This is a genomic window from Cloacibacterium normanense, from assembly GCF_002943105.1.
Classification (GTDB): Bacteria; Bacteroidota; Bacteroidia; order Flavobacteriales; family Weeksellaceae; genus Cloacibacterium.
In genome coordinates, this window is sequence record NZ_PTPZ01000001.1 from 536,153 (window position 1) to 593,823 (window position 57,671).

56 protein-coding genes and 1 other RNA gene (1 of these 57 cut by a window edge) are annotated in these 57,671 nt (G+C 33.0%); 25 read left to right on the forward strand and 32 right to left on the reverse strand.

The window, feature by feature from the left end; all coding sequences use genetic code 11:
- Positions 1–227 precede the first annotated feature (227 nt).
- Positions 228–872, reverse strand: a complete 645-nt coding sequence (locus tag C3729_RS02395; protein ID WP_104792667.1) for a hypothetical protein — start codon at positions 870–872, stop codon at positions 228–230.
- Positions 873–1,078: 206 nt separating this feature from the next.
- Between C3729_RS02395 and C3729_RS02400 the strand changes: the two genes are divergently transcribed.
- The 4 genes from C3729_RS02400 to C3729_RS02415 are packed head-to-tail and all read left to right on the forward strand — an operon-like array spanning position 1,079 to position 3,680.
- The gene (locus tag C3729_RS02400; RefSeq protein ID WP_104792668.1) at positions 1,079–1,603 is read left to right on the forward strand and encodes a C40 family peptidase; all 525 of its coding nucleotides are present in this window, start codon (positions 1,079–1,081) and stop codon (positions 1,601–1,603) included.
- Between the two features lie 3 nt (positions 1,604–1,606).
- A complete protein-coding gene (locus C3729_RS02405) occupies positions 1,607–2,071 on the forward strand; it encodes a hypothetical protein (RefSeq protein ID WP_104792669.1) in 465 nt (154 codons plus the stop codon).
- Positions 2,072–2,090: 19 nt separating this feature from the next.
- Positions 2,091–2,903 carry a 2,3,4,5-tetrahydropyridine-2,6-dicarboxylate N-succinyltransferase gene (locus C3729_RS02410; RefSeq protein WP_104792670.1) on the forward strand — a complete coding sequence of 271 codons (813 nt, stop codon included), beginning with the start codon at positions 2,091–2,093 and terminating at the stop codon, positions 2,901–2,903.
- The gene (locus C3729_RS02415; RefSeq protein WP_104792671.1) at positions 2,904–3,680 is read left to right on the forward strand and encodes a glycosyltransferase domain-containing protein; all 777 of its coding nucleotides are present in this window, start codon (positions 2,904–2,906) and stop codon (positions 3,678–3,680) included.
- Positions 3,681–3,881: 201 nt separating this feature from the next.
- Here C3729_RS02415 and C3729_RS02420 read toward each other — a convergent pair whose 3' ends face one another.
- A complete protein-coding gene (locus C3729_RS02420; RefSeq protein ID WP_104792672.1) occupies positions 3,882–4,700 on the reverse strand; it encodes a glycosyltransferase in 819 nt (272 codons plus the stop codon).
- An 87-nt stretch (positions 4,701–4,787) separates the two neighbouring features.
- The gene (locus C3729_RS02425; protein ID WP_104792673.1) at positions 4,788–5,603 is read right to left on the reverse strand and encodes a glycosyltransferase family 2 protein; all 816 of its coding nucleotides are present in this window, start codon (positions 5,601–5,603) and stop codon (positions 4,788–4,790) included.
- Positions 5,604–5,918: 315 nt separating this feature from the next.
- Here C3729_RS02425 and hisG point away from each other — a divergent pair, with 315 nt between their 5' ends.
- From hisG to C3729_RS02470, 9 genes are all read left to right on the forward strand, one after another.
- Positions 5,919–6,776: an ATP phosphoribosyltransferase gene (gene hisG / locus C3729_RS02430; protein WP_104792674.1), complete on the forward strand. Its 858-nt coding sequence runs from the start codon at positions 5,919–5,921 to the stop codon at positions 6,774–6,776.
- Between the two features lie 78 nt (positions 6,777–6,854).
- On the forward strand, positions 6,855–8,147 hold the full coding sequence (gene hisD / locus C3729_RS02435; protein ID WP_104792675.1) for a histidinol dehydrogenase: 1,293 nt from the start codon (positions 6,855–6,857) through the stop codon (positions 8,145–8,147).
- Positions 8,137–9,165, forward strand: a complete 1,029-nt coding sequence (hisC, locus tag C3729_RS02440) for a histidinol-phosphate transaminase (RefSeq protein WP_104792676.1) — start codon at positions 8,137–8,139, stop codon at positions 9,163–9,165. The genes hisD and hisC overlap by 11 nt, the downstream gene beginning before the upstream one ends.
- Position 9,166: 1 nt before the next feature.
- Entirely contained in the window at positions 9,167–10,264 is a 1,098-nt protein-coding gene (gene hisB / locus C3729_RS02445; protein ID WP_104792677.1) for a bifunctional histidinol-phosphatase/imidazoleglycerol-phosphate dehydratase HisB, read from the forward strand.
- A 79-nt stretch (positions 10,265–10,343) separates the two neighbouring features.
- The gene (hisH, locus tag C3729_RS02450; protein WP_104792678.1) at positions 10,344–10,928 is read left to right on the forward strand and encodes an imidazole glycerol phosphate synthase subunit HisH; all 585 of its coding nucleotides are present in this window, start codon (positions 10,344–10,346) and stop codon (positions 10,926–10,928) included.
- 64 nt (positions 10,929–10,992) lie between these two features.
- Positions 10,993–11,703, forward strand: a complete 711-nt coding sequence (hisA, locus tag C3729_RS02455; protein WP_104792679.1) for a 1-(5-phosphoribosyl)-5-[(5-phosphoribosylamino)methylideneamino]imidazole-4-carboxamide isomerase — start codon at positions 10,993–10,995, stop codon at positions 11,701–11,703.
- 3 nt (positions 11,704–11,706) lie between these two features.
- The gene (gene hisF, locus C3729_RS02460; RefSeq protein WP_104792680.1) at positions 11,707–12,462 is read left to right on the forward strand and encodes an imidazole glycerol phosphate synthase subunit HisF; all 756 of its coding nucleotides are present in this window, start codon (positions 11,707–11,709) and stop codon (positions 12,460–12,462) included.
- A 159-nt stretch (positions 12,463–12,621) separates the two neighbouring features.
- A complete protein-coding gene (gene hisIE, locus C3729_RS02465) occupies positions 12,622–13,209 on the forward strand; it encodes a bifunctional phosphoribosyl-AMP cyclohydrolase/phosphoribosyl-ATP diphosphatase HisIE (protein WP_104792681.1) in 588 nt (195 codons plus the stop codon).
- Positions 13,210–13,261: 52 nt separating this feature from the next.
- Positions 13,262–13,705, forward strand: coding sequence for a hypothetical protein (locus C3729_RS02470; RefSeq protein ID WP_104792682.1), 444 nt, complete (start codon positions 13,262–13,264; stop codon positions 13,703–13,705).
- Positions 13,706–13,733: 28 nt separating this feature from the next.
- Here the strand turns inward: C3729_RS02470 and trpA are convergent, their stop codons facing one another.
- The 19 genes from trpA to C3729_RS02565 all read right to left on the reverse strand — a co-directional run bounded on the left by trpA (position 13,734) and on the right by C3729_RS02565 (position 32,665).
- Positions 13,734–14,465 (reverse strand): tryptophan synthase subunit alpha, encoded by a 732-nt coding sequence (gene trpA, locus C3729_RS02475; RefSeq protein ID WP_104792683.1) that lies wholly within the window; start codon positions 14,463–14,465, stop codon positions 13,734–13,736.
- Positions 14,466–14,477: 12 nt separating this feature from the next.
- Complete coding sequence (locus tag C3729_RS02480; RefSeq protein ID WP_104792684.1) at positions 14,478–15,266, reverse strand: PhzF family phenazine biosynthesis protein; 789 nt, start codon at positions 15,264–15,266, stop codon at positions 14,478–14,480.
- 149 nt (positions 15,267–15,415) lie between these two features.
- On the reverse strand, positions 15,416–16,600 hold the full coding sequence (gene trpB / locus C3729_RS02485; RefSeq protein ID WP_104792685.1) for a tryptophan synthase subunit beta: 1,185 nt from the start codon (positions 16,598–16,600) through the stop codon (positions 15,416–15,418).
- The gene (locus C3729_RS02490; RefSeq protein WP_104792686.1) at positions 16,597–17,235 is read right to left on the reverse strand and encodes a phosphoribosylanthranilate isomerase; all 639 of its coding nucleotides are present in this window, start codon (positions 17,233–17,235) and stop codon (positions 16,597–16,599) included. Before C3729_RS02490 ends, trpB begins: the two co-directional genes overlap by 4 nt.
- A 1-nt stretch (position 17,236) precedes the next feature.
- Positions 17,237–18,010 (reverse strand): indole-3-glycerol phosphate synthase TrpC, encoded by a 774-nt coding sequence (gene trpC / locus C3729_RS02495; RefSeq protein WP_104792687.1) that lies wholly within the window; start codon positions 18,008–18,010, stop codon positions 17,237–17,239.
- A gap of 64 nt (positions 18,011–18,074) precedes the next feature.
- Entirely contained in the window at positions 18,075–19,064 is a 990-nt protein-coding gene (gene trpD, locus C3729_RS02500; protein ID WP_104792688.1) for an anthranilate phosphoribosyltransferase, read from the reverse strand.
- Between the two features lie 16 nt (positions 19,065–19,080).
- Positions 19,081–19,704: an anthranilate synthase component II gene (locus C3729_RS02505; RefSeq protein WP_104792689.1), complete on the reverse strand. Its 624-nt coding sequence runs from the start codon at positions 19,702–19,704 to the stop codon at positions 19,081–19,083.
- Complete coding sequence (locus C3729_RS02510; protein ID WP_104792690.1) at positions 19,701–21,134, reverse strand: anthranilate synthase component I family protein; 1,434 nt, start codon at positions 21,132–21,134, stop codon at positions 19,701–19,703. The genes C3729_RS02505 and C3729_RS02510 overlap by 4 nt, the downstream gene beginning before the upstream one ends.
- Before the next feature lie 251 nt (positions 21,135–21,385).
- Positions 21,386–21,730 (reverse strand): 50S ribosomal protein L20, encoded by a 345-nt coding sequence (rplT, locus tag C3729_RS02515; RefSeq protein ID WP_069799160.1) that lies wholly within the window; start codon positions 21,728–21,730, stop codon positions 21,386–21,388.
- Positions 21,731–21,859: 129 nt separating this feature from the next.
- Entirely contained in the window at positions 21,860–22,057 is a 198-nt protein-coding gene (rpmI, locus tag C3729_RS02520; protein ID WP_069799163.1) for a 50S ribosomal protein L35, read from the reverse strand.
- A gap of 130 nt (positions 22,058–22,187) precedes the next feature.
- Positions 22,188–22,718, reverse strand: coding sequence for a translation initiation factor IF-3 (infC, locus tag C3729_RS02525; protein WP_069799165.1), 531 nt, complete (start codon positions 22,716–22,718; stop codon positions 22,188–22,190).
- 137 nt (positions 22,719–22,855) lie between these two features.
- A complete protein-coding gene (gene thrS / locus C3729_RS02530; RefSeq protein WP_104792691.1) occupies positions 22,856–24,775 on the reverse strand; it encodes a threonine--tRNA ligase in 1,920 nt (639 codons plus the stop codon).
- 101 nt (positions 24,776–24,876) lie between these two features.
- The gene (locus C3729_RS02535; RefSeq protein WP_104792692.1) at positions 24,877–25,074 is read right to left on the reverse strand and encodes a hypothetical protein; all 198 of its coding nucleotides are present in this window, start codon (positions 25,072–25,074) and stop codon (positions 24,877–24,879) included.
- 76 nt (positions 25,075–25,150) lie between these two features.
- Entirely contained in the window at positions 25,151–25,762 is a 612-nt protein-coding gene (locus C3729_RS02540) for a DUF4230 domain-containing protein (protein WP_104792693.1), read from the reverse strand.
- The gene (locus C3729_RS02545) at positions 25,762–26,277 is read right to left on the reverse strand and encodes a TlpA family protein disulfide reductase (RefSeq protein WP_104792694.1); all 516 of its coding nucleotides are present in this window, start codon (positions 26,275–26,277) and stop codon (positions 25,762–25,764) included. Before C3729_RS02545 ends, C3729_RS02540 begins: the two co-directional genes overlap by 1 nt.
- 19 nt (positions 26,278–26,296) lie before the next feature.
- Complete coding sequence (locus C3729_RS02550) at positions 26,297–26,764, reverse strand: nucleoside triphosphate pyrophosphohydrolase family protein (RefSeq protein ID WP_104792695.1); 468 nt, start codon at positions 26,762–26,764, stop codon at positions 26,297–26,299.
- 7 nt (positions 26,765–26,771) lie between these two features.
- On the reverse strand, positions 26,772–28,004 hold the full coding sequence (locus tag C3729_RS02555) for a cation:proton antiporter (RefSeq protein WP_221404898.1): 1,233 nt from the start codon (positions 28,002–28,004) through the stop codon (positions 26,772–26,774).
- Positions 28,005–28,105: 101 nt separating this feature from the next.
- Positions 28,106–31,369: a zinc-dependent metalloprotease gene (locus C3729_RS02560; protein WP_104792696.1), complete on the reverse strand. Its 3,264-nt coding sequence runs from the start codon at positions 31,367–31,369 to the stop codon at positions 28,106–28,108.
- A gap of 156 nt (positions 31,370–31,525) precedes the next feature.
- Positions 31,526–32,665, reverse strand: a complete 1,140-nt coding sequence (locus tag C3729_RS02565) for an acyl-CoA dehydrogenase family protein (RefSeq protein WP_104792798.1) — start codon at positions 32,663–32,665, stop codon at positions 31,526–31,528.
- A gap of 184 nt (positions 32,666–32,849) precedes the next feature.
- On the opposite strand from C3729_RS02565, the gene C3729_RS02570 reads away from it, so the two are divergent.
- Positions 32,850–34,736 carry an endonuclease gene (locus C3729_RS02570; protein WP_104792697.1) on the forward strand — a complete coding sequence of 629 codons (1,887 nt, stop codon included), beginning with the start codon at positions 32,850–32,852 and terminating at the stop codon, positions 34,734–34,736.
- A gap of 12 nt (positions 34,737–34,748) precedes the next feature.
- Here C3729_RS02570 and C3729_RS02575 read toward each other — a convergent pair whose 3' ends face one another.
- Both C3729_RS02575 and C3729_RS02580 read right to left on the reverse strand, forming a co-directional pair.
- A complete protein-coding gene (locus C3729_RS02575) occupies positions 34,749–36,080 on the reverse strand; it encodes a helix-hairpin-helix domain-containing protein (protein ID WP_104792698.1) in 1,332 nt (443 codons plus the stop codon).
- A gap of 52 nt (positions 36,081–36,132) precedes the next feature.
- The gene (locus tag C3729_RS02580) at positions 36,133–36,480 is read right to left on the reverse strand and encodes a MerR family transcriptional regulator (protein ID WP_069799204.1); all 348 of its coding nucleotides are present in this window, start codon (positions 36,478–36,480) and stop codon (positions 36,133–36,135) included.
- 80 nt (positions 36,481–36,560) lie between these two features.
- On the opposite strand from C3729_RS02580, the gene C3729_RS02585 reads away from it, so the two are divergent.
- Entirely contained in the window at positions 36,561–37,460 is a 900-nt protein-coding gene (locus C3729_RS02585) for an SMP-30/gluconolactonase/LRE family protein (protein ID WP_104792799.1), read from the forward strand.
- Positions 37,461–37,505: 45 nt separating this feature from the next.
- On the opposite strand, the gene C3729_RS02590 is transcribed toward C3729_RS02585, so the two are convergent.
- Positions 37,506–38,813 (reverse strand): DEAD/DEAH box helicase, encoded by a 1,308-nt coding sequence (locus C3729_RS02590; RefSeq protein ID WP_104792699.1) that lies wholly within the window; start codon positions 38,811–38,813, stop codon positions 37,506–37,508.
- A 269-nt stretch (positions 38,814–39,082) separates the two neighbouring features.
- On the opposite strand from C3729_RS02590, the gene rpsA reads away from it, so the two are divergent.
- Positions 39,083–40,861, forward strand: coding sequence for a 30S ribosomal protein S1 (rpsA, locus tag C3729_RS02595; RefSeq protein ID WP_104792700.1), 1,779 nt, complete (start codon positions 39,083–39,085; stop codon positions 40,859–40,861).
- A 233-nt stretch (positions 40,862–41,094) separates the two neighbouring features.
- Complete coding sequence (gene rplS / locus C3729_RS02600) at positions 41,095–41,448, forward strand: 50S ribosomal protein L19 (RefSeq protein ID WP_069799210.1); 354 nt, start codon at positions 41,095–41,097, stop codon at positions 41,446–41,448.
- 137 nt (positions 41,449–41,585) lie between these two features.
- On the opposite strand, the gene C3729_RS02605 is transcribed toward rplS, so the two are convergent.
- Positions 41,586–42,131, reverse strand: coding sequence for a helix-turn-helix domain-containing protein (locus C3729_RS02605; protein WP_104792701.1), 546 nt, complete (start codon positions 42,129–42,131; stop codon positions 41,586–41,588).
- Positions 42,132–42,328: 197 nt separating this feature from the next.
- On the reverse strand, positions 42,329–43,426 hold the full coding sequence (locus C3729_RS02610; protein ID WP_104792702.1) for a TerC/Alx family metal homeostasis membrane protein: 1,098 nt from the start codon (positions 43,424–43,426) through the stop codon (positions 42,329–42,331).
- A gap of 359 nt (positions 43,427–43,785) precedes the next feature.
- Here C3729_RS02610 and C3729_RS02615 point away from each other — a divergent pair, with 359 nt between their 5' ends.
- The 3 genes from C3729_RS02615 to C3729_RS02625 all read left to right on the forward strand — a co-directional run bounded on the left by C3729_RS02615 (position 43,786) and on the right by C3729_RS02625 (position 49,351).
- Positions 43,786–44,892 (forward strand): M14 family zinc carboxypeptidase, encoded by a 1,107-nt coding sequence (locus C3729_RS02615; RefSeq protein WP_104792703.1) that lies wholly within the window; start codon positions 43,786–43,788, stop codon positions 44,890–44,892.
- A 278-nt stretch (positions 44,893–45,170) separates the two neighbouring features.
- Positions 45,171–47,711, forward strand: a complete 2,541-nt coding sequence (locus C3729_RS02620) for an adenosylcobalamin-dependent ribonucleoside-diphosphate reductase (RefSeq protein WP_104792704.1) — start codon at positions 45,171–45,173, stop codon at positions 47,709–47,711.
- Positions 47,712–47,938: 227 nt separating this feature from the next.
- Positions 47,939–49,351: an APC family permease gene (locus C3729_RS02625; RefSeq protein ID WP_104792705.1), complete on the forward strand. Its 1,413-nt coding sequence runs from the start codon at positions 47,939–47,941 to the stop codon at positions 49,349–49,351.
- A gap of 268 nt (positions 49,352–49,619) precedes the next feature.
- Here C3729_RS02625 and C3729_RS02630 read toward each other — a convergent pair whose 3' ends face one another.
- Positions 49,620–50,045: a hypothetical protein gene (locus tag C3729_RS02630; RefSeq protein WP_104792706.1), complete on the reverse strand. Its 426-nt coding sequence runs from the start codon at positions 50,043–50,045 to the stop codon at positions 49,620–49,622.
- Positions 50,046–50,115: 70 nt separating this feature from the next.
- Here C3729_RS02630 and C3729_RS02635 point away from each other — a divergent pair, with 70 nt between their 5' ends.
- Positions 50,116–51,060 (forward strand): cation diffusion facilitator family transporter, encoded by a 945-nt coding sequence (locus tag C3729_RS02635; RefSeq protein ID WP_260204378.1) that lies wholly within the window; start codon positions 50,116–50,118, stop codon positions 51,058–51,060.
- 113 nt (positions 51,061–51,173) lie between these two features.
- Here the strand turns inward: C3729_RS02635 and C3729_RS02640 are convergent, their stop codons facing one another.
- Genes C3729_RS02640 through C3729_RS02650 form a run of 3 tightly spaced genes read right to left on the reverse strand, consistent with a single transcriptional unit; the run spans position 51,174 to position 54,044 of the window.
- Complete coding sequence (locus C3729_RS02640) at positions 51,174–52,580, reverse strand: NAD(P)(+) transhydrogenase (Re/Si-specific) subunit beta (RefSeq protein ID WP_104792708.1); 1,407 nt, start codon at positions 52,578–52,580, stop codon at positions 51,174–51,176.
- A gap of 6 nt (positions 52,581–52,586) precedes the next feature.
- The gene (locus C3729_RS02645) at positions 52,587–52,895 is read right to left on the reverse strand and encodes an NAD(P) transhydrogenase subunit alpha (RefSeq protein ID WP_104792709.1); all 309 of its coding nucleotides are present in this window, start codon (positions 52,893–52,895) and stop codon (positions 52,587–52,589) included.
- A gap of 12 nt (positions 52,896–52,907) precedes the next feature.
- Positions 52,908–54,044, reverse strand: coding sequence for a Re/Si-specific NAD(P)(+) transhydrogenase subunit alpha (locus tag C3729_RS02650; protein WP_104792710.1), 1,137 nt, complete (start codon positions 54,042–54,044; stop codon positions 52,908–52,910).
- A gap of 212 nt (positions 54,045–54,256) precedes the next feature.
- Here C3729_RS02650 and C3729_RS02655 point away from each other — a divergent pair, with 212 nt between their 5' ends.
- From C3729_RS02655 to C3729_RS02665, 3 genes are all read left to right on the forward strand, one after another.
- Positions 54,257–55,096, forward strand: coding sequence for a 1,4-dihydroxy-2-naphthoyl-CoA synthase (locus C3729_RS02655; RefSeq protein WP_104792711.1), 840 nt, complete (start codon positions 54,257–54,259; stop codon positions 55,094–55,096).
- Positions 55,097–55,349: 253 nt separating this feature from the next.
- Positions 55,350–56,279, forward strand: a complete 930-nt coding sequence (gene menA, locus C3729_RS02660; protein WP_104792712.1) for a 1,4-dihydroxy-2-naphthoate octaprenyltransferase — start codon at positions 55,350–55,352, stop codon at positions 56,277–56,279.
- A 6-nt stretch (positions 56,280–56,285) separates the two neighbouring features.
- Entirely contained in the window at positions 56,286–56,966 is a 681-nt protein-coding gene (locus C3729_RS02665) for a metal-dependent hydrolase (RefSeq protein ID WP_104792713.1), read from the forward strand.
- Positions 56,967–56,998: 32 nt separating this feature from the next.
- Here the strand turns inward: C3729_RS02665 and ffs are convergent.
- Positions 56,999–57,096, reverse strand: an RNA gene (ffs, locus tag C3729_RS02670) — signal recognition particle sRNA small type.
- Positions 57,097–57,169: 73 nt separating this feature from the next.
- Between ffs and C3729_RS02675 the strand changes: the two genes are divergently transcribed.
- On the forward strand, positions 57,170–57,671 hold the 5' portion of the coding sequence (locus tag C3729_RS02675; protein WP_104792714.1) for a DUF4199 domain-containing protein. 77 nt of this gene lie beyond the right edge of the window; the window shows 502 of its 579 coding nt (coding positions 1–502); it begins with the start codon at positions 57,170–57,172; its stop codon lies beyond the right edge, outside the window.

Here is a 57,671-nt window from a genome sequence, read left to right on the forward strand (position 1 = left end):
TTCAACTTCACATCTTCACGACTTCACGATTTTACGATTTCACTCCCAGAACATCTCCGATGTTCCTCAGTGCGCTCAAAAACACAATCATTTCACCCCATCTCTGTGAACTTTGTGCTAGAAAAATAAACACACTTTCCACCCCACTTCATAGCGAATGAATTTCGCCAACTTTGCTTCCTTAAAAACATAATGAAAATAAAAAAAATCTTTGCGTTTAAAACCATTTAGGCTAAAAAGCCCATCCCAAGAATCTCCTCGCCATCATAAATAGCAACAAACTGCAAAGCTTCCTCCTCGTGGAAATAGGAATCAAAAGTGAAAATACCATTATCAACACTAACTTTTTGCTCTTGAATCTCAAAACGGTAACTTTCGTAATTCGGTAAAATAGAAACCAAATGCAGAGAGGGTAGAGTAAGTAGCGTATTGAGCTCTAAAGAAATCCCCTCATCATAACTTGTTTTTTTAATAAAATCCTTTGCCGAAGAAATTTTTCCAAAGACAAATGAAGAAAGCAACCTTTTCCCTTCCGTAGTTTTCAAACCTTGGTAAACAGTCCTTTTTCCACGTTCAGAAACGCTGTCAAAATTTTTAATCGCGGTCATCAATTGTGCGAATTTCTGATACAGATATCGGTCTCCACATTTTTTATAGTAAGGATAAATGGCATTTCTGAGCATTTTCCCCGTTTTAGAACAATGCCCAAACTCACTGCTGTTTTCTCTTACTCGAGCATAATTTTCCTTAGTTTTAAAATCATCTCGATTAAAACCACTTATCTTGCGCACCACAGAAACACCATTCAGTTCATAAAAAACCAAACCATCTATAGACCCCTGAAATTGTAAAATGCTCTTGTATCTAGCCATGGGTTAATTGAATGAATATCAAAAGTAAGGAATACTCATGACATGCACAACTTTAATGTATAGTTGTAGTATAGTTATAGTATAGTTAATATATAAATAATTAATGTTATATTTGTATAAAAGTAGTAAACAAAGGGTGTTATAAGCGAAGAATTCCAATAATGAATAAAACGCTGTGACTTCTAAAAAAGAGGGAAAACTGAATCATGAATAAAAGAATACTTTTTCTAGTCGTATTGATACTCACGGTAATTTCTTGTGGCTCCCGCAAAACGGTGTCTCACAAACCTTATACTCCCACAGAAAACCTTAGAAATCTAACCTCTAAATTTGAAGGTCAAAATTCTTATCAAGTCAAAAAAATCCTAAGTGATGCCGAAGATTTCTTAGGAGCTCCTTATAAACTGGGCGGAACCAGCAAGTCTGGACTAGATTGCAGCGGTTTGGTTATCAATGTCTACAATGAAAACAAGGTGAAAATGGCAAGACGTTCCATAGACCAAGCACAACAAGGAAAAAAAATAGAAATTTGGGAAGCAAAACCCGGAGATTTGTTGTTTTTTGCGACCAATGTTAATGGTGTGGTTTCTCATGTTGGCATTGTAAAAGAAATCAAAAACAGAGGAGAAATAACCTTCATTCATGCTTCTACTTCTAAAGGAGTAATCGTATCTTCGCTGAACGAAAAATATTGGAACAAAGCTTTTCTCTTTGCTAAAAGAGTACTCTAAATAATGAATTATATTATCCAAAAACTTAATAATTTACCGTATCATACACATTTGGGTTCACTCTTAAAACCAATAGAGAATGAACTGAAAGAGTATCAATTTTTAATAACAGATTACCTTTTCCTCTCTCCTGAAAAAGACTTGCCGATTCAGAATTTTTCCAGCAATTATGAAATATTTGATGCTGAAAAATTTTTAGAGTTAGCCCAAAAAGATGTCAAGTTCAATTATGGATATTTTGCAGCTATTCCCAAGGATAGAGAGATTGTCTTAGACTTAGAAAATTTGCCTTTTGTAGAAGGAAATCCAGATATTTGGTATAATGATTTTTTAAGAGATGACGCCGAAATAGAGATTTATGCTTACGATGGCAGTTATAGCCTAATAAAATTTAAAAATTCAAAATTATCTAATACCTTTGCAGAGTATTTTCCAGAGGCTGAATTGCTGGAGAATTTTCAATTTTAACTAAAAAATTAAAATAATTATGTCTTTACAACAAACCATTGAGAACATTTGGGATAACAGAGATTTATTACAAAAAGAAGAGAGCAAAACTGCCATTAGAGAAGTGATTGCTCTTTTAGATAAAGGCGAATTGCGTGTTGCTGAACCTACAGAAAACGGTTGGCAAGTAAATGAATGGGTGAAAAAAGCAGTAGTAATGTATTTCCCTATTCAGAAAATGGAAACCATAGAAGTAGGTCCTTTTGAATTCCATGATAAAATTCCTTTAAAGAAAAATTATGCAGAAAAAGGTGTGAGAGTGGTTCCTCATGCTGTAGCAAGAGAAGGAGCTTACATTTCTCCGGGAGTTATTTTAATGCCTTCTTATGTTAACATCGGGGCGTATGTAGATTTCGGAACTATGGTAGATACTTGGGCAACGGTGGGTTCTTGTGCTCAAATTGGTAAAAACGTTCACTTAAGCGGTGGAGTAGGAATTGGTGGAGTTCTCGAGCCATTACAAGCAGCTCCAGTAATCATTGAAGATGATTGTTTCGTGGGTTCTAGATGTATCGTAGTAGAAGGAGTTCATGTAGAAAAAGAAGCGGTTTTAGGCGCAAACGTAGTGCTTACAGCTTCTACTAAAATTATAGACGTTACCGGTGATACTCCAGTAGAATTGAAAGGAAGAGTTCCTGCGCGTTCTGTGGTGATTCCGGGAAGTTATACGAAGCAATTTACTGCAGGCGAATTCCAAGTTCCTTGTGCTTTAATTATTGGTAAAAGAAAAGAATCTACAGATAAGAAAACCTCTCTAAACGATGCTTTAAGAGATAATAATGTAGCAGTATAAATGGAGAAAATTGTAGTATACACTGCTATTTTTGGAGGGTATAATGAACTTATTGAACAACCTCAGTTCGAAAATGTAGATTACATTTGTTATACAGACCGTAATCTATCATCTTCTAGTTGGAAGGTGGTGGTGGTTCCAGAACCGCCAGTTGGCGACGACAATACCCGAAATAACAGATACTACAAAATTTTACCACATCTTCATTTGCAAGATTATCAATACAGCATTTATATTGATGGTAATTTTATCATCAAAAAAAATCCACAGTTATTGATTAAAAATTTCTTGAATGAAGAAGTTTCCATGGCATGTTTTGATCATAATCAAACCATTATGGACCCCAGAAATTGCGTTTATCAAGAATATGAAGCCATCGTAGCATTAGCCGAAACTGAAAATAAGGTAAAAGACGATTTAGAAGTCATCAAAAAACATGTTGATTTTCTAAAATCTGAAAACTATCCTGAAAACAATGGTCTTATTTCTGGTGGAGTGTTAGTAAGAAAACATACCCACGAAAAGCTCATCAAAGTCATGGAAGAATGGTGGTATTTTGTGAAGAATTTTTCTAAAAGAGACCAATTGAGTTTCAACTATGTCGCGTGGAAACATCATTTTAAATACAATATAATTCCAGGAGACATCAGAAAGAAGAATGATTACGTTTACCTTCTTGGGAAACATAAAAGCAATATTTCCAAAGACTTATGGAAATATAAAATCAAACGATTTCTAGGTCTTAACTCATATAAAAAATCTACTCGTAAAGAGTAGATTTTTTATTTATAAATTGTTGTCTTTTATTCATAAAACACAAAGAATTTCAATTATTTACTTTATTTTTTTTTAATCTAAAACTCTTAGCTTCATCAATTCGCTAGCGAATTTTAACTTTGCTTTCTTGATTATTTTTGTTTTATGCAATTAATCTTTGCGTTTAAAAATAAATTAGATTTTTCTGATGACGATGGTTTATTAATTTTCTTCTAATTTTTTCAATCCATTAAGCGTAACGTATCTTTTTAGCCTTTGGTTTTCTTTCATAATAGCTTCATTCACACTTTGGTCGCTCCAATTTTCTTTGTGATAAAGGTGATATTGTACTGCAAAATTTCTAAGCGAATACAAGTGGTAACCCATTCCTTCAAAACGCCAAGTTAAGTCAATATCTTCACCAATTGCGGGCAAAACATAATCTTCATTAAATCCATTTATTTTTTCCAATGCTGACTTGTAACAAGAAAAATTACAACCTTTTATTTGGCTCATTTTTCTAAGGTACGCAATGAAAGAAAAGATAGATTTTGGTGAAATATAAATTCCTTCTTCATAGAATTTTGCACCATCTTTTTTGATGGATTTTATCTCGGGGAGAATCACTTTTGCAAACTCAGAAACCGTTTTTGCGTTTCTTAATTGGTCAGAATAGTTAGGACCTAGCTTGATTCTTTTACCCGCTAAAATCCTATCTTCTCGAGCAAATTTTAAGTGATTTTCTATAAAATTTGGGTGTAAAACGCAATCACCATCTATAAAAATAAAGTAATCAGCATCAATTGTTCTAATGGTATTGTTGAGCGCTTTATTTTTTTGCCAACCGAGATCTTCTTGAGTTAAGTGAATTAAATCTAATTTACCACTGTAGTTTTTTACAAAATCAGCCATTTCTGTACTGTTTCCATCCTCGGAAATCACAGTTATAAAGTCAGAAACACTTTGTTGCTCTACAGATTTTAAAACGATGGCTAAATCGGCAGTATTTTTATATACAGAAATGATAAGTGCTGTTTTCATATGTAGTTACTTATTGTTTTTAAAGGTCATATGCAATCGCTGATTCTTCATTAGCGTTTGTGTTTGCTCATTATGGCGATTTTATACTTATAAATTGGTGGTGATTCCTTGTTCAGTCCAAGTCAGTTTTTGGTCTCTTGTGTTTTTTCTGATGGCATTGTTTTTTGCCCAAGTTTCAGGATTTACATAACCTCTTGCATGGTCTAGATGCACGCAAATTGCGCTGTATCTTATTTGTTTTCCTTTAACTCCTAAATTTTCCAGCCTTTCTCCTAATTCTCGGTCTTGTCCACCATATTGCATCTCTTGGTTGAATCCATTGATTTTAACCAAATCTTTTTTCCAGCCAGAAGCGTTATGACCATTCCAAGAAGGTTTAGTAGGGGTAAAAAAATTGAGAAGTTTTGCTTTGAAAGCTTTAGCAGACAGTTTATTGTTTTTGAAAGATTTTTTCAAACCATTTTGGGTTAACCAATTTACATCAAAACACTTTTGCGAAAGCACATCTTCTCTACTGATGAGTTTTGAAATATTCATGGGCAACATGAAATAACCGCCAGATAAAAATCTTCCCGATTCTCTATTGTTAAGGTGAGTTTCTATAAAATCTTTTCTGGGAATACAATCTCCATCGGTGAAAATCAAATAATCCGTAGTAGAAGCAAGGATTGCTTTATTTAGAATCTGTGATTTCTGAAAACCATTGTCTTCTTGCCAAACATGAATAATGGGAATATCGAGTTCAGTTTTGTATTTCTCAATCAAGTTTTTTGTGGCTTCTCTAGAGCCATCATCAGCAATAATAATTTCGAAATCTTTGGTAGTTTGTACGCTAAATCCCCAAATCACTTTTTCTAGCCATTCTTCCGAATTATAGGTACTAAAAATTACCGATGCTTTCATATTTTTTATATTTCGTCACAAAGATACTTTTTTAGCCTAATATTCAAAAATTCCACAGAACGATATTTGTTACGTTCAAAAAATTGAAAAATAATTTTCATTTTCATAAAAATCTCTATATTTGCAAAAGAATTAGACAAAAAATGAAAAATTTAAACTTAATCCATCATCATCATCATCTCATCTAAAGGCGAGTTGATAATGTATCATGTATTATAGTTAATAAAATATTTACAATCCGCCTTGAGTTTTTCAAGCGGATTTTTCTTTTTCATCACTGCAGAACTCGAGGCTAAAAAAATAAAAATCTAAAAAATGAGTTCACTTAAAATTGCAGTTCAAAAAAGCGGAAGACTTTTCGAAGATTCTATTAAACTTCTCAAAGATTGCGGAATTTCTTATGACAATGGCAAAGACCAATTAAAAGTTCAGGTAGAAAATTTCCCTATCGAAATCTATTTTCTCAGAAATTCAGATATTCCTCAATATGTAGAAGATGGAGTGGTAGATGTAGCCATCGTTGGCGAAAATTTACTCATCGAAAAGCAAAAAGACATCGAAATTGTACAGAAATTAGGTTTTTCTAAATGTAGAGTTTCTTTAGCAGTTCCGAAAGAGGTAGAAACCGATGATGTAACGTATTTTCAAGGCAAAAAAATAGCGACTTCTTATCCAAATACCGTTAAAAATTTCTTATCCGAAAACAATATTGAAGCAGAAATTCACGTGATTTCTGGTTCTGTAGAAATTGCTCCAAACATGGGATTAGCAGACGGAATTTGTGATATTGTAAGCTCAGGAAGTACACTTTTTAAAAATGGATTGAGAGAAACTGTAACTATTCTTAAATCTGAAGCAGTTTTGGCGAAAAATAAAAATCTTTCAGCTGAGAAATTAGAAATTTTAGAGAGACTTTTATTCAGAATTCAGGCCGTTTTAAAATCTAAAAACACCAAATACATCTTGATGAACGTTCCTAATGAAAAAATTCAAGAGGTTTCTAGCATTTTGCCAGTATTGAAAAGTCCTACTATTGTACCTTTGGTTGAAGAAGGTTGGAGCAGTTTACACTCTGTTATTGAAGAAAAAAGATTCTGGGAAGTAATAGACCAACTCAAAAAAGCAGGAGCAGAAGGCATTCTCATCATTCCAATAGAAAAAATGATTCTATAATTTACAACTCAACGACTGTACAACTTCAGATTTTTACGATTTTACGACTGTACAACTTCACAACTTTACAAACGAATTATGAACATAATAGAATTCCCACCTAAAAATACATTCAGCAGTCTTACCAAAAGACCTGTCTTTGAAAAAAATGACATCGAAAATCTCATCAAAGGAATTTTCGAAAAAGTAGAAAATGAAGGCGATAATGCTTTGAAATTTTACGCTGAAAAATTTGACAATCAGATTCTTGAGACCATTGAAGTTTCTCAGCAAGAAATTGCAGAAGCCATTAGTTTGGTAGATGAAGAACTGAAAATTGCAATCAACACAGCAAAAAGCAATATTGAAAAATTTCACCAGTCTCAAAAAGAAACTCTACAAAAAATTGAAACAATAGAAGGTGTGGTATGTTGGCGAGAAAGCAGAGCAATTGATAAGGTAGGTTTATACATTCCGGGAGGAACAGCGCCGCTTTTTTCTACGGTTTTAATGTTGGCAGTTCCAGCGCAAATTGCGGGTTGTAAAGAAATTATTCTTTGTTCACCACCTCAGAAAAACGGAAAAATCAATCCCATTATTTTATATGTTGCGAATCTTTGCAGAGTTTCTAAAATTTTTAAAGTTGGCGGAGCTCAAGCGATTGCTGCAATGAGTTTAGGAACGAAAACAGTTCCTAAAGTGTATAAAATCTTCGGGCCAGGAAATCAATTTGTAACCGAAGCCAAGATTTTTGCTCAGAAATTAGGAATTGCGATTGATATGCCAGCTGGACCGAGTGAAGTTTTGGTGATGGCAGATGAAACCGCTAATCCAAGTTTTGTAGCAGCAGATTTACTTTCTCAGGCAGAACATGGAGTAGATTCTCAGGTAGTTTTCTTAACGACTTCTAAAGAAATTTTAGAAAAGGTAAAACAAGAAACCGAAGCTCAATTACAAGATTTACCTAGAAAAGATATCGCAGAAAAAGCTCTAGAAAACAGTAGTTTTATCCTCTTAAATTCCATAGAAGAATGTATTGAATTTAGCAATGAATATGCACCAGAACACTTAATTCTTTCCATTGAAAATCCTGAAAATATTTTAGCAGAAATTACCAATGCAGGTTCTATTTTCTTAGGAAATTACACGCCAGAAAGTGCAGGAGATTACGCGAGCGGAACCAACCACACTTTACCTACCAATGGTAATGCAAGAGCCTACAGCGGCGTTTCTTTAGACAGTTTTGTGAAGAAAATTACCATTCAAAAAATTTCTGAAAAAGGAATTCAGAATCTTGGAAAAACAATTGAAAAAATGGCAGCTGAAGAAGGACTTTTTGCACATAAAAATGCAGTTACATTACGCTTAAAAAATTTAGAAAATGGAATTTAAACTCGACAATTTGATAAGAGAAAATCTTAGAAATTTAAAACCCTATACTTCGCTTCGGGATAGTCAAAATTTTGATGCGCCTGTTTTTTTAGAAGCCAACGAAAATCCTTTCGGTGAGTACAATCGTTATCCAGATTCTACACAAAAGAAACTGAAGGAAAAATTAAGTGAACTTAAAAATATCAACCCAAAAAATCTCTTCATCGGGAATGGAAGTGATGAATTGATAGACTTGATTATCAAAGCTTTTTGTGAACCCAAAAAAGATGAAATTTTGGTCATGAATCCATCATTTGTGATGTATTCTTTTTATGCTAAAATCAATGATAATAAAGTTAATTCGCTGGAATTAGATGAAAATTTTCAAATCAATAAAGAAGATTTTTTACAAAAAATTCAGAATGAAAATTTGAAGGTTTTGTTTCTTTGTTCGCCCAATAATCCAACAGGAAATGAAGTGGATGATTTAGAGTTCTTCATTGAAAATTTTTCAGGAATTGTGGTTTTAGATGAGGCTTATATAGAATTTTCTTCTAGAAAATCAGCTATTTCTTGGTTAGCGAAATATCCAAATCTTATAGTATTGCAAACCCTTTCAAAAGCTTATGGAATGGCAGGTTTGAGAATTGGAATTGGCGCAGCTTCTACAGAAATCGCTACTTTGATGAATACCATAAAAGGGCCTTATAACGTGAATTCTTTAAGTCAAAAAAAAGCTTTGCAACAACTTAATGATGAAAAAGTTTTTAAGGAAAATCTTGAACAGATTTTAGCAGAAAGAGAACTTCTAAAAGCTCAATTAAATCAATTAGATTTTGTAAAAAAAATCTATCCTACAGAAGCCAATTTTTTCTTAATCAAAATAGAAAATCCAATAGAAATATATGAATTTTTACTCGCTCAGAATATTTTGACCAGTCTGAGACATCCTCAAATTGAAAATGCGTTGAGAATTAATGTAGGCTCAAAAGAAGAAAATCAAAAATTAATAGAAACCTTGAAAAATTATAAAAAGTAAAATGAAGAAAAAAGTATTATTCATCGATAGAGACGGAACTTTAATCATCGAACCTCCGATTGATTTTCAGGTGGATTCGTTAGAAAAGCTGGAATTTTATCCGAGAGTTTTTCAGAATTTAGCAAAAATCGCTAAAGAATTGGATTACGAGTTAGTGATGGTGACCAATCAAGACGGTTTGGGAACCGAGAGTTTTCCTTATGAAGATTTCATCAAACCTCAAGAAAAAATGATGAAAGCTTTCGAAAATGAAGGGGTTTTTTTCAGTGAAGTTTGTGTAGATGACAGCTTCGAACACGAAAATTCACCCAACAGAAAACCAAGAACAGGAATGCTTCAGAAGTATATTTTTGGAAATTACGATTTAGAAAATTCATTCGTGATTGGTGATAGAAAAACCGATGTAGAATTGGCGAAAAATTTAGGTTCAAAATCTATTTTCATTTCAGATGAAAGCAATGATGAAGCTACTTTTTCTACAAAAAGTTGGGACGAAATCTATCAATATCTTAAACAAATTCCAAGAAAAGCGAAAGTAAAAAGAACAACCAAAGAAACAGATATTGCTGTTGAGTTGAATCTTGATGGAAGCGGAAAATCGAGTATTGATACGGGTTTGAAGTTCTTTGATCATATGTTAGAACAAATTTCAAAACACGGAAATTTTGATTTATTTATAAAAGTTGATGGTGATTTAGAAGTAGATGAACATCACACCATTGAAGATACAGCCATCGTTTTGGGAGATTGTTTTTTACAAGCTTTAGGAAGCAAAAAAGGCATCGAAAGATATGCTTTTGTTTTGCCAATGGACGATTGTTTGGCGCAAGTTGCGATTGACTTCGGTGGAAGATCTTGGTTGGTTTGGAATGCAGAATTCAAGCGTGAAAAAATTGGAGAACTGCCAACAGAAATGTTTTATCATTTCTTCAAATCGTTTTCAGACAGTGCAAAATGTAACCTGAATATTTCTGTGGAAGGAGAAAATGAACACCACAAAATAGAAAGCATTTTCAAAGCTTTTGCGAAAGTTTTAAGAAATGCAGTGGCACAAACCGACCAAAATTTCAACCTTCCAAGTACAAAAGGAACTTTATAATAATGTAAAATGTAAAATTGAGAATTAAAAATTTCAACAAATCATTTTCAACTTTCAATCTTCAACTTTCAATTAAAAAATGATAGCAATAATAGACTACGATGCAGGAAATGTAAAATCCGTTCAAAATGCCTTGAAAAAATTAGGCTTTGAGGCGGTGATTACTTCTGATATCGAAACGATAAAAAATGCTGAAAAAGTGATTTTTCCAGGAGTTGGGGAAGCTTCTTCGGCGATGAAAAAACTCAAAGAAAGAGGTTTAGATATTGTCATTCCGAATTTAAAACAACCTGTTTTGGGAATTTGTCTCGGAATGCAATTGATGTGCAATGCTTCGGAAGAAGGCAATACAAAAGCACTTGGAATTTTTGATTGCGAAGTGAAATTGTTCCCAAATTCAGACATCGTTCCACACATGGGCTGGAATAATGTTTCTGAAATGAAAGGGAAGTTATTCGAAAATATATCAGATACAGATAATTTTTACTTCGTTCACAGCTATTATGCTGAGATTTGTGAAAATACAAGCTCGGTTTGTGATTATATTACGCCTTTCAGTGCAACTTTGCAAAAAGACAATTTCTATGCAGCTCAATTTCACCCAGAAAAATCTGGAGATGCTGGTTTTAAACTATTAGAAAACTTTTTAAATTTAAGATTTTAGATTTACGATTTTAGATTAAAAAAATCAAATCGTGATTCATAAATCGTACTTCGTAAATAAAAATATGAAAATTATTCCTGCAATAGACATCATCGACGGAAAGTGTGTAAGGCTTTCTAAAGGTGATTATGATACCAAAAAAATATACAATGAAAATCCTGTTGAAGTAGCTAAAGAATTTGAATATTTCGGGATTCAATATTTACATTTGGTAGATTTAGATGGTGCAAAAGCCAAGAAAATCATCAATCAAAAAGTAATTGAAAACATCGCAAAAAATACAAATCTCATCATTGATTTCGGAGGCGGAATTCGTTCTGAAGATGATTTACAAAAAGCTTTTGATAGTGGTGCAAAAAAGGTAACTTTAGGAAGCATTGCTGTGGTAAATCCTGAGTTGTGTTTGGCTTGGTTAGAAAAATTTGGTGCTGAAAAATTGATTTTGGGAGCAGATTGTTTGGATAGAAAAATCAAAACTTCAGGTTGGTTAGAAAATTCTGAAACAGATGTGGTAGATTTCATTAAAGAATATCAGAAAAAAGGCTTCAACGAAGTGGTTTGTACCGATATTTCAAAAGACGGAATGTTGCAAGGTCCATCCACAGCATTGTATCAAGAAATTATAGAGAATTCAACTATTGAACTCATTGCAAGTGGTGGAATTTCAAATATAGAAGATGTGCAAAAAATGAAAGAAATTGGTTGCGCTGGAACCATCATTGGTAAAGCAATTTATGAAGGACGAATTTCTCTAGAACAACTTTCAAAAATTTAAAAAATGCTCAAAAAAAGAATCATTCCTTGTTTGGATATAAAAGATGGAAGAACGGTAAAAGGCGTCAATTTTGTTGGATTAATTGATGCAGGAAATCCTGTGGAATTGGCAAAAAGATATGTAGAAGAAGGTGCGGATGAATTGGTTTTTCTAGATATTACAGCAACTCATGAAAATCGAAAAACTTTGGTTCAATTGGTGGAGAAAATTGCCGAAGAAATCAATATTCCGTTTACTGTTGGTGGCGGAATTTCAGAAATTTCTGATGTTGACAATCTTTTGAAAGCGGGTGCAGATAAAATCAGCATCAATTCTTCAGCGGTTAAAAATCCTGATTTAATTAAAACTTTCGCAGATAAATTCGGGAGTCAATGTGTAGTTGTGGCGATAGATTCTAAACAATTTGGAGATGAAGATTACGTTTTTGTGAACGGTGGAAGAATAAAGACCGACTATAAAACCCACGATTGGGCGAAAAAAGTAGAAAATTTGGGTGCAGGAGAAATTCTTTTGACTTCTATGGATTTTGATGGAACCAAACAAGGTTTCGATGTGAGATTACTCAATGAAATTTCACAAATCGTCAATATTCCCATTATCGCTTCTGGAGGGGCAGGAAAAATGGAAGATTTCACAGAAGTTTTTAATGAAACCAAAGCAACAGGAGCTTTAGCAGCAAGTATTTTCCACTTTGGAGAAATTAATATAAACTACTTAAAACAAGTTTTAAAACAACAAAATATTGCTATAAGATTTTAGATTTACGATTTTAAATTTACGATTTTAGATTTTAAAATTCAAATCAAAGACTTTTTCCAGGTCTCATCTAATAAATTATTTTGAAATTCCGTAGGTATTTAAGGTTTGTAGAATATAGAATTAATAGTAATAGAGCTCCGTAGGAGCGAAACAAAAAATATAAAAATGATCAATTTTGAAAAAGGAAACGGATTAGTTCCCGTAATTATACAAGACGAAACCACATTACAAGTGTTAATGCTAGGTTTTATGAATGAAGAAGCTCTAAAATTAACAGAAGAAACGGGGAAAGTTCACTTTTTTAGCAGAACCAAAGATAGAATTTGGTTAAAAGGAGAATCTTCTGAAAATTATTTATATGTAAAAAACATCGAAAAAGATTGTGATGATGATACTTTACTCATTAAAGTAAAACCTACAAATGTGGTTTGTCATACTGGTAATTTCAGTTGTTTTGGAGAAAAAGATACCAAAGGTTTTCTGTATGAATTAGAATCGATTATCAACCAAAGAATTGATGAAAATGTAGAAGGTTCTTATACTTCAAAACTCTATCAAAGAGGCATCAATAAAGTAGCTCAAAAAGTAGGAGAGGAAGCAGTAGAATTGGTAATTGAGGCGAAAGATAATAATGATGACTTGTTCAAAAATGAAGCAGCAGATTTATTGTATCACTTTTTAATTTTATTGAAAGCAAAAAAATTCAAATTGCAAGACATAGAAGAAGTTTTGAAAGGAAGACATTAAGTTTAATTTTTAGTATTTACTGATTTTTTTGTATTTTTATAAAAAATAACCAATGAAAAAAATCATTCTTTCCAGTCTTCTTTTTTGGAATACTTTTTATTTTTCACAATCAGCACAAGAATTGAATAATGCTAGAATTAATAAGAGTATTTATGATAGCCAAGTTACCAATTCTACGATGGTTAAAGCGCTTAATGATTTGCAAGTAAGTGCTAAAGCTAACAAAGCAAATCAATTTAAAGAATTAGATGAAAAGTTTGAATTTAATTTTGCTCAAAAAGAAAGATTAGATGCAAAATTCACAACATTGAATAAAAAAAAAATAGAGCTAGAAAAAATGATAATCGCTTCAAAAACTGAGGTGGAAAAAGAAAAATTAAACCGAAAATTGAAACAAATCTTGTCTGAATTTGAGAAAAATCAACAGAAATTGAAAGAGAATGAAGCTGAACTCAAAATTTTACAAGAAAAGTATAATAGTTTAATTGAAAAATAAGAAAACAGAGCAATTTGCTCTGTTTTTTTTATTTAATAGATTTGATGAAAGTTTCCGCTTTTTCTTTCCAATCTTTATTTTCTAAGAGAATTTTCACAAAAGCAGTTCCTATAATTCCGCCTTGTGCTTTTTCTGTAACTTGTTCAAAATCAGTTTTGTTTTTAATTCCGAAACCAATCATTACAGGATTTTTCAGGTTGATGGAAGCCAATTTGTTTAGGTATTCATCATTTTTCACTTCTTTATTTTCGTTTCCTGTGGTAGATGAACTAGAAACAGCGTATAAAAACCCTGAACTCAAAGAATCTAAATATTTGATGCGCTCTTCCGAAGTTTCTGGAGTCACCAAAAAGGTAAAATTCAATCCATATTTCTCTAAAATCGGTTGGTAATTCTTTTCAAATTCAATCGGAGGTAAATCTGGAATAATCAGTCCAGAAACTCCAGAATTGGCACATTCTTCGCAGAATTTTTCGAATCCAAAACTTAAAACAGGGTTAATGTATCCCATTAAAATCACAGGAATTTTGATTTCATCTTTCACCGATTTCAGTTGAGAAAAAAGTTGAGCGATGGTCATTCCGTTAGACAAAGCCAATTCGTGTGCACCTTGAATAACTGGACCATCTGCAACAGGATCAGAATAAGGCATCCCGATTTCCATCATATCTGCGCCAGAATTCTGGATGGTTTTCATAATTTCTGCAGTATCTTCCAAAGTAGGAATTCCCGCAGTAAAATATATATTTAATTTTTTCATTGTAATATCTTTTTATTTGATGAATATTTCGCCTTTCAAATAGGTTTTGCACTTTCCACTGATGAGAACTCTATCATCTTTGAGTTCACATTCTAAAACGCCACCACGTTTTGAAATTTGTTTTGCGGTAAGTTTAGTTTTACCCAATTTTTCTGCCCAAAAAGGAGTCAATGTTGTGTGAGCAGAACCTGTAACAGGATCTTCGTTTACACCGCAATTTGGACCAAAAAATCTAGATACAAAATCAAAATTTTCTGAAATAGAACTTGCAATTATTCCTCTTGCATTAATTTTTGCAATTTCAGAAATGTTGGGTTCTATATTTTGAATTTGATGTTCGTTTTCAAAAATCAATAAATAATCTGTTTTTCCTTGATATGCTTTAATAGGTTGATACGCAAAACATTTCTCGAAAATAGTTAAATCTTCCACTTTTTGTAATATGTCTACTGGAAAATCTAAAGTTAAAAAATCTCCGTTTTTAGTTACAGTTAGCGTTCCGCTATTTCTAGAAAAGAAGTTGATTTTTTCCCCTGAAAATCCTTCAAAATTCATCAATGTGTAAGCGGATGCCAAAGTTGCGTGACCGCATAAATCTACTTCAACTTCTGGCGTAAACCAACGGATTTCAAAGCCATTTTCTACAGGAACAGTGAAAGCAGTTTCTGCCAAATTATTTTCGGCGGCTATTTTTTGCATTATATCTGCATTTAACCAATTGTCTAGCGGACAAACAGCTGCAGGATTTCCCGAAAATAAAGCGTCTGCAAATGCGTCTATTTGATATATTTTTTGGCTCATTATCAATGCTTGAGTTTAATTTTTATACAAAAATTTCTAATTTTTTCTGAGTTGCGACCCGACTTGAGCGGAAATCCTTTTTTTCAATGGCAAAAGCGTTGGCAAAAAAAGATTGGGAGCGGAAGGCGGAATTTGGCGCTCTAAAAATATTATTTATCAATCATTTTCAGGTAGGTTTCCATGTCTTTATCGCCACGTCCGCTTAAACAAATCACCACCACATCGTCTTTTTGGAAGTTTTTCTTTTTCAAAACGTGCAATGCGTGAGAGCTTTCCAAAGCAGGAATGATGCCTTCTAATCTAGTGAGTTCAAAAGCAGATTCTAGCGCTTCGTCATCATTAATGCTGAAAAATTCTGCACGATTATTTTTAAATAGATTCGCGTGAAATGGTCCAATTCCTGGATAATCTAATCCCGCAGAAATAGAGTGAGGTTCGATTACTTGTCCGTCTTCAGTTTGCATCACAATGCTTTTGCTACCGTGCAAAACGCCTGTAGTTCCCAAGAAAGTTGTGGCGGCAGATTTTCCTGAATTTACTCCAAAACCACCAGCTTCAGCTGCTATAATTTTCACAGAAAGTTCATCTACAAAATGGTAGAAAGTTCCTGCAGCATTGCTTCCGCCACCAACACAAGCGATGACGTAATCAGGGTTTTCTCTGCCGATTTTCTCTTTCAATTGCCATTTAATTTCCTCAGAAATCACACTCTGGAATCTCGCCACCAAATCAGGAAAAGGATGCGGACCAACTACACTTCCGATGATGTAATGCGTAGTAGTAGCATTATTAATCCAGTCTCTTAAAGCTTCATTTACTGCATCTTTTAATGTTTTAGAACCCGAAGTGGCAGGGACAACTTTTGCACCAAGCATTTTCATTCTAGCAACATTAGGAGCTTGTCTCGCAATGTCAACTTCGCCCATATAAACGATGCATTCCAGATTCATCAAAGCGCAAGCTGTAGCAGTTGCAACGCCGTGTTGTCCAGCTCCAGTTTCGGCAATAATTCTCTTTTTTCCTAGTTTTTTGGCAAGAAGAACTTGTCCGAGAGCGTTATTGATTTTATGGGCACCAGTATGGTTTAAATCTTCACGTTTTAGGTAAACGTTTGTGCCATATTTTTCGCTTAAATTTTTCGCAAAATAAAGTGGAGTAGCTCTTCCTACATAATCTTTCAATAAATCGTTGAGTTCTTTTTTAAACTCTTCAGATTCTATAATTTCTATATAATTTTGTTGAAGTTCTTCCACGTTTGGATAGAGCATTTCTGGAACAAATGCCCCTCCAAATTCTCCGTAATATCCGTTTTCGTCGGGATTTCTATATGTCATCTTAATAATGATTTTAATGTTTTTATTTTTTCTAGGTTTTTAATTCCGGGTTCTGTCTCAAATTTTGAGTTGATATCTAGCGCCAATGGTTGTTGGTTGATGGTTGATAGTTGATGGATGTTTTCTAAAGAAATTCCACCACTCAAAAAATAAGGTATTGGAATTTCTATTTCGTTGAGAATTTGCCAATCAAAGGTTTTTCCTGTTCCGCCAAAAGCTTTAGAATCAGTGTCGAAAAGGAAATAATCAACCAACGAATTGAAAATTGAAAATTGAAAATTGAAAGTTTCTCCAACTCTGAAAACTTTGATGAGTTTTACTTCTTTCTTTACATTTTTTCTTAAATCTTTGATGAAATTTTCGTCTTCATCACCATGTAATTGGATGAAATTCAAATTTGATTTCTCTGAAATTTCTGTAATTTTTTCAACCGTTTCATTCACAAAAACGCCTACTTTTCCTTGATGATTGATTGCTGAAATCTCTTGTAAACTCAAATGATTTAATACAAATCTCGGTGATTTTTCGTAGAAAATAAAGCCCAAAAAATTGGTGTTCAAAGAAATTAATTCTTGAATTTGAGAGAGTTGTGTTAAACCACAAACTTTTAATTTCAAATTTTCTGTTGGCTTCATTTTAAATAAGTTTAGAAAATTCTTCAAACGTTTTTCCGGGATTTTCGGTTTTCATGAAATATTCTCCCATCAAGAAAGCATCAAATCCTTTTTCTTTCAAAAATTTAAAATCTTCCACATTGTAAATTCCACTTTCTGCAACAGATAAAGTTTCTTTTGGAAGTAAGTTTTTCAGATTAACAGAATGTTGTAAATCTACCTTAAAATCTTTCAAATTTCGGTTGTTAATGCCTACCAAATCAATTTCAGAATTGAATTGTTTTAGTTCTTCTTCGGTGTGAATTTCTAATAAAACTTCTAAATTGAGTTCGTGGGCTAAAGCTGTAAATTCTTGAACTTGATTAGGAGAAAGACACGCTGCAATCAATAAAACAACATCTGCACCGATAGATTTTGCTTCGTAAAATTGGTATTCATCTACCATAAAATCTTTCCTTAAAATCGGAATATTTACAGAATTTCTCACGCTCAAAATATCCTCAAAACTACCTCCGAAGAAATCTTTATCTGTTAAAATCGAAATACCACTTGCGCCGAATTCTTCGTATTTTGTTACCACTTCTAAAGGCGAAGCTTGATTATTGATAATTCCTTTTGAAGGCGATTGTCTTTTAAATTCAGCAATAATTCCGTTTCTGGCTTTTACCGATTCTTTCAAAGAAAAAGTTTCTCTTCCAAAATATTCAGAATTTTTCAGTTCTTCAACAGAAATTTTACTTTTTGAGAAAGCAATTTCTTCCTTTTTTCGAGCTACTATTTTATCTAAAATATTCATGTTTTTTTTTCTCTCGCTGATTTCACAGATTAAACAAATTTTTTATCTACACAATCTGCGAGACTTATTTTATAATTAATTTATTCAAGCATTCTAGCGCTTTTCCACTTTCTAAACTCTCTTTTGCAGCAGCTAAACTTGCTTCATAATTTTCGTATTTTCCTGTGTTTTGAAGCGCTTTTGCAGCATTAGAAAGAACTACGGCGTTTTGTTCATGAGTTCCTTTTCCTTCTAAAATATTTCTGAAAATTTTGGCCGCTTCTTCTTTGGTATTTCCACCGAAAATGGTTTCTGCTTCTATGTTTTTGAATCCTAATTCTTCAGCAGAGAAAATTTCTTCTCCATTTTTGTTGAAAATTTTACTATCTCCTGTCAAAGAAATCTCGTCGTAACCGTCTAAAGCGTGAACTAACATAAAATCTTCGTTGTTTTTTTGCAAAATATATTGGTATAATCTGGCAATTTCTAGATTATAAACACCAATCATTGAAAATTTTGGTTTTGCAGGATTTACCAATGGTCCTAAAAGATTAAAAAATGTTCTCAATCCTAAACCTTTTCTCAAAGGAGCCACCGTTTTTAATGCAGGGTGAAAAAGCGGAGCGTGAAGAAAACAGATGTTGGCTTTTTCTAAATCTTTCTTTAAATCTTCCTGATTATCTTTGAACTGATAGCCCAATTCTTCTAAAACATTAGACGAACCGGAAATCGCAGAAACACCGTAATTGCCGTGTTTCGCTACTTTTTGTCCGGTTCCTGCAACGATAAAACTTGCCAAAGTAGAAATGTTGAAGGTGTTTTTTCCATCGCCACCAGTTCCTACAATATCTACCAAATCGTGCGTTCCTAAATCTACTTTCACCGCTAAATCTAGCAAAGCTTCACGGAAACCTTGCATTTCTTCTAGTGTAATGCTTCGCATCATAAAAACGGTGATAAACGCCGAAACTTCCGTTTCATTGAATTTATTTTGTGCAATTTCAATCATAATAGCCTTTGCTTCGGCTTTGGTCAATGTTTGATGATTGAAAAGGTATTGTAATATTTGTTTCATAATTTGTAGTCCGAAGTCAGATGTCCGAAGTCGGAAGCTTTTTTGGGTTATATTTATTCTTCTGACTTCCGTCTTCCGACTTTAAGAAATTCTCTAAAATCTGTTTTCCTTTTGGTGTTAAAATACTTTCAGGGTGATATTGAACCGCGTGAACATCGTATTCCTTGTGTTTTAAGCTCATAATCATTCCAGAATTATCAACAGAAGTAATTTCTAATTCCTCTGGGAAATCATCAGGATTTACCGCCCAAGAATGATAACGTCCCACTTCTAAAACTTCGGGTAAATTTTCTAGAATTTTGTGAGGTTTCACTTGTTTAGCTTCGGTGGCAACTCCGTGATAAATTTCTGAAAGATTAATGAGACTTCCGCCAAAAGCTTCTGCAATCGCTTGTTGACCAAGACAAACTCCGAAAATGGATTTCGTAGGAGCATATTTTTTTATCACTTCTAACAAAATTCCTGCTTCTTCGGGAATTCCAGGGCCTGGAGAAAGGATGATTTTATCATATTTATTGATGTCTTCCAAAGGAATTTCGTCATTTCTGAAGACATCTACTTTTTCGCCTAAAATTTGTTCTACAATTTGAACGAGATTGTAGGTAAAACTATCGTAATTATCGAAGACCAGTACTTTCATAATTTTTCTGCTTTTTTAACTGCCATTTTCAAGGCATTTAGTTTGTTATTTACTTCTTGTAACTCATTTTCTGCGGAAGATTTGGCTACAATTCCAGCACCAGCTTGATAGAAAAGCGTATTATTTTTGCTTAAAAATGTTCTAATCATAATGGCTTGGTTGCAGCTTCCATCAAAGCCTACAAAGCCAATACAACCGCCATAATAACCACGGGAAGTTTTTTCGTAAGCATCGATGAGTTCAAGAGCTTTATATTTTGGAGCGCCACTTAATGTTCCTTGCGGAAAAGTAGTCGCAATCATTTTATAAGGATTGGTTTTTTCGTCTAATTCTGCGGTGACTTCTGAAACCATGTGTATGACGTGAGAAAACAATTGAATTTCTTTCAGTTTAGAAACCGTTACGTTCTTTCCTAATTTGCTTAAATCGTTTCTGGCTAAATCTACCAACATAGTATGTTCGGCGTTTTCTTTCGGGTCTTTTTTCAGGGTTTCTACCGATTGTAAGTCTTTTTTAGTATCACCAGTTCTGCGGAAAGTTCCTGCAATTGGGTGAATTACGGCTTTGTGATTTTGAATAATCAACTGACTTTCTGGACTTGAGCCCATTAATTTGTAATCTCCATAATCAAAGAAAAATAGGTAAGGAGAAGGATTGATGTTTCGTAAAGCTCTGTAAACATTGAATTCATCACCTTTGAATTTTTGCTCAAATCTTCTGCTTAAAACCAACTGGAAAACATTTCCACGGAAACAATGCTTTTTGGCTAATTCTACCAAATCTCTGTATTCTTCATCAGTTAAATTTGAAGTTTCTTCGTCTATTTTTTCAAAAGGGTAGAGTGCAACATCTTTGTTTTGAATCATATTTTCAATTTCTGAAATTTCAGATTTCAAACCCTTTATTTTATTTTCGATAAGAAACATTTCATCATTAAAATGATTAATAGCAATCACATATTGATAAAATCTGTAACGTAAAATGGGGATTTCTACTTCCTTGCTCTGAGGTTTGAATTGGATGGTTTCAAAAAACTGAACGGCATCAAAACTGGTATAACCAAATAAACCTTGAGCCATTTTTTCAACTGGATTTTTCACCTTTTCGCAGTCAAAACTTTTAGAAAAATTTTCTAAATATTCTGTGATGTTGAAATTTTCTGGAATTTGATGTTTTTCTGGAGCGGTTAATGGAAATTTTACTTCCATTTCCTGTAGATTTTTAATTTCTATTCCTGCAATTGCATTGATAGCGATGTAAGAAAAACTATTGTTATTTACATTGTGGTCGGCACTTTCCAGTAGAATGGTATCTCTGAATTTGTCTCTGAGTTTTAGATAAATTCCCATCGCTGTATGAAGGTCTCCCATCAATGATTTGGAGGTAGTTTTTATTTTAGTTGTTGGTTGTTGGTTGTTGGTTGTCAGCATAATTAAAGATTTAAATAAAAAAAAGACTTCAACGGTATAATCGCTGAAGTCTTCTCATGAAATGAATTTTATTGTAGTATAGATTCAAAGCATAGCAGTATTACCTTAGACTCAGCGTAGAGTATAAGTGCCACCACCAATTTTTGTTGCTATTCAATTTCATTGGGGCAAATTTATAAAAGTTTTTGAAATAAAAAAATCCTAAACTAAAAAAGTTTAGGATTTATTATTGATAACAAATTTGTTTTACATTATTTTACTTGATCTACAACAGCTTTGAAAGCTTCTGGATGATTCATTGCAAGGTCTGCAAGAACTTTTCTGTTTAGCTCGATGTTGTTCTTTTTAAGAGCTCCCATAAATTGAGAGTAAGACATTCCGTGTTCTCTAGTTCCAGCGTTAATTCTGGTAATCCAAAGTCCTCTGAAGCTTCTTTTTTTCTCTTTTCTACCGCGGTAAGCATATTGCATTGCTTTTTCTACGGCATTTTTAGCAACAGTCCAAACATTTTTTCTTCTACCGAAAAAACCTTTAGCCTGCTTTAAAACTTTTTTTCTGCGCGCTCTAGACGCTACAGCGTTTACTGATCTTGGCATAATTTAAATTTTTTGTTTTTTTGAAAAGGGCGGAACTGCGTTTAAAGTTCTCTTATAGGCACCGTTTCAGGGTTAACTTTTAATGAATTTTTTAGGAATTCTTATAAACCGAATATTGATTTATAAAAACTACTTAATTGCTAATTGGCGAAGAACGCTTTTCTCATCCACAGTAGCAACGTAAGAAGTTTGCGTAAGATTTCTCTTTTGCTTCGTTTCTTTTTTAGTTAAGATGTGGCTTTTGTAAGCATTTTTTCTTTTGATCTTACCTGTACCAGTAAGAGCAAAACGCTTTTTAGCACCTGATTTCGTTTTTAATTTTGGCATTGTTTTGCTTTTTATGTATTTGTTATCAATGAGTTTGCAAAATTATAAAAATTTATAATACTCTGCAATACTATAATCAAGAGATTTCAGAGGAGAAATCCCTTGATGTACAATTATTTCTTTTGAAAGATTATTTTGCCGCTTTTTTAGGGCTCATCATCATAATCATTCTCTTACCTTCTAGTTTAGGCATTTGGTCTACTTTTCCTACGTGTTCTAGCTCTTGAGCGAGTCTTAGAAGTAAGATTTCACCTTGGTCTTTGAAGATAATAGAACGTCCTTTGAAGAAAACATACGTTTTCAATTTAGAGCCTTCTTCTAAAAATTTCTCGGCATGTTTTTTCTTGAACTCGAAATCATGATCGTCTGTTTGAGGTCCGAATCTGATTTCTTTAACTACAACTTTTACTTGCTTAGCCTTGAGTTCCTTTTGTTTCTTCTTTTGTTCGTAAAGAAATTTTTTGTATTCAAGAACTCTACAGATATAAGGTTCTGCTTTATCTGAAATAACGACTAAATCAAGATCTTGTTCCTGAGCAATTGCAATAGCTCTTGCTAAAGGATACACTCCTGGTTCTACATTATCTCCTACTAAACGAACTTCCTTTGCGCGGATTTTTTCGTTAATTTGATGTAAGTCTTCTTGTACAGGGCGACGCATTGGTCCTCTTCCTCTGTGGTTAAATTTCTGTGCTATAGTTGTATAATTTTAAAGTTAATTTTTTTTAAAAATTTTAAATTATAGATTTTGAATTTTAAATTAAAACAAAATTCTTCTATAATTAAATCTAAAATTTCTTAGATTTTTGCTGCTTCTTTGAAATAGGTTACGAAATCTTCTAATTTCATTACTCCTAAATCGCCTTCTCCACGTCTTCTTACAGAAATGGTGCCGTTTTGTTCTTCATTTTCTCCTACGACTAACATAAACGGAATTTTCTTCAATTCTGCATCACGAATTTTCTTACCTGTTTTTTCGTTTCTGTCGTCAATTAATCCGCTAATATCGTGATTTTCTAATAATTGTGAAACTTTTTTAGCATAATCTACATATTTTTCAGAAATAGGCAGAATGATAAATTGATCTGGACTTAACCAAAGTGGGAAATCTCCTGCAGTGTTTTCTAATAGAATTGCAATGAAACGTTCCATAGAACCAAATGGTGCTCTGTGAATCATTACTGGTCTGTGTTTTTCATTGTCATTACCAGTGTACCAAAGGTCAAATCTCTCTGGTAAATTGTAATCTACCTGAATGGTTCCTAACTGCCAACTTCTGCCTAAAGCATCTTTTACCATAAAGTCTAATTTAGGACCGTAGAATGCAGCTTCGCCATATTCTACGATGGTTTTAAGACCTTTATTTTGTGCAGCAGTGATGATTGCATTTTCTGCTTTTTCCCAATTTTCTTCTGAACCGATATATTTTGATCTGTTTTCTTTGTCTCTAAGTGAAACTTGAGTCACGAAATCTTCGAATCCTAAGCTTTTGAAAACGTAAAGAACCAAGTCAATTACATCTTCAAACTCTTTTAATAATTGGTCTGGTGTACAGAATAAGTGAGCATCATCTTGAGTGAAACCTCTTACTCTGGTTAAACCGTGTAATTCACCAGATTGCTCGTATCTGTATACCGTTCCGAATTCTGCATACCTCTTAGGTAAATCTTTATAAGACCATTGAGAAGTTTTATAAATTTCGCAGTGATGCGGACAGTTCATTGGTTTTAAGAAAAATTCTTCGCCTTCGTTTGGCGTTTTAATGGATTGGAAAGAATCTGCTCCATATTTTTCATAGTGACCAGAAGTTTTGTACAATTCAATATTCCCAATATGAGGAGTCATTACAAATTCATAACCACCTTTTTTCTGAGCTTCTGAAAGGAAATTTTCTAATTTTTTTCTTAGCGCAGTTCCTTTTGGCAACCAAAGTGGTAAACCAGCACCTACTTTTTCAGAAAAAGCGAAGATTCCTAGTTCTTTTCCTAGTTTTCTGTGGTCTCTTCTTTTTGCTTCTTCTAATCTTTCTAGATATTCTGTCAATTCTTTTTGTTTAGGGAAAGAAATTCCGTAAACTCTAGTCAATTGCTTGTTTTTTTCGTCTCCTCTCCAATATGCTCCAGCTGCATTAAGAATTTTTACAGCTTTTACAATTCCTGTACTTGGAATGTGACCACCTCTACAAAGGTCTGTGAAGTTATCATGCGTACAGAACGTGATTTCGCCGTCTTGTAAATTTTCGATTAATTCAGTTTTGTAAGGATTGTCTGCATATTCTTTCAGTGCATCTGCTTTAGAAACCGAATAAAGATTGAAAGTCGCATCTTTTTTAGCGTTTTCGAGCATTTTTTTCTCGATTTTTTCAAAATCTTTTTCAGAAAGAGATTCATCACCGAAATCTACATCGTAATAAAATCCGTTTTCAATCGCAGGACCAATCGTCAATTTAGCATTTGGATAAAAATCTAAAATAGATTGAGCCAAAATGTGTGCTGAAGAATGCCAAAAAGCTTTCTTTCCTAAATCATCATTCCAGGTAAGCAACGTAAGCGTAGCATCTTCTGTAATTGGCGTCGTGACTTCTACTTGTTTGCCGTTTACCACAGCAGAAATAGTGTTTCTAGCCAAACCTTCAGAGATAGATTTTGCAACTTCTAGAGGTGTAACTACACCTTCAAACTCACGAATGCTTCCGTCTGGAAGAGTAATTTTAATCATTTTGGAATCCTAATTTTAATAATGTGCAAAAATAAGGATTTTTTTTGATGTTTCTTAAATTCAGAGCTAATATTAGAACTTAAAATAGAAAACCGAAGAAATTACGCTTCGGTTTTATTTTGTTCGGTATTGTCTGTTCTGCCATCTTGGTGAAGTTTAGAAGTTTTTTTGACTTGTTTTTCTTCAACTTTAGAAGCACCTTCTAATCTTGGAGTTTGAGGCAGATTAGGAAAATCTTGATTTTGTTTAGCGTTTTGCGCGTTATTTTCTGCGGTATTTTTTCTTTTATCTTTTTCCATGATTTTTGAATTTTTAAGTTATTCAAAATTCTGGAAAATTCTTAGGAAATCTGTTATACAATATTGTGAAAAGTTTTTAGAATTTAGACAAATCAAAACTTTGCGTTTCGTCTACGATTTCATAATTTAATGCTTTAGCTAAAACGAAAATTTCATTCAAATTCGTCATTAATTGTTTTCTGCCTTCTGTTCTCAACTTGTTTTGATCAACAGTTTTTTCGGCATTTTTTCTAGCATTATTGGTGATTCTTTTGAAGTCTTCTTCAGAAAAACGATCGAAAAATGAATCGTCAAGCGAAGTGATTTCTGCATCCGTAAAAATCTTGATGTCAGCATTTGGGATTTCTTTGATAATCATTTTTTTATCAACAGAATCTACCTCGATTTTCATTTTTTTCAAATCATAAGTGACCTGTGCTTTTGCTTTGGTGAAAATCACGATTTCTTTTTCACTAGAAGGTAAACCTTTGATTCCAAAAAGTTGATTGGTGATTTTGGTTTTTTGCAAGTTCGAAAAATCTTGTTCTATCACCACCATTTTATTCATTTTAGAAATTTGGTTGGTGAGCACATAGTAATCCGTAGAAACTTGGTCATCATTTTTGCCAAAATTTCTGAAAAAATAAACGAGCAATAAAGTAAGGATTACACCTATGGTAAAACCAATGATTTGTTTAATGTAATTCATTATTTTTTGATAATGTTCAATAAATCTTTTTCAATAAAACCAGTTTCTGGTTCTTCAATTATTCTACCAATTTCCTTGCCATATTTTTCTACGATAATGGTAGGAACGTGCGTAATGTTATATTTTACTTCTTCACCATCTGGAGCTTGTTTCTGTCTGTTTACCCCAATGATTTGGAGTTTGCTTTCAGGGAATTTGGTTTCTTCTAGAATTTTCATCAGTCTAGGGAAATTTCTTTTGCTGTCTCCGCACCAAGTTCCTAGAAATACGATGATATTATATGAATTGATTTTTTCTTTCTTTAAGCCTTCTAGAGCGGTTTTATCGATAGGATAGATGGTGTAATTTTCATCATACCAAGCTTTGTAAGGCTCTTTTTGAAATTGGTCTAAAGATTGGCTTCCTAGAAGCATTTTTCCGTATTCTGGAGTGTCAATTTCTCTATTGATGATTACTTTTTGAGCGCAAGAATTAAGTGCCATACCTAAAATGATTAATGTGATTATTTTTTTCATTTTTTTCAAAATTATGTGTTTATTTTTCTAATATACTTTTGAGATTTGCACTAGAATAGTACTTATTTTTTAAAACTTTATTGTCTGAAACTCTGTGTACATTATATTTGTCTCCAGACATTTCGTAATAAGCATTTTCTCCTCTTGAAGTGTAAAATTCTACAGTTTCTTGGGCTTGTTCTTCTGTTTCACAAGCTTTTGACATGTTAGAACGCTGTACTTCATTAAACAAATCTACAAATTTTTCGCCTAAACCAAATTCAAGAACTGCGCCAGAAAGTACATATTGTAAATCACAAAGTGCATCTGCAATTTCTACGATGTCTTGGTCTTCAATGGCTTGTTTCAGTTCGTTTAATTCTTCCTGAAGTAAAGCAATTCTAAGGTTGCATCTTTCTGCAGAAGGAATCTGTGGATTTTCTAAAATAGGTGCGTTGAAAGTTCTGTGAAATTCTGCAACTTGGTTTAAACTGTCTATTTTTTCCATTTAATTTTTATGATTTTTTATCTATTAATTTAAAACTTCTTTTAAGCATAATTGGAGTAGAAAGAGTGGTGAGAACTCCCATAATTACTAGAATGGAGAATACTTCAGCGTTAATGAGTCCTGCTTTGTAAGCAATATTTGCAATCACTAATTCCATGATTCCCCTTGCATTGAGACCAATCCCAAGTGTAAGTGAATTTTTGCTGTCTAAACCAGCCATTCTTCCTCCAAAATAGCCTCCAAAAATTTTAGAAAAATATGAAACGGCAATTACGGTGAGTAAAAGTCCAATATTTTGGATAGAAGTCACATTAAATTCTAAGCCAATTCCTGCAAAGAAAATTGGCGCCAAAAATCCCATTGCTAAACCATTTGTTGTTTTATGAAAGGAATCTAAATGTTTTTTGCCTACTAAATTTTCGCTGATGAGCATCGCTGCAAAAAATGCTCCGATGATGAAATGAAGTCCTAAAGATTCTGTAATAGTAGAAAATGTAAGTACAAAAACGAAAAATATAGCATAAAGTGATTCTTTTCCTTTTAATAAAAGTAGTAATTTATTCAATTGTCTTTCGAAGTAATTCTCTCGATTAGACAATTTCTTAATTAAATAATAAGCAGCGAATAAAATCACTACAAAAATGGTTAGTTTTAATAGAGAAATTGAAGCGTTTTTTACCACATTTGAAAGGGTCATTTCGCTGTCATTGATATTAAGGATAAGTCCTAAAATGGTAAGTGCAATAACATCATCAAAAATGGCAACCGATATGATTTTTTGACCAATATAAGAGTTGATTTTGCCTAAATCCATTAAAATTCTAATACTTACAGGTAATGCAGTGATGGCTACGCATAATCCTATAAATACGGTGGTCATGATGTCTTTGTCAAAATAATAACCTACGGCAATTCCACTTAAAATAGGTACAAAAAACGCCATCAATGAAATGATGATATTTCTGCCTTTTAAAGATTTTAAAATGTCATCTAAGTTGATTTCCAATCCGGCAATAATCACTAAAAGGAAAATTCCCAATTCTGAAATGACTTTGATGTCTTCTGTTCTGTGAACAATGTTTAAAAGTGAAGGACCTACAATAATTCCGGCTATAATTTCGCCAATCATAGCAGGTTGTTTGAACCTTTCAAAAATTTCACCAAAAACTTTTGCTACCACTAATAAAATGAGCAAATTGGTGAAAAAAGGAAGTTCAAAATGAGGCATATTGAATCCCATAGTTTTCTCTTAATTTTTGACAAAAATATAATTTAAAATCGACAAATAAATAAAGGCAACTAAAATTTAGTTGCCTTTATGATTAAATTTAATTAATGATTTTATTCCTTGATGAAAATCTTAGAAACGTGGTCTATTTTTAGGATATAATTACCTTTTGGAAGACCATTTACTTGAATGGTATCATTTGTAAGTTTTCCTTTTTGAACTAATTTTCCAGAGAAATCTAGGATTTCGTAGTTAGAATTGTTTTTTACATTTTTCACCATCATTAGATCTCCTTTTACAGGATTTGGCAAAATAAGTAAATCTGTAGGAAGGTTAGTAGTATCTCTTACACTTAGAGCACTAGCAGGGTTTGGAGTTCCAATGTTATCGCAATTGGGAACTGTTGTAGTGATTGCAAGTGCGTCCCATTCAGTTGGAGTATAAACTGTATTTGGCATAATAACATTTCTCCTCAAATCCGTATCTTTTGCAAAATTAGAAGAACTATTAAATGTTCCAACAACATCAATCAATGTACCATTTTTAAATAAGCCTACTGGGTCATTACCGTTAAAATCTATAGGAGCGCCTCCTACACTTTGAGCAGTAAAATTACAAGTAGATAATGATGTAGAAGTGTTTTTAAGTACAAGAGTAGATTTAGGGTTAATGGTTCCGGTTAGTTTAAGTTCGTTATTCCATGCTCCAGAGCCATCAGCTTGTTTCTTGATAGAGTACGCACTTAATGAAATTGCAGAAAGCGTAGGATTTGTAATTTCTAATACTTTATTATTGCTAGTGCCTTCGTAATATTCTGAAATGTAAAGTTCTGTAGCGGCAGGAGCAGCTAAAGTAGTTACGGAAACTGCATTACTTAATGGAGAAACATTTCCTGCTAAATCTTTGGCCTTTACGGTAAAGATATAAGTGGTAGACGCTGTAAGTCCTGTTACTGTATAAGGAGAAGTTGTTACTGACGTAATAAGTACTCCATCTTTATAAATTTCATATCCAGTTACCCCTATATTGTCTGTTGCTCCTGTAAATGTTAAAATTGTAGAAACATTTGTAGTTGCCGAAGCTGAAAGTGTAGGAGTTGTAGGAGCCTCTGTGTCTGGAGCTAATGTTGTAATATTTACTGCATTACTGTTTTCAGAGATATTATTAGAAGCATCTTTAGCTTTTACTGTAAAAGTATAGCTTGTAGAGGCGGTTAATCCATTTACCGTATATGGGGAAGAATTGGTGTTAGTAAGGAAATTTCCATCTTTATAAATGTCATAGCTTGTTACTCCAATATTGTCAGTGGCGCCAGCCCAGCTTAAAGTTGTTGTGCTAGAAGTGGTATTACCAGCGGTTAAGTTAGGAGCGGTTGGAGCTTGGGTGTCAGGAGGAGTAATAGAAAAATTAGCTGTATTTACATTAAAGAAAACACCGCTAGAAGCTTTTACCATAAACCTACATGTGTTGCTAGTGATATTAGGAATGGTAACGCTTTGAGAGCCATCATTTGGGGTTCCTGTAAGAATATTATCCCAAGTATTTCCACCATCTGTAGAAAGTAAAATATCTACATTTGAAGAGAGTGTATTTGTATTTGCCACATTCCAAGTTATGGTTTGAGAAGAACCTTGAGGGAATGAAACTCCTGCAGAATTCTGTGAAGTTACAGTAAATGGTCCATAATTAGAATTTACGGTTACAATCATATCATCATATGAATTACCTGCTCCATTAGCTTTGTTATCTCTTACTGTGAATCGGAATTTCATGCTTCTACTTACAGATGGTAGTACTTCCACTGTAATTTCTGATCCTGCTGTACTTGTAGAACCATTAAGAACCGAACTCATTTTTGGGAAGTATCTCACAGGTGTGTTAGTAGCAGGGTAAGATCTAAATGCAGGACCTGATGTTTTAGTTGCAGAAGGGTTTGTAGTAGATGCATTTTGTACATCCATTTGCTCCCAACTAAAAGTAAGGTTGTCGTTATTTATATCTGTTCCTGTTCCTATAAGTATAAAAGGAGTACTTTTAGGAACTGTCACATCTGCACCAGCATTGGCTGTAGGTGCGGTATTTCCTGTTGGAATGTTTATTGAACAATTTCCACTAGAACTTTTCACATAGTCTGTAATCTGTTGAATAGAAATTGCATGGAAATATGGATCAGAGTGTGCTTGTATATCTTTAGTAGTGATCCCAGCATATCCCATGATGGTAGAGCCACTTCCTGGTTCTACTTGCGCAATTGTTCCTTCTGAACCATGAGTGAAAGTATGATTTCCACCAAACTGGTGTCCCATTTCGTGTGCTACATAATCTATATCGAAGCTATCACCAGAAGGGATATTGTCTGCGGGAGAAGTGAATCCTTGACCTTTATACCAATACCATTGTTCAACTGAATCATAAGAGGTGTTATTATTACAAACGCATCCAATACATCCTGCATTGCCACCACCACCACTAGCACCAAATAAGTGTCCTATATCAAATTTACTGTCACCAATTCCGTATGTTGATCCATGTAATACATTCATTAATTCTGTATTCCATGCACCATCTACTCCAGTACTGGAACTAGAGTAAGGATCTGATGAAGCAGAAGTAAATATAATGTTTTCTTGTTCTGGAATAAGAATTAATCTCATAGCAAAATCATTTTCAAAAACACCATTAACTCTGGTCATGGTATTATTCATAGCTGCTAAAGCAAGTGCTTTAGTTCCTCCAAAATATTGAGTGTACTCTCCAGTACAAGATAAAGCTAAGCGATAAGTTCTTAATAAACCATCATCTGCACTTAAGATTTTTCCCATTTTTAGACCGTCGGTAGAACTTTTTGCTGAAGTAGCGCATTCAAATTTGTTTTTTGAACTTCCTTTGTCTGATTTTTTATATACTACATAAGTAGAATTGTTATTGTCATAAGGTTCTACAAAAACTGCTTCTTTGCCAAGTCTTAACTGCATAGACGAAAGTCCAAGAGGAGAAAGGCTGAAATAAATTTTTGCAGATTTTCCATCAATGCTTTCACCATAATAGGTTGCTATTTCTGGATGTGCAGCTTCTAGTTCTGGTGAGAAGTTAGAAGTCTTATAAATGCTGAAATTTTGAAATTCACTTTCAGAAACGGGAAACGAAACAGTAACCGCAGATTTTGAAAGTTTGGTTGTTTTTCTAGGGGATTCCGAAATAATTTGTTTCAGTTTATCTACGTCTAGATTAAACAGTGTAGGTTTGCTAATTGTTCTTTTGTTTGCTCTAATTTCTTTGTTTTTTAGACCTTTTGCGGGTGTCCACAAATTGTCATTTTGTCCAAAAATTAAAGTAAAACAAAGAAGAGCAAAAAGAGATAGTAGTGTCTTCTTCATAGTTAATTTTTTAAAAAGGACAACAAAGCTAGTAAATATCAATTAATTACAAGTAATTAAATTAATATTTTTTTTAAAAGTTAATATATTAGTTAAATCTAATTCATAAAAAAGCCATACTAAAAAAGTATGGCTTGATGCATTGTATTTATGTTTTTATCTTGTAATTTCTCTCCCAATTACTAATCTTTGGATTTCAGAGGTTCCTTCTCCTATGGTGCAAAGTTTAGAATCTCTGTAGTATTTTTCCGCAGGGAAGTCTTTAGTATAGCCGTAACCACCAAAAATCTGAAGAGCATTATTGGCAATTCTTACACAAGCTTCAGAAGCATAAAGTTTTGCCATTGCGCCTTCTTTAGTCATTTTTTGCTTATTATTTTTAAGTTCTGATGCTCTTTGAATCAATAATTCTGCAGCATCTATTTCTGTTGCCATATCAGCTAACATAAAATTTACCGCTTGGAAATTAGAAATAGATTTCCCAAATTGATGTCTTTCTTGAGCATATTTCAGAGCGGCTTTATAAGCTCCTCTTGCAATTCCTAAACTCAGAGCAGCAATAGAAATTCTACCTCCATCAAGAATTTTCATAGCTTGTTTAAATCCATCACCTACTTCTCCTAATCTATGAGAATCTGGAATTCTCACATTGTCAAAAATCAATTCTGCAGTTTCAGAAGCTCGCATTCCGAGTTTATTTTCTTTTTTGCCAGAAGTAAATCCGGGCATTCCTTTTTCTAGAACGAAAGCAGTAGAATTGTTAGGTGTTCCTTTTTCGCCAGTTCTGGTCATTACTACAGCAATGTCTCCAGAAATAGCATGGGTAATGAAGTTTTTAGCACCATTAATCACCCATTCGTCACCATCTTTAACAGCAGTGGTAGACATTCCTCCTGCATCTGAACCGGTATTATGTTCGGTTAAACCCCAAGCTCCAATTACCTGACCACTCGCTAATTTTGGTAACCATTTTTTTCTTTGTTCTTCATTTCCAAATTCATAGATATGATTGGTGCAAAGTGAATTATGTGCAGCTACAGAAAGACCAATAGAAGGGTCTACTTGTGAAATTTCATCTAAAATAGCTACGTATTCATGATAGCCCAATCCAGAACCTCCGTATTCTTCTGGAATGATGATTCCCATGAATCCCATTTCGCCTAACTTATGGAATAAATCTACTGGGAAAGTTTGGCTTTCGTCCCATTCCATAATGTGAGGTCTAATGTTTACTTCTGCAAAATCTCTTGCAGTTTCGGCTATCATTTTTAGATTATTTAATATTTCTGTATTCATAAATTTTTGTTTGCTCAAATATAATTGAAAAACTTTAGGCGTAAAAATATTTTTTTGAATCAAATTTAAAAAAAGAGATATTTATCATGCTAATTTTTAACCTTTTGATTTTCAGTTTTCAACTCCTATTACTTATTTTTTATGTTAAATAATGTAGTATCTTTGTAGACCCTATAAAATCGAAATGAAGAAGTTTTTACTATTTTTATTTATCGTGCCAATAAGTTATTGTGCACAGATTCCTGTTGGTTATTATAACGGAACTGAAGGATTAACTGGCTATGCACTAAAAAGTAAAGTGCATGAAATTATTTCACAAAAAATATTTTCTTACAGTTATAGTCAAATAGGACCACTGTATGCTTATACAGATTTAGATAAATATTATGAAAATGACAATACCGTTTTAGATATTTACTCTGAAAAACCAACGGAAGCAGACAGTTATAATTATAATTTAACACAGAATATAAGTTCTGCAACAGCTGAAGGTGAAGGTTGGAATAAGGAACACGGAATGCCTCAAAGTACTTATTATGGAATTTATCCTATGTATTCTGATATGCATTATTTAATTCCTGCTGATGCTAGAATTAATCAGTTAAGAAGTAACTATCCGTATGCAAGAAATAATGGCGAATCTAATGTTTTCAGCAATGGTTCAAAAAGAGGAAAAAGTACTACACCTGGCTACAGTAATTTAGTATATGAACCCATAGATGAATTCAAAGGAGATGTGGCGAGATATTTATTGTATTTTGCAGTAAGATACGAAGGAAATCTGAACCTTTATAATCATCAACTATCTACTATGCCTCTTGATGGAAGCGAAGAAAAAGCTTTTGAAGATTGGTATATCGCCATGCTTAAGGATTGGAATGCACTAGACCCTGTTTCACAGAAAGAAAGAGATAGAAATAATGCAGTTTTTGCTATTCAAAAAATAAGAAATCCTTTTATAGACCATCCAGAATGGGTAAATATGATTTGGAGTGAAACACCAGATGCAGTTGCTCCTCAAGCTCCTTCTAATTTGTCGATTTCGCAAGTAGGCAAGAATTTTGTTACCCTTTCGTGGACGCCTAGTTCAGATACAGATGTATTAGGATATAAAGTTTATGTAAATGGGACTTATGTAAAATATTCTAAAACCAATTCGGTTACCATTGATAGATTATCTCCTTCTACAGCATATAATGTGACTGTAAAAGCTTATGATAAAGGATATTTACTTTCTCCAGATAGTAACCAAGTTTCTGCAACTACTTTGTCATCAGATAATTTTGCTAAAGATTTAATGATTACAAAATATATAGAAGGCACTACAAGTAGTACTTCCGACATCTATAATACCGCTATTGAAATTACTAATCTTACTGGTCACGATGTGAATTTAGGTAACTATTACTTGAATATAGAATTTAAAAGTTCTACCTCTTATTACTTATCAGATCCTTATCAATTAGAAGGTAAAATAGCTCACGGTGAAAGTATTGTGATTATTAATCCTAAATCTAATTTTGATGGAGTAGATGTTAATCAATATAAATTTGTGACCAATTCTGCACCATTAACCTTTACAGGAAGTCAATATGTAGAACTTTCTTACGGCACTAAAACCATAAAAACTATTTCTACAAATAATTATGAAATGTTATTTGAAACGGTAGATGCTGTAGGTTCAAGAGGAGTTTCTAATACGAATGCTAATAAATCACTTTACAGAAAATCTAATATAAGCAATCCTAATGATGCTTTTAATACCTCTGAGTGGACAGAATACGGAATGAATTATACAATAGGATTAGGACGTTTCTTGGCCACAAATGAACCTGAAAAAGTAGAATTAGCATTTGAAATTTATCCAAATCCAGTTACTGAAAAGCTTTATGTAACTGGTAAAAATCTTTCTAAAGTTTCAAAAGCTACTATCTATGATGTTTCGGGAAAATTAATTCAAGAAATTAATAATCCTTTCAATAATTTTAATAGCATTGATGTTTCAAATTATAAAACAGGTATTTATATTTTAAAAATTAATGAAAATTCTTATAAATTTTTGAAAAAGTAATTTTGTGATTGCCTATTTCAAGTACAATCGCATTTTAGCTTCATCTTCGGGTTTTGCTTTCATCTTTTCAAAAATGGTAGATTCTTTCGGGAAACTAATTCTGTAATAGATGATTTTATTGGCATAATATCTGAAATAAGGATGGTTTTTCAACCAATCTTCGGGAGCATCTAATAAACTAAATTTTTGAACATTCATATTATTTACCGGAGAGGCATTGATAAGTTTCTCCGCTAAATTTTTGTCAATATTATACGTTTCTAAAATCTGACTGCTTTTCACAAAACCACCCAGTTTATTTCTAAAACCAATAAAACTTGCTGCAGATTTTTCGTCAAAACCAAATTCTATAAGTTGCTGAAATGTTATTTTATTCAAATCTGTTTTACTAAAGTCAGTAACATTTTTTGCTTTTTCAGGAAGGTTTTGTGCTGTATTTTCTGAAGTTTTTTGAATGAAATTCAATTTAATGTAAGGCTTTAATTCATTGAATTTCTCTTCTGAAATCACAAAGCATTTTTTAATATCTTCTAATGATTTGAAGCTACCTTTCAAATTTCGTTCTCTATAATTTACAATAACTAAAGCCTGTTTTTCGCTAAAACCTAATTTTTGCCAACCATTTGTATCTAAACTGTTCGGGTCAAATTCAAAGTATTGAATTTTAGGTTTTTCGGAAGCAGTATTTTGGTATTTTCTTTCAAAATTTTCGGGTGTTTTTTCTGGAAGAAGCAAGAAAGGAGAGAGTTTTTGGTAATTTTCTGGACTGATGATGAAGCATTCTTTAAATTTTTCTTTACTCACAAAACTTCCGCCTAAATATTGCTTGTATTTAATGATTGCAGCAGCTTGTTTCTCCGAAAAGCCTAATTTTGCCCAATCTTTTTGAGAATATTCGTCTGGATTGAATTTACCTTTAATTAGGAGCTCTTTATGCTCAAATTTTGTAAAATTTTTCTGTGAATTTTTAGAATTATTTTCGGGTAAAAGAATGTAGGGTTCTAGTTCTGCAAACTTTTCTTCGGAGATAGAATAGCATTTTTTCAGTTGTTCTTTAGAAGTGAAATTACCGCCTACAATTTCCTTATATTTTAAAATGGTTTTCACTTGTTTGGCAGTAAAACCTAAGTTTTCCCATTGCTTTTCATTGAGCTGATTTGGGTCAAAATCTGTAAGAAAAAGTTGAGGTTCGTTGCTATTTATAAAATGAATTTCAGGGAATTTTGTTTCTTGTTTTCCTTTGTAAACAAGATAACTTAATTGAAATATGACAATGAAAATTCCGAGTAAAGAAAGAGCATAGAATTGCTTTTTCCTTATTTCAAAAGGTAATTTGGGTTTCATGGTGTTTGTTTTACCCAAATATAAGAATTTTCAGAAAAACTAAATGAAATTTTTAAACGGCTTCGTCTCTATCTAATAATGAGTTTTTAAGTTTTAAAAGTTCAGATTTTACAAATTCTAAACGGTCTAAAACTTCTACCGTTTCATTGATTTTTTGATTGGTAGTAAGTGCAATTCTGGCGCCGTCTAAAGTATAACCCTTTTCTTTTACGAGATGATAAATGATTTTTAGATTTTTGATGTCTTCTGGAGTAAAATAACGGTTTCCTTTTTTGTTTTTCTTAGGTTTTATAATAGGAAATTCTTGCTCCCAATATCTGATTAAGGAAGCATTTACACCGAAAGCTTTTGAAACTTCTCCTATAGAATAGTATAATTTGTCTGGTAAATTGAGTTTCATAGTCTATAAAATCGAATTTCAAAGATAGAAATTTTTTTGTTTTAAAGAGCTATCGTAACTTGCCAAGAAATTTAAATCTCATGTTTAAAAAAATCACTGCACTTTTCTTCGCTTTCTTACTGATTGTAAATTGTTCTTCAAAAAAATCCATAATATCAAATGATTTGGTTCAAGAAAATACAGAAATAGAGCTTATTTCCAGCCAATTTAGTTTTACAGAAGGTCCTGCTTCTGATGCGTTTGGAAATGTTTATTTTACAGATCAACCCAATGACAAAATTTACGTTTGGAACTGGAAAACCAATCAAATTGAAGAATTTTTAGATAAAACAGGAAGAGCAAACGGAACTTTTTTTGACCAAAAAGGAAATTTATTGACGTGTTCTGATGAAAACGGAGAAATTTGGAAAATCAACGAAGATGGAGTAGCAGAAGTGTTAACCACCAGTTTTGAAGGCAAAAGATTAAACGGTCCTAATGATTTATGGGTAGATGAAAACAACGGAATTTATTTTACAGACCCGTTATATGTGAGAGATTATTGGAAAAATTTCAAACAAGAAATTCCTGAAAAAAACTTGTATTACAGAAATTCTGATGGTAAAATTACCAAATTAGATACTTTCACTCAACCCAATGGAATTGTAGGAAGTCAGAAATTGAAAAAATTATACGTTTCTGATATTGATGCTGGTAAAACTTATGTTTATGACATTCAAGGAGATGGGAAATTGACAAATAAAAAATTATTTTGCAATTTAGGTTCAGATGGAATGACTTTAGATAATCTCGGAAACCTTTATTTAACTGGAAAAGGAGTAACGGTTTTTAATAAATATGGAGAACAAATTCATCATATTTCTGTGCCAGAAAATTGGACGGCAAATGTAACTTTCGGTGGCGAAAATTTCTCTACTCTGTTTATAACTGCTTCTAAATCAGTTTACACGCTAAAAATGAATGTTTCAGGAATTAAATAATAAACGAAATAAAAATGCCAAAGAAATTTATCTTTGGCATTTATTTTAATAAGCGATTTCCATTTTTATTTTCTTGCCTTTCAGCTTTTCATTGGCAAGTTTTTTCAGAACATCCTTTACTTTATTCCTCGCAACTGCAACGTAAGAAGTGGTGTCTTTTACTTCAATAATACCGACATCTTCTTTGGCTAATTCTCCTTTTTTGATAAGGTAACCTACAATGTCTACTTTGTTGACTTTATCTTTTTTTCCTGCGCTGATGTAAATCGTTTGGAAAGGAGTTTTTGCCGGAATTCTGTAATTTTCAGTAACGTTTTCTTCTGGTGTATTGACTTTAATGAAAGGGAAATTTTCTTCCTCAGTCATAATTAAGTAAGCAAAACCTTTGGCGTGCATTCTTGCAGTTCTTCCGTTTCTGTGGATGAAAGCATCTTCTTTTGGAGGTAATTGATAATGCACAATAGATTCTACTTCGGGAATATCTAAACCTCTGGAAGCCAAATCGGTAGTAATTAAAATTCGGGTAGAATCGTTTCTGAATTTCAACAAAGCGCGTTCTCTTTCGTCTTGTTCCATACCACCGTGAAATGTTTCTTTATCGATGCCTTTTTCTCTTAAAAGTTCAGAAATTCTATCCACTGCATCTCTGTGATTGCAGAAAATTAGTGTTCTTTTGTTCCCGATTTTGCAAATGAGTTTAAAAAGTGTTTCCAATTTTTCTTCTGGAATCGTCATCACTTTTTTTAGTTGAATATTAGGTTTTGCTTCGCCTAATTTTAAAAAGTTGATGGTCTTTTCATTTTCTAATCCTACAAATTTCGGAATATTATCCATCGCAGTTGCTGAAGTTAGAAAACGCTGAGAAATATTTTTTAAAGAATTGATAATGAAATTCATGTCTTCTTCAAAGCCTAATTCTAAAGCTTTGTCAAATTCATCTAAAACCAAAGTTTTAATGGTTTTGGGCTCGAAATTATTATTTTTGAGATGATACGCAATTCTCCCAGGTGTTCCAATTAAAACAGCAGGAGCCTGAGTAAGATTATTGATTTCAATTTTTTTATCGTGACCGCCATAGCAAATAGTTACCTTGAAATTGGTTCCCATATTTTTGAAAACTTGTTCTATTTGAAGAGCCAATTCTCTTGCGGGAACCAGAATAATCGCTTGAATTCCCGAAATATCTTTTTGTAAATTTCTAAGTACTGGAAACAAAAACGCGAGCGTTTTTCCCGAACCTGTTGGGGAAAGTAAAATGATATCTTGTTCGTTTTCAGATGCTTGAAAGGTAGATTTCTGCATTTGATTCATTTCTTGAATCTGCAGTTTTTCATAGATTGGTTGTAATTCCATTTTGCAAATTTAAGATAAAGGTTTGGGTTTATCAGAATCTTATTGATAATGCATTAAATTAAGGTCTTGATTAAGTATATTTTAAGCTGAATAATTCTTTGAAAATTAGCAGAAAAAGTCATTGCTATTTTATAAAAAATTTGTAATTTTGCACCACTTTTGTGGAAGTAGTTTTGGCGAAGTAAAACATTAGTAATTAACATCTTCCGTATTTTTTAGAATCCACATAATGCCAAAGCTAAAAAAGAAGGAATACAAATTTTTTTATTATGTCTGAATTGACAAACCAAGAAGCATTATTAAATGCAAACGTAGCACCAGAACAATTTGATTGGGATTCTTTTGAATCAGGTCTTGACGCTGATGCAAGAAAAGAAAAAAATGATTTAGAAGAAATCTACAAAGGTTCTCTTAATGATCTTTCTGAAACTGATGTAATCATCGGTAAAGTAGTAAGATTAACTGATAAAGAAGCGATTGTAGATATCAATTTCAAATCAGAAGGTGTAATTTCTCTTAACGAATTCCGTTACAACCAAGGTTTACAAGTAGGTGATGAAGTAGAAGTAATGGTAGACAGAAGAGAAGATAAATCTGGTCAATTACAATTATCTCACAAAAAAGCTAGAACGCTTAAAGCTTGGGATAGAGTAAATGAATACCACGAGTCTGGAGAAATCGTAAACGGTTTCGTAAAATCTAGAACTAAAGGTGGTATGATTGTAGATGTTTTCGGTATCGAAGCATTTTTACCAGGTTCTCAAATTGATGTTAAACCAATCAAAGATTACGATCAATTCGTAGGTAAAACTATGGAATTCAAAGTGGTGAAAATCAACCCAGAATTCAAAAACGTAGTAGTATCTCACAAAGCGTTAATCGAAGCTGATATCGAAGGTCAGAAAAAAGAAATCATCGCTCAATTAGAGAAAGGTCAAGTTCTTGAAGGAACAGTTAAGAACATTACTTCTTACGGTGTATTCATCGATTTAGGAGGTGTAGATGGTCTTATCCACATTACAGATCTTTCTTGGTCTAGAGTTAACCATCCATCAGAAATTCTTTCAGACGGACAAGTGGTAAAAGTGGTTATCCTTGATTTCGATGATGAGAAAACTAGAATCCAATTAGGTATGAAGCAATTAGAAGCTCATCCTTGGGATGCTCTTTCTGCTGACTTAAAAGTAGGTGACAAAGTAAAAGGAAAAGTAGTAGTTCTTGCTGACTATGGTGCATTCGTAGAAGTTGCTCCAGGTGTAGAAGGTCTTATCCACGTTTCTGAAATGTCTTGGTCTACTCACTTAAGATCTGCTGGTGATTTCGTGAAAATTGGTGACGAAGTAGAAGCTGTAGTTCTTACTTTAGATAGAGAAGAAAGAAAAATTTCTTTAGGAATTAAGCAATTAACTCCAGATCCATGGGCTGATATCCAAACTAAATATCCAGTTGGTTCTCAACACGTTGGAACTGTAAGAAACTTCACTAACTTTGGTGTATTCGTAGAACTAGAAGAAGGAATTGATGGTCTTATCTACATTTCTGATCTTTCTTGGACTAAGAAAATCAAGCATCCATCTGAGTTCTGTGCTGTAGGTGATAAACTAGACGTAATCGTTCTAGAATTAGATACTGAAGCTAGAAGACTTTCTTTAGGTCACAAACAATTAACTGAAAATCCTTGGGATAAATTCGAAACTAAATATGCAGAAGGAACTGTTCACTCAGGAAAAGCTACAGATGTTTTCGATAAAGGTGCTCAAGTTCAGTTCGAAGATGCTGAAGTAGAAGCTTTCGCTCCTTCTAGATTATTAGAAAAAGAAGATGGTTCTAAAATCAAAAAAGGTGAAACTGCTGATTTCAAAGTAATCGAGTTCAATAAAGAATTCAAAAGAGTAGTAGTATCTCACACTGGTATCTTCAGAGATGAAGAGAAAAAAGCTGCAAAGGAATCTAAGCCAGCTGCATCTTCTTCAGGTGAAGAAAAATCTACACTTGGTGATATCGATGCTTTAGCAGAATTAAAGAAAAGAATGGAAGAAGGTAAATAATCTTCCTGAGATTTCATAAATTTTAAACCGTCTCATTTTATAAATGAGGCGGTTTTTTATGTTTACCCTATAACTCATTGATTTACTTGTCATTGATTTCAGTTTTTATCAATAAAAATTACAAAAGATATTTGCTTGTTTCAAAGAAAATTAATAATTTTACAACCTGTTAATCAACCTCTGACGAAAGCCGTGAACGTTGTTTAGCTTTCCAAAAATTATTTTTATAAAAAATGGATTTATTAAAGTACGTACAAGACAAGTACATTGCTAAAAAAGAATTCCCAGAATTCAAAGCTGGTGATACCATTACTGTGTATTACGAAATTAAAGAAGGTAACAAAACGAGAACTCAGTTCTTCAAAGGAGTTGTAATCCAACTAAGAGGAACAGGTGCTACTAAAACTTTCACCATCAGAAAAATGAGCGGTGATGTAGGAGTAGAAAGAGTTTTTCCAATCAACATGCCTGCTTTACAAAAAATTGAAGTAGATAGAAGAGGAAAAGTTAGAAGATCTAGAATTTTCTACTTCAGAGATCTTAGAGGTAAGAGAGCAAGAATCAAAGATGCTGCTTACAAAAAGTAATCACCTCTCTAGAAAAAAGAATAAAAGCATTCCAAAAATTTTTGGAATGCTTTTTTATTTTATGGAATCTAAGAATTTTTAATTTCTATTCATCACATCATCAATCACATTATCACATCATCACATCATCACATTAACTAGGGTTCAAAAGCTTCAAATTTTCCGTTTTCGTAGAAGAAAACAATTCTCTTGATTTTATTTTCTGTAGGTAAATTTGCAATTGATTGATTTACAATATTTTGAACTTCTGAAATGTCTTCCTGAACTTCTAATCGCTGAGAATCGCTTATTTTTTCTTTTTTTGGAGTAGGGAAAGATGTATTAGATTCTCGCGGTGTTTCTTTTTGAAGATTTTCTTGAATGAAAATTTCATTTTTATAATCTTCATCAATTAATGTAAAAAGATCAGGCGAAGAATTTTCTTCCTCTAGATTTATTTTCGATTCGCTAGTGGATAGAGCAGAATCATTTTGTAGCATTTCTCCTTGACCTAAAATAATCCAATCCCAACTGATTTCAGGAAATCTGTTTTTGATCTTGACAATGAATTCTAGGGAAGGTTTATTTCTCCCCGAAATGATATGTGAAATACTGGAACGCTGAACATCTATTTCGTCTGCAAATTCTGATGCGGTAAATCCAGAATATTCTAAAATTTTAGTAAATCTGTCATTTATATTCATGTTACAAATGTAATAATTATAATTTACATAAGTAAATACAATTGTAAACAAAGGAAAAATTCACAATTTTACATTTGTATAAACATCACTAAAAACATTATGAATAAAGGATTTCAATTAATTTACAATATTAAAATTCTAAATTATTTTTCTAATAAAAACACAAAAAAAACTCTCATTACTGAGAGTTTAAATTTTTATTCGTGATGATGAAGATGTTTTTCATCTTCTTGATTAAATTTCAGTTTCCTGTCTTTTTTCTTCTCTGGAAACAGTAATGAGAAGAATACACTAGCTCCTAAAATGCTTACAATAATTAACAGTGAATGCGTAGTAGTAAAGCCCCATTCTTCTAGATAACTATGTCCTAGCATTTTTAAACCAATGAATGTAAGTAATGCTGCTAAACCAATTTTTAAGAATCTAAACTTATCGATAATTCCTGCTAATAAGAAGAACATAGAACGAAGTCCGATAATTGCAAAAATGTTTGAAAAGAAGACAATATAAGGATCTTTAGTCACCGAAAATATTGCAGGAATAGAGTCTACTGCAAAAATCAAATCGGTAAATTCTATAATAATAAGAACTAAGAATAATGGGGTAAGTTTCTTAACTCCATCAATTGTTACAAAGAATTTACTGCCTACAAAATGTGGATGAACTTTAAAATATTTATTGGCAAATCTTACAACAGGGTGGTTCTGAGTATCTATTTCCTCATCTTTATCTTTATCCACAAACATTTTGATACCTGTAAACACTAAAAATGCTCCAAATACATACATTATCCAGCTGAATTTCTCAATTAAAGCTGCGCCTACGAAGATGAAGATGAAACGCATAACGATAGCGCCTAAAATGCCCCAAAAAAGAACTCTGTGGTAATTTCTTTGTGCCACTCCGAAAGCTGTAAATACCAACACGATTACAAATATATTATCTACTGATAATGCATATTCTACTACATAACCTGTAAGATATTCTAATCCTAAATTCTGATTATAAATAGCAATACTGTGCTCTAAATCATTCGGAATTACCGTAATAGGATGGTGATGTTTGTTAATCACCGTTTGTAATTTCTCAATACTATCAATTCCGTGGAGCATGTGTCCATAAGTAATCAACAGAAAATAAAAGCCTAAAGACAAACAAACCACAAAAAAACTCATTAATCCAGCTTGTTTCAGTGAGATGGTGTCTGATTTTTTGTGCAATAGTCCTAAGTCTAAAGCTAATATGAAAAAGATGAATACTACAAAGGATAGTAAAAACAAAGTCTCGTTTGACATAAATTTTAAAATTTTAAGTGGTCAAAGATAACTATAATTAAGAAAATTTCAATATTTTACATTTGTAAATAAACTAAATCTGAAAACTTTATTAACATTAAAAATGTTTAATGGTATAACTCTACAAATGGCTTTACTAACAGGATTTAAGTATTAAAGTATATTTATAAATTAACTTTATATAAATTTCATAAAATACTGATTTTGTTTATTTTATATTTTTTAATTATTAAAAATGTAATTAACAATTTTTTCCACAGACATTATGTCTTTTTTTATTGTTTAAATAATTTACAAATGTTAATTAGGAGATTAATTCTTTTTATAGTATTTTTGAGTCGTCAAAATTTATCCACATTATGCATTCTACTTTTCAGTATCAGAAAAACCCTAATTTCCCAAATCGTTATATTTCGCCTAAAAGCCTTCAAAATTTTCTACAAGAGAATCTCAGCGATTACATTACTTTAATAGGTACTTCTACTCTAGGTGAACCTATTTATCAATTTTCTTATGGTTCTGGCGGCATTAAGGTCTTAGCTTGGTCTCAGATGCACGGAAATGAGAGTAATTCTACTCACTGTATGCTGGATTTGTGGTATTCTTTAGAATCTCAACCTCAACTCAAAGAAAAATTATTCCAAAATATATCTTTAGATTTCCTTTTTATGCTCAATCCAGATGGTTCTAAAGTTTGGTCGCGCAGAAATTCTCTTGATATAGACATGAATAGAGATTATTTACAGAATGCAAGCTGCGAAATGAATCTCTTAAAAGAAATTGCGTTTTCTAAAAAGTATGATTACGCTCTGAATTTACACGAACAGAGAACTATTTTTTCTACAGATGGTAAAAATCCCGCTACTTTATCATTTTTAGCGCCTTCAGAAGATTATGACAGAACTGTTACCGAAAATCGTAAAAAAAGTATGGCGGTTATTGCAAGTATATATAATGTATTGAGAATGCAAATTCCTAATCAGATTGCAAGATATTCTGATGAGTTTTACCCAACTTCTACTGGTGATAATTTCATGAGAGCAGGAATTCCAGTAATTTTATTTGAAGGTGGTCATTTTCCTGATGATTATCAACGTTTTGGCACTAGAAAATATTACACAATTGCTTTATATACAGCGCTTTCTAATATTGGATTGTTAGATAGAAAGACTTATGGCTACGAAACATATTTCGAAATTCCTGAAAACAAAGAATCGCATTTTGATGTTATTTATAGAAATGTGAAACTTAATACCGATTTTGAATGTGTATTAGACGTTGCGGTTCAATATAAAGAAGAGATTAAAGAAGGAGAAGAGGAAATTTCTTTCGTTCCGATTGTAGTAGAAGTGGGAGATCTGCACAGAAAAAAAGGGTGGAAAGAAATAGATTGTACAGGAAAGAAATTTATTTCCGAGAACAAATTCCCTAAACTAGAAGCCATTCAGAACTTTACTATTGAATAAATTAACAATTTTATTCTTTATATTATAGATTTAGCCTATTAATTTTTGAGAAATTATTAGGCTTTTTTATTTTCCAAATTTTATTTTATAAAAAACTTGTTTCTTGATTTATATCATAAAAGTTTACAAATATTTTAATTTAAAATATTGATTTATAGCATTTTAATGTTTTTAAATTTTCAAAAAGTTTACAAAAACGAAAATTTATTTTAAAAATTAATATTGAGGATTTGATTTTTTGTCTAATTTTATTGTGTCAAAAAAATTAATTATCTGCCATGGAGAAAATAACCAACCAACAAGCGTATGAAGAAACTTTACACTACTTCAAAGGAGACGATTTAGCAGCCAGAGTTTGGGTAACCAAATATGCACTGAAAGATTCTGATGGGAATATTTATGAAAAAACACCTGATGATATGCACCAAAGAATTGCTTCTGAGGTTGCGAGAATAGAAAAAAAATATCCCAATCCGCTTTCCGAAGCAGAAATTTTTGATCTAATAAAAGACTTTAAATATATCATTCCGCAAGGAAGTCCGATGACGGGAATTGGTAATAATTTTCAGATTGCTTCGCTTTCTAACTGTTTCGTAATCGGTAACGGAACCAATAGTGATTCTTATGGAAGCATTATGAAAATAGACGAAGAGCAAGTTCAACTCATGAAACGTAGAGGTGGAGTTGGTCATGATTTATCATATATTCGTCCAAAAGGTTCTGCGGTAAAGAATTCTGCGCTTACTTCTACAGGTTTAGCGCCGTTTATGGAGCGTTATTCTAATTCTACCAGAGAAGTGGCTCAAGATGGAAGAAGAGGCGCATTAATGCTTTCTGTGTCTATAAATCATCCTGATTCTGAGGATTTTATCAATGCTAAATTAGAGCAAGGAAAAGTAACGGGAGCGAATATTTCTGTGAAAATAGATGATGAATTTATGAAAGCGGTAAAAACCAACAGTGAATATCAACAGAAATATCCTATTTACAGCAAAAATCCTAAATATACCAAGACTATTTTTGCAGATGAAATTTGGAAAAAAATCGTACATAACGCTTGGAAGTCTGCTGAACCAGGAATTCTTTTCTGGGATACCATCATCAGAGAATCCATTCCAGATTGTTATGCAGATTTAGGTTTTGAAACGGTTTCTACCAATCCTTGTGGCGAAATTCCGCTTTGTCCGTATGATTCTTGTCGATTGATTGCCATTAACTTATATTCTTATGTAGAAAATCCATTTACCAAAAAGGCAAAATTTAATTTTGATTTATTCAAAAAACATGCAGCTTATGCACAAAGAATGATGGATGATATCATCGATTTGGAAATGGAGAAAATTGATGCAATTTTAGCAAAAATTGAAAAAGACCCAGAAAACGAAGAAATTAAACATACTGAAAGACAACTTTGGGAAAAAATCCGCAAGAAAACCCTTCAAGGAAGAAGAACAGGAGTAGGAATTACGGCAGAAGGCGATATGTTGGCGGCTTTAAATTTAAGATATGGAAGCAAGGAAGCCAATGAGTTTTCAGTAGAAGTTCATAAAACTTTGGCGCTTTCTGCGTATCGTTCTTCGGTAGAAATGGCGAAAGAAAGAGGTGCTTTTGAAGTTTTTAATGCAGAAAAAGAAAAAAATAATCCTTTCATTTTGAGATTAAAAGAAGCAGATGAAAGTCTGTATCAAGATATGGTGAAATATGGCAGAAGAAATATCGCTTTATTAACCATTGCGCCAACTGGAAGTACCAGTTTGATGTCTCAGACTACTTCAGGAATTGAACCGGTATTTTTGCCTGTTTACAAGCGTAGGAGAAAGGTAAATCCTAATGATAAAGATGTAAGAGTGGATTTTGTAGATGAAGTGGGAGATTCTTGGGAAGAATACATCGTTTTCCATCATCATTTTAAAACTTGGATGCAAGTTAATGGCTATGATATTTCTAAAAATTATTCCAACGAAGAAATTCAAGATTTAATCGAGAAATCTCCTTATTACAAGGCGACTTCTAATGATATTGATTGGCTCAGCAAAGTTGAAATGCAAGGTGCGATTCAAAAATGGGTAGATCATTCTATTTCGGTGACCATTAACATTCCGAATGAAGCTACAGAAGAATTGGTGAATCAATTGTACATTAAAGCTTGGGAGGTTGGTTGCAAAGGAGTTACGGTTTACAGAGACGGTTCTAGAAGTGGAGTTTTGGTTTCTGCAGATGATAAAAAAGAAGAAAAAGATGAGGAAGAAACTGCTTCATCTTTAGAAGCTTTCCCTACAAAAAGACCTCAAATTTTAGAAGCTGATGTGGTGAGATTCCAAAATAATAAAGAAAAATGGATTGCTTTTGTAGGTTTGGTTAATGGTAGACCTTATGAAATCTTTACAGGTTTGGCAGATGATGAAGAAGGAATTATGCTTCCACGTTGGGTAAATGAAGGTTTGATCATTAAAAATAGAGACGAAAACGGAATTTCCAGATATGATTTCCAATTCAAGAATTTAAGAGGTTATAAAACCACTATTGAAGGACTTTCTCATAAGTTTAATCCAGAATTTTGGAATTATGCGAAACTTATTTCAGGAACTTTAAGACACGGAATGCCAATTGAAAACGTGGTAGAATTAATCAACAGATTAGAGCTAGATTCTGAATCTATCAATACTTGGAAAGCGGGAGTTGCAAGAGCTTTAAAGCGCTATATTCCTGATGGAACCGAAGTTGACGGACACAAGTGTAGCAATTGTGGTTCAGACCAAGTCGTTTATCAAGAAGGTTGCCTGATTTGTAAAAATTGTGGAAATTCTAAATGTGGGTAAGAGTCGGAAGATGGAAGACGGAAGTCTGAAGATTAAAAAAGTTGACTTTTATTTTGGCTTTCCGATGGAATCTAAATAATTTTATTCAATTGATAAACAAAAAGTCACAAATCTTTGTGGCTTTTTAATTTTCTAATATCTTTGATCGTCTTAAAAAATTCAAAATTTATTTACCTCAATCCTAAAGGAAGTAAATTTTGAATTTTTAACTTGAAACAAAAAACTTTATGAATAAAAAATTAAAACTTTGGGACGCAACCATGCTCGTGATGGGTTCCATGATTGGAAGCGGAATTTTCATTGTTTCTGCGGATATGATGAGAAATCTCGGTTCTGGTTATTGGCTCATCGCAGTTTGGGTAATTACAGGAATTATGACGGTTGCAGCCGCTTTAAGCTATGGCGAACTTTCGGCAATGTTTCCAAAAGCAGGTGGACAATACACTTACATTACAGAAATTTTCGGGAAAAGGCTCGGGTTTTTGTACGGTTGGGGAATGTTTACCGTGATTCAAACAGGTACCATTGCAGCTGTTGCCGTGGCTTTTGGGAAATTTTCGGCGTATCTTTTTCCTGCGCTCAATGATGCAGCTCCGCTTTTCCAAAGTGGCGAATTTAAAATTACTTGGATTCAAATCCTTGGTATTGCGGTGATTTTGTTGCTCACTTACATCAATACTCGAGGTGTAGAAAGCGGAAAACTCCTTCAAAATATTTTCACAGGTTCTAAAATCGTCGCGCTTTTAGGGTTGATTTTTTTAGGATTTATTTTGGTAAAAGAATCTTTTTGGAGCGGAAATATGAGTTTTGGTTGGGATTCTTTCAATAATTTGGTCAAAGATGACAAAGGAAATTACCTGAAACTCGGTTGGGAATCTATTTCTGGAGCTACGCTTTTCGGGGGAATTGCTGCAGCAATGGTTGGTTCGGTTTTTAGTTCTGTAGCTTGGGAAAACGTGACTTTCGTTTCTGGTGAAATCGAAAATCCACAGAAAAATGTGGTAAAAGCAATGGTTTTAGGTACAATTTCTGTGATGGTTTTGTATTTGTTGGTGAATTTCGTTTATCTGAATGCTTTAGACCGAGATTCCATCGCATTTGCAGCGAATGATAGAGTAGCAGTTGCGGCTTCGGAAAAAATGTTCGGAAGTGTAGGAACGATTATTATGGCGGTTCTCGTGATGATTTCTACTTTTGGTTGTGTAAACGGAATTGTTCTAGCAGGAGCTAGAGTTTTTCAAACGATGGCAAAAGATGGACTTTTCTTAAAATCTGCTATCGAAAATAATAAAAATGGTGTTCCCGAAAAATCTCTTTGGATGCAGGGAATTTGGGCTTCACTTCTCGCTTTGAGTGGACAATACGGCGATTTATTGGATATGATTTCTTTTGTGATTGTGTTGTTTTACATGATTACGGTTTTTGGCGTGATTTATATGAGAATAAAACAACCGAATGCAGAAAGAAGTTACAAAACGTGGTTGTATCCTGTTACGCCGATTATTTATTTGCTGATTGGAACAGCTTTTTGCGTATTGTTATTCATTTACAAACCAAATTACACTTGGCCAGGATTATTGCTTATTTTAATTGGTTTACCAGTGTATTACGTGATTAATAAAAGGAATTTTGAGAAGTAAATAATTAAAAAATAAAGAAATTAATGAATAGAGTCGGGCTTTTGTCCGACTTTTTTATTGGGGAATTCAATTGACTTTAGCCGAAAGTTATTTTTGAAATTTTTCATGGTGTATCTCCTAAAAGAAAAAATATTGTTCGTTACTCACTTCATTTTTTTTGCTTTCGGAGTAGTGCTTTACACTGCAATCTTTTATTTTTTTTGTCAGTTTGAGCGGAGTCGAAAACCAAAAAAATAAAAGGATTTCCGTTGCAATCGCTTACGCGGATTTAACTATTTTCAATTGCGTCAAAATAAAGTTTAACATTTTCCCAATCTGAATCTCTTTTAGAGTGATATCTCAAAAATCTATCTTCTCTATCCTCAAGTTCATAAGGCATTTCTACAAATTCACAAGCTATCTTTGATGCATCCTCTTCTTTAGCATAAAATATAATTTCATAAATATTTTTATGTAGAGTAGTACCAATAATTTTAATATCAACCTTTTTATATATCTTTTGCAAAATTTCAACCATAAATTTTTGTAAAATTTCTTCATCATTTTCTGTGTCAAAGAATCTTTGTAGCTCAACATACCAACACCAACTAAAGTCTTTGTCAATATTATTAATAAGACTTTTATTTATCATAAGATAAAATGGCTCATCGTTAATATTAAAAATTCTTCTGACAAAAGTTATTTCTTCTTCCATAAATTATTTATTTTGTAAAAATCAAATATAAGTAATTTAACCAAAAATTTCTCAAAAAAATTCCCGAAATTTGACTAAAATATCTTTCATGTTGCATTCTCACGATCACGGTCATAGTCACGTTCCAGCGCTAGATTTAAACTCTAAAAAACTAAGAAACGCTTTTTACATTGGGATTTTCCTTAATTCAGCTTTTGTGATTATAGAAGCAGCGGTTGGTTGGTCTCAGAATTCATTGGCTTTGCTTTCAGATGCAGGACACAATCTCAGTGATGTAGTAAGTTTGATTTTAGCACTCTTTGCCTTTAAATTAATGTATTCTAAAGCTACGCAATCTTATACTTATGGTTACAAAAAAGTTACGGTTTTGGTGGCTTTGCTTAATGCTTTAATCCTTTTTGCGGCAGTGGGCGGAATTATTTTCGAAGCGGTTTTTAGATTTTACAATCCTCAACCTTTGCAAGGTAAAATTATGGCGATTGTGGCGTTTATTGGGATTATTATCAATGCGCTTACTGCTTATTTTTTTATGAAAGATAAAGACAAAGACCTCAATATTAAAGGCACTTATTTACACATGGCTGCAGATGCTTTAGTGAGTTTGGGTGTGGTAATTGCAGGTGTGGTAATTATTTATACAGACTGGTTTTGGCTGGATGCGGTGATGAGTATTATTATTGCTTTAGTGATTCTCTACGGAACATGGAGTTTATTTACCCAAAGTCTTAAATTGGCTCTAGATGGAGTTCCGGAAGGCGTAGATTTCAATAAATTAAAAGAAGAAATTCTAGCAATTGACGGAGTGAAAGATTTTAAACATCTTCATATTTGGGCATTGAGCACGACTGAAAATGCATTGACTGCTCATCTTCAAGTTGAAAAATCACTTTCTCACAATGAAATTGAAAAGTTAAAAGATAAAGTGAAGCATGAATTAGAGCATTACAATGTGCATCATACAACACTTGAAATTTACTTTAACGACAGAGAATTCTTGGAAGAGGAAATGCTTTAGAAGTATGAGTTATGAAATATGAAGTAAGAAGTATGAGTTTTTTTAACAATAAAAAAATCCTATTCAATAATTTCTGAATAGGATTTTGTATTTCTGTGTTTTCTTTGAGAGTATTACAGATTTTTAATCTCAGAGATTAAATCTTGCAATACTTTTTTCGCATCTCCGAAAAGCATTGAAGTTTTTGGTCTGTAGAATAATTCGTTTTCAATTCCTGCGTAACCAGGTTTCATACTGCGTTTATTTACGATGACGTTTTTAGCCAATTCAACTTCTAAAATAGGCATTCCGTAAATAGGAGAGGAAGTATCTTCTTTAGCAGCAGGGTTTACTACGTCATTTGCTCCTAAAATGAGCACTACATCTGCAGTTGAGAATTCTTCATTGGCTTGTTCCATTTCCATTAATTTTTCATAAGGAACATCGGTTTCTGCCAAAAGTACATTCATGTGTCCTGGCATTCTACCAGCAACTGGATGTATCGCGTAGAATACATCTACACATTTGCTTTCTAATAATTTTTCTAATTCATGACAAGCGTGTTGAGCCTGAGCTACTGCTAAACCATAACCTGGAACAATCATTACTTTGCTAGCGTAAGTCATTAAAACTGCTGTATCACTCAACGTGATTTCTTTCACAGTTCCGCCAGAAGGAGAAGTTCCGCCAGAAGATTTTGCACCGCCTCCAAATGAACCAATCAATACGTTTAATAAAGAACGATTCATGGCGTTACACATTAAGATGGTTAATAAAGTTCCTGCAGCTCCTACCAAAATACCACCCGTTAACATTACTTTGTTGTCGTATAAAAATCCTCCACAAGCTGCGGCAACTCCTGTAAATGAGTTCAATAATGAAATAACTACAGGCATATCTGCGCCACCAATTGGAAATACGAAAAGTAATCCGTAAAGCGTAGATAATCCAAAAATGACATAGAATAAATAAGCGTTTTCTGGACTGAAAGTCATTACCAAATACACTGATAATCCTAAAATAGCCAATAAAATAGCGATATTCAAAAATTGTTGACCAGGAAAAGCAAAATCTTTTTTAATGTTTCCATTCAGTTTTCCCCAAGCAATCATACTTCCTGCAAATGATACAGAACCGATGATTAATCCTAAAAGGATAATAGAAAGCGTTCCTAAATTTACTTCGCCAGTAGTATTGTGTGATAAGTGATTGAATTCAACCAAAGAAATTAAAGCTGCACAAGCTCCTCCCATTCCGTTGAAAAGGCTCACCATTTGTGGCATTGCTGTCATTTTTACTTTTTTGGCAGCAAGAGCTCCCACGATTGTTCCGATAAGGATTCCGCCAAAAATCCAACCGTAATTTCCTAATTTTTGACCATTATCGTCTTGATAAAGAAAAATAGTTCCTAAAATGGCTACTACCATTCCTGCTGCTGCTAATAAATTTCCTTTTCTAGCAGTAGCTGGATTCGAGAGCATTTTTAACCCTAAAATAAAGGTCACTGAACCGATGAGGTATAATATTGTAAGTAGTCCCATGATTTTCTATTTTTTCTTTTTACTAAACATTTCCAGCATTCGGTCTGTTACTACAAAACCTCCCACTACGTTAAGTGTTCCTAAAATCACTCCTAGAAAACCTAGAACTAATGCCAAATAATTGTCTGGTTCAGCTTTTCCCATAACAATAATAGCCCCAATAATCACTACTCCGTGAATCGCATTTGCGCCACTCATTAGAGGAGTGTGTAGTACACTAGGTACATGACCTATCACTTCAATTCCTACAAAAATCATCAGAATTACAATGTAGATGATTTGTTGGTATTGAGAAATCCACTCTATAATATTCATAAAAATTTTGTTTTAGTTATTCATTGAAGGAGAGAGGATAGATTTTACTCTATCGTTAATAATTTCGCCATTGTGTGTGATACAAGCGCCTTTTACCAAATCGTCTTCCCAGTTGAGGTTAAGGTTTGCTTCTTTGTCAATGATGAGTTGTAAGAAATTCACAATGTTTTTTCCGTACAATTTACTTGCGTCAGAAGGCATAGTAGATTGTAGAGAAGAGTTCCCTATAATAGAAACACCGTTATAATTTACTGTTTCGTTATTTTTAGTAAATGGAGTATTACCACCGGTAGAAGCAGCTAAATCTATAATTACAGAGCCATTTCTCATAGAATTGAGCATTTCTTCGGTAATTAAAATCGGAGCTTTTTTACCAGGAATTTGTGCTGTGGTGATGATAATGTCCGATTTTGCAACACTTTCAGCGATTCGTTGTTGTTGCTTCTGTTTGTATTCTTCGGTTTGTTCTACTGCATAACCACCAGCTGTACTGGCATCTGCAGCGCCTTCCACTTCTACAAATTTAGCACCAAGACTCATTACTTCTTCTTTTACCGCAGGTCTAGTATCGAAAACTTCTACTACAGCGCCTAATCTTTTTGCGGTAGCAATGGCTTGTAAACCAGCAACTCCAGCTCCTAAAATAAGCATTTTGGCGGGAGCAATACTTCCTGCAGCTGTCATAAACATCGGGAAATATCTTCCATAAGAATTGGCAGCCAATAAAACGGCTTTGTAACCTGCAATATTGGCTTGAGAACTTAATACGTCCATTGCTTGTGCTCTGGTTGTTCTAGGAAGCATATCAAGAGAAAAAGTAGTGATTTTTCTTTCAATCGATTTAATAACGTTTTCTCCGTTAGATAAAGGTTGATAAACACCTAAGAGAATTTTAGAACTAATTTTAGGAAAATCTTCATCTTGAAGAGGATGGATAGACAATAAAATGTCTGCTTGTTCTAATACTTCGGCTCTAGATTTAATTTCTGCGCCTACTTTTTCATATTCTTGGTTATTATTAAAGGATTTATCACCTGCACCAGATTCTACTATGAGTTTATTTCCTTTTTTAATGAGTGCTGCTGCAGATTCTGCAAGTAAAGAAACTCTTGTTTCGAAAGAAGGTTCTTTTAATACACCTATAATCATTTTATTAATTTTAAATATTTTCAAATATAAACCTATTTTTTGACAATAGGAAAATGATTTATTTCATGTACAAGTTATTATTGTGAATGAATACTATTAAAAATTATTAAATTCATAATCATTATGTAACATATATCACATTAATATTTCTAAATTTTTATTCTGCACCTTTTTTTCAAAAATAGTATCTTTACCAGCAAATTTTTTGAAATATGAATATAGATTGGAAAACGGCTAAAGAATACGAAGATATCACGTACAAAAAGTGCAATGGAGTAGCGAGAATCGCTATTAACAGACCAGAAGTTAGAAATGCTTTTCGTCCTAAAACCACTTCAGAATTGTATGATGCTTTTTATGATGCTTATGAAGATTCTAGCATTGGTGTGGTTTTATTAACAGGTGAAGGTCCAAGTCCTAAAGATGGCGGTCATGCTTTTTGTAGTGGCGGCGACCAGAAAGCTCGTGGTCATCAAGGTTATGTAGGTGATGATGGAAGACATCGTCTCAATATTTTAGAAGTTCAAAGATTGATTCGTTTCATGCCAAAAGTAGTGATTGCTGTGGTAAACGGTTGGGCAGTTGGTGGTGGTCACTCTCTTCATGTGGTTTGTGATTTGACTTTGGCAAGTGAAGAACATGCAATTTTCAAACAAACTGATGCAGATGTTACTAGTTTTGATGGTGGTTACGGTTCGGCATATTTAGCAAAAATGGTAGGTCAGAAAAAAGCTAGAGAAATTTTCTTTTTAGGAAGAAATTATTCTGCGAAAGAAGCCGAAGATATGGGAATGGTAAATGCGGTAATTCCTCATGCTGAATTGGAAGAAACTTCTTATCAATGGGCGCAAGAAATCTTAGCAAAATCGCCAACTTCTATCAGAATGCTGAAATTTGCGATGAATTTAACGGATGACGGAATGGTTGGCCAACAAGTTTTCGCGGGTGAAGCAACCAGATTAGCATACATGACTGAAGAAGCTAAGGAAGGCAGAAACGCATTTTTAGAAAAACGTAAACCAGATTTCGGCGATAATCAGTGGATATCTTAATAAGGAGTTAGGTTTTAGGGATTAGTAAAAATTAAATCCTAAAACTATATCGATTGAATAAAAGCATTTCGGTTGAGTATTTTTAAACAAAAAATAAGGTTTTAGGGATTATTAGAAACTAAATCCTAAATCCTAAAACTATATTGATTGTATAAAAGCAGTTCGATTGAGTATTTTTAAACAAAGAATAAGGTTTTAGGGATTATTAGAAAGAAACTAAATCCTAAATCCTGAGTCCTAAATCCTAAAAACTATGATTGATTGGATAAAAGCAGCTCGTCTGCGTACTTTACCGCTTTCTATGAGCGGAATTATTATGGGTTCTTTCATTGCAAGATGGAAACTCCTAGAACAAGGAAAAACTTGGGATTGGACTATTTTTACATTGGCACTTTTGGTGACTTTGCTCTATCAAGTTTTGTCAAATTTTGCCAATGATTATGGTGATGGCGTAAAAGGAACCGACCAAAATAGAATAGGACAGGCAGAACAACGTGCGGTAGCTTCTGGTAAAATTTCTGCAAAACAAATGAGAAACGCTATGTTTTTGTTTGCCTTTTTATCATTAGTGGCGACTTTAGTTCTTTTGTACAAAGCATTTTTTCCTGATTTTATTAATGAATTTTACACTTTTATAGGATTGGGAGTTGCATGTATTTTGGCAGCGATTGGTTACACTGTTGGTAAAAAACCTTATGGTTATCTTGGTTTAGGAGATCTAATGGTTTTTATCTTTTTCGGGTTGGTTTCGGTGTGTGGAAGTTACTTTCTGTTCACTAAAACTTTTGATTGGGATATGCTTTTCCCTGCTTCTGCAATCGGTTTGCTGAGTGCTGCCGTTCTGAATCTCAACAATATGAGAGACATCGAAAACGACGAAAAATCAGGCAAAAAAACGCTTGCATTAAGATTAGGCTTCAAAAATGCAATGATTTATGAAATGGTGATTCTCATGCTTCCACCGATTTTGGTTTTGATTTACATGATGATGAATGGTTTACAAGAACAAGGTAAATATTATGCATTTATTTTCTTCATTACCGTATTTCCTTTAACTGCTTTGCGTAGAAAAATGATGGAAGTAAAAGAACCAAAAGAATTAGATCCATTCTTAAAACAAGTGGGAATCATTACTTTATTAATGAGCGTTTTGGTGGCTTTTGGATTGAATTATTTTAGATAAAAAATCATGAAAATAAAATTCCTCGGACAAAACTGTTTTTTGTTCACTTATAATAATAAAAATATCCTTTCTGACCCTTTTTATAATTTTCAGAAAGAGCAAACAGGTTTTGATGTTTCTGCACAAAAGATTGATTATGTGCTCATTACTCACGCTCATGGCGATCATATTGCAGATGTAAGAGAAGTATTGCAACATCATCCAGATGCTACGGTAATTGGCCAACCAGAAATTTGTGGTTATTTTAATCATCCTAATTATATTGACATTAATTACGGAGGTTCTGCTAAGTTTGATGACCTGAAAATTTCTATGGTTCCTGCGTATCATACTTCTAGTTTTCCAGATGGAACTTATGGCGGACAACCTTGCGGATATGTGTTTAGATTCCAAGGTAAAAACTTGTATTTTGCTGGAGATACAGGTGTAATGGCAGATATGGAGTTGTTCCCAAGACTTTTCGGGGAAATTACAGCAGCTATTCTTCCAATTGGTTCACATTACACGATGTGTGCAAGAAAAGCGAGTTTTGCAGCTGCAGAATTATTGAAAACCAAAAGAGTGATTGGTTGTCATTTTGATACTTTCGAGCCGATAAAAATTAATCACGATTCGGCAAAACAATTGTTTGCAGAGAGAAATATTGAGTTTTCGATTCCTGAATTGGGAGAAGAATTTGAAGTATAATTTTCTGAAAAATTTCAAAAAAAGACATAAAAAAATGGCAAGCTACCTAAATCACACCGCTACGACCGATTACCTTTGCTGCGTTCCCACCCTGGAGGATTCTCAGGAGCTGGTTGTTTAGGACTTGCCGTTGCAAAAATACTGAATTAATTTAAAATTCAAAATCTAATCTCGTATTTTCGAGAAAAATTTTTAAAAATAAAATGAGTAAAAACGTTTATACATTTGGTTTTCTGATATTTATCGCGACCATGTTAGTGTTCTTTGGAGTGTATTTTTTTGGTTATAACACCAATTATTTTAACACAAGTATGCTTCTGAACGCATTTTTAATGCCTGCGCTTTATACTTTAGGTGCTTATTTTTCGGTGACGACTTACAAAAAAGAGGTAAAAGAAATAGGATTTAGAGATGCTTTTGGTAGAGCTTTTAAACCGATGTTTATTGGTGGTTTTCTTTCCATGTTCAGCATTTTTGCCTTTCTTAATTATGTAGATACAGATGCTAAAGATTTACTGAATCACCAATATGTAGAGCGTCAAAAAACAGAGCTTGACAATGAATATAAAAAGGCAAAGCAAATTTTAGCTAAAAAAGAAGATAAAGAAGAACTGGATAAAAAATATCAAGAAAGATTGCAGAGTTTTGCGCCAGAATTGGTAAAAGATAAAGATATGTTTACCTTCAGAAACTTCACGTATTTTT

What these genes read in the sequence shown, in the direction of transcription:
- C3729_RS02395 (WP_104792667.1), bottom strand. Translation starts at nt 872, where the DNA reads ATGGCTAGATACAAGAGCATTTTACAATTTCAGGGGTCTATAGATGGT.
- C3729_RS02400 (WP_104792668.1), top strand. Translation starts at nt 1,079, where the DNA reads ATGAATAAAAGAATACTTTTTCTAGTCGTATTGATACTCACGGTAATT.
- C3729_RS02405 (WP_104792669.1), top strand. Translation starts at nt 1,607, where the DNA reads ATGAATTATATTATCCAAAAACTTAATAATTTACCGTATCATACACAT.
- C3729_RS02410 (WP_104792670.1), top strand. Translation starts at nt 2,091, where the DNA reads ATGTCTTTACAACAAACCATTGAGAACATTTGGGATAACAGAGATTTA.
- C3729_RS02415 (WP_104792671.1), top strand. Translation starts at nt 2,904, where the DNA reads ATGGAGAAAATTGTAGTATACACTGCTATTTTTGGAGGGTATAATGAA.
- C3729_RS02420 (WP_104792672.1), bottom strand. Translation starts at nt 4,700, where the DNA reads ATGAAAACAGCACTTATCATTTCTGTATATAAAAATACTGCCGATTTA.
- C3729_RS02425 (WP_104792673.1), bottom strand. Translation starts at nt 5,603, where the DNA reads ATGAAAGCATCGGTAATTTTTAGTACCTATAATTCGGAAGAATGGCTA.
- hisG (WP_104792674.1), top strand. Translation starts at nt 5,919, where the DNA reads ATGAGTTCACTTAAAATTGCAGTTCAAAAAAGCGGAAGACTTTTCGAA.
- hisD (WP_104792675.1), top strand. Translation starts at nt 6,855, where the DNA reads ATGAACATAATAGAATTCCCACCTAAAAATACATTCAGCAGTCTTACC.
- hisC (WP_104792676.1), top strand. Translation starts at nt 8,137, where the DNA reads ATGGAATTTAAACTCGACAATTTGATAAGAGAAAATCTTAGAAATTTA.
- hisB (WP_104792677.1), top strand. Translation starts at nt 9,167, where the DNA reads ATGAAGAAAAAAGTATTATTCATCGATAGAGACGGAACTTTAATCATC.
- hisH (WP_104792678.1), top strand. Translation starts at nt 10,344, where the DNA reads ATGATAGCAATAATAGACTACGATGCAGGAAATGTAAAATCCGTTCAA.
- hisA (WP_104792679.1), top strand. Translation starts at nt 10,993, where the DNA reads ATGAAAATTATTCCTGCAATAGACATCATCGACGGAAAGTGTGTAAGG.
- hisF (WP_104792680.1), top strand. Translation starts at nt 11,707, where the DNA reads ATGCTCAAAAAAAGAATCATTCCTTGTTTGGATATAAAAGATGGAAGA.
- C3729_RS02470 (WP_104792682.1), top strand. Translation starts at nt 13,262, where the DNA reads ATGAAAAAAATCATTCTTTCCAGTCTTCTTTTTTGGAATACTTTTTAT.
- trpA (WP_104792683.1), bottom strand. Translation starts at nt 14,465, where the DNA reads ATGAAAAAATTAAATATATATTTTACTGCGGGAATTCCTACTTTGGAA.
- C3729_RS02480 (WP_104792684.1), bottom strand. Translation starts at nt 15,266, where the DNA reads ATGAGCCAAAAAATATATCAAATAGACGCATTTGCAGACGCTTTATTT.
- trpB (WP_104792685.1), bottom strand. Translation starts at nt 16,600, where the DNA reads ATGACATATAGAAATCCCGACGAAAACGGATATTACGGAGAATTTGGA.
- C3729_RS02490 (WP_104792686.1), bottom strand. Translation starts at nt 17,235, where the DNA reads ATGAAGCCAACAGAAAATTTGAAATTAAAAGTTTGTGGTTTAACACAA.
- trpC (WP_104792687.1), bottom strand. Translation starts at nt 18,010, where the DNA reads ATGAATATTTTAGATAAAATAGTAGCTCGAAAAAAGGAAGAAATTGCT.
- trpD (WP_104792688.1), bottom strand. Translation starts at nt 19,064, where the DNA reads ATGAAACAAATATTACAATACCTTTTCAATCATCAAACATTGACCAAA.
- C3729_RS02505 (WP_104792689.1), bottom strand. Translation starts at nt 19,704, where the DNA reads ATGAAAGTACTGGTCTTCGATAATTACGATAGTTTTACCTACAATCTC.
- C3729_RS02510 (WP_104792690.1), bottom strand. Translation starts at nt 21,134, where the DNA reads ATGCTGACAACCAACAACCAACAACCAACAACTAAAATAAAAACTACC.
- rplT (WP_069799160.1), bottom strand. Translation starts at nt 21,730, where the DNA reads ATGCCAAGATCAGTAAACGCTGTAGCGTCTAGAGCGCGCAGAAAAAAA.
- rpmI (WP_069799163.1), bottom strand. Translation starts at nt 22,057, where the DNA reads ATGCCAAAATTAAAAACGAAATCAGGTGCTAAAAAGCGTTTTGCTCTT.
- infC (WP_069799165.1), bottom strand. Translation starts at nt 22,718, where the DNA reads ATGCGTCGCCCTGTACAAGAAGACTTACATCAAATTAACGAAAAAATC.
- thrS (WP_104792691.1), bottom strand. Translation starts at nt 24,775, where the DNA reads ATGATTAAAATTACTCTTCCAGACGGAAGCATTCGTGAGTTTGAAGGT.
- C3729_RS02535 (WP_104792692.1), bottom strand. Translation starts at nt 25,074, where the DNA reads ATGGAAAAAGATAAAAGAAAAAATACCGCAGAAAATAACGCGCAAAAC.
- C3729_RS02540 (WP_104792693.1), bottom strand. Translation starts at nt 25,762, where the DNA reads ATGAATTACATTAAACAAATCATTGGTTTTACCATAGGTGTAATCCTT.
- C3729_RS02545 (WP_104792694.1), bottom strand. Translation starts at nt 26,277, where the DNA reads ATGAAAAAAATAATCACATTAATCATTTTAGGTATGGCACTTAATTCT.
- C3729_RS02550 (WP_104792695.1), bottom strand. Translation starts at nt 26,764, where the DNA reads ATGGAAAAAATAGACAGTTTAAACCAAGTTGCAGAATTTCACAGAACT.
- C3729_RS02555 (WP_221404898.1), bottom strand. Translation starts at nt 28,004, where the DNA reads ATGGGATTCAATATGCCTCATTTTGAACTTCCTTTTTTCACCAATTTG.
- C3729_RS02560 (WP_104792696.1), bottom strand. Translation starts at nt 31,369, where the DNA reads ATGAAGAAGACACTACTATCTCTTTTTGCTCTTCTTTGTTTTACTTTA.
- C3729_RS02565 (WP_104792798.1), bottom strand. Translation starts at nt 32,665, where the DNA reads ATGAATACAGAAATATTAAATAATCTAAAAATGATAGCCGAAACTGCA.
- C3729_RS02570 (WP_104792697.1), top strand. Translation starts at nt 32,850, where the DNA reads ATGAAGAAGTTTTTACTATTTTTATTTATCGTGCCAATAAGTTATTGT.
- C3729_RS02575 (WP_104792698.1), bottom strand. Translation starts at nt 36,080, where the DNA reads ATGAAACCCAAATTACCTTTTGAAATAAGGAAAAAGCAATTCTATGCT.
- C3729_RS02580 (WP_069799204.1), bottom strand. Translation starts at nt 36,480, where the DNA reads ATGAAACTCAATTTACCAGACAAATTATACTATTCTATAGGAGAAGTT.
- C3729_RS02585 (WP_104792799.1), top strand. Translation starts at nt 36,561, where the DNA reads ATGTTTAAAAAAATCACTGCACTTTTCTTCGCTTTCTTACTGATTGTA.
- C3729_RS02590 (WP_104792699.1), bottom strand. Translation starts at nt 38,813, where the DNA reads ATGGAATTACAACCAATCTATGAAAAACTGCAGATTCAAGAAATGAAT.
- rpsA (WP_104792700.1), top strand. Translation starts at nt 39,083, where the DNA reads ATGTCTGAATTGACAAACCAAGAAGCATTATTAAATGCAAACGTAGCA.
- rplS (WP_069799210.1), top strand. Translation starts at nt 41,095, where the DNA reads ATGGATTTATTAAAGTACGTACAAGACAAGTACATTGCTAAAAAAGAA.
- C3729_RS02605 (WP_104792701.1), bottom strand. Translation starts at nt 42,131, where the DNA reads ATGAATATAAATGACAGATTTACTAAAATTTTAGAATATTCTGGATTT.
- C3729_RS02610 (WP_104792702.1), bottom strand. Translation starts at nt 43,426, where the DNA reads ATGTCAAACGAGACTTTGTTTTTACTATCCTTTGTAGTATTCATCTTT.
- C3729_RS02615 (WP_104792703.1), top strand. Translation starts at nt 43,786, where the DNA reads ATGCATTCTACTTTTCAGTATCAGAAAAACCCTAATTTCCCAAATCGT.
- C3729_RS02620 (WP_104792704.1), top strand. Translation starts at nt 45,171, where the DNA reads ATGGAGAAAATAACCAACCAACAAGCGTATGAAGAAACTTTACACTAC.
- C3729_RS02625 (WP_104792705.1), top strand. Translation starts at nt 47,939, where the DNA reads ATGAATAAAAAATTAAAACTTTGGGACGCAACCATGCTCGTGATGGGT.
- C3729_RS02630 (WP_104792706.1), bottom strand. Translation starts at nt 50,045, where the DNA reads ATGGAAGAAGAAATAACTTTTGTCAGAAGAATTTTTAATATTAACGAT.
- C3729_RS02640 (WP_104792708.1), bottom strand. Translation starts at nt 52,580, where the DNA reads ATGGGACTACTTACAATATTATACCTCATCGGTTCAGTGACCTTTATT.
- C3729_RS02645 (WP_104792709.1), bottom strand. Translation starts at nt 52,895, where the DNA reads ATGAATATTATAGAGTGGATTTCTCAATACCAACAAATCATCTACATT.
- C3729_RS02650 (WP_104792710.1), bottom strand. Translation starts at nt 54,044, where the DNA reads ATGATTATAGGTGTATTAAAAGAACCTTCTTTCGAAACAAGAGTTTCT.
- C3729_RS02655 (WP_104792711.1), top strand. Translation starts at nt 54,257, where the DNA reads ATGAATATAGATTGGAAAACGGCTAAAGAATACGAAGATATCACGTAC.
- menA (WP_104792712.1), top strand. Translation starts at nt 55,350, where the DNA reads ATGATTGATTGGATAAAAGCAGCTCGTCTGCGTACTTTACCGCTTTCT.
- C3729_RS02665 (WP_104792713.1), top strand. Translation starts at nt 56,286, where the DNA reads ATGAAAATAAAATTCCTCGGACAAAACTGTTTTTTGTTCACTTATAAT.